Here is a 57671-nt window from a genome sequence, read left to right as displayed (position 1 = left end):
ATAGGCATTCGCCCTTCCTGTACCAAAGGTCATGTTGGCAAGGGTATTGCCATAGTCTGCATTCTTACCTTTTACATTCCAAAGCCCGGTCACATTCGAATACTGTATGCCCATGACATTCCGGTCAAAAAGATATCCCGGTGTCTGGAAAGTCTCACGCATAAAGTCCTCGATATATTTCGAGTCTACCCATGTTGCCCCAAGGCGTACTTCGATATCCGATGCTTCAAGATCTTTTGGCATTACCTGTTCAAGATGCGCCACATTCACCTGATACTCTGGGTGATTCTCCGCATAGTTCTTTGCTATGGACAGCTTCTCACGGACATTACCGGACAGATACTCATCTGCTGTCTCCCACTGGTCTGTCAAAGGATTCCGGAATATAACTCCTGCCAGCTCCTCGGTTATGGCTTCTTTTTCCTTTCCCGTAAGCTCTGCCATATAGGCAAGGTCTACCTTGGCTTTTTCAGCCAGGGAGACCGCCAATGCCTCGCTTGCGTTATCAACGCTTGTCACCACCTCTGCGTGTTTGATGGTACGCTTCGTGAACATATCCGCTTTTCCAAGAAACTTCCCCTCATCATCCAGCTTCTCCAAAGAACAGAGTAGGCAGTATGAAGAGTCCTGATTAAAGGCTCTCTTATTGGTTTGGGAACTGATAAGCCCGTATTTATCGGAAAACTTATCATATAATCCGTTCAGTTCTGCCTGTTTCTCCGTAATGGCTGCATCGGGATAATCCTCCATCTGCATCTGAATAAGTTCCTGCGTACAGTCACGGATAGCGATCATACCTTTGATGCGGTCTTCTTGTGTTTCTGACACATCGGCAGGCTTCATAACGGAATTCTCACGATAATACACATGATCATCCACCATACAGAAGCTGTAATTCTTTACATTCGGATCCGCCGGTATTACTTCAAGGTCAGATTTTCCAAGCTCATCCGCTGAAAGCTCCACCGCTTCATATTCCGCATGAATATTGCTGATTGCCTCACGAAGCTGCTCCTCAAATGGTCTGCTCTCATCCGGCACACAGGTACTCTCCAGACCAAAAGGTCCGGATACCATTTCCATCTTTCCTACGATCATCTCAGGATGGTCTGCAAAATACTGGTTCATGGCGATACCGTTTTCATCCATGCCAAGATGCACCCAGTCCGGCTCTATATCCATCAGCCTGTCCCTTTTCTGGAAAAAAAGAATGTCGGACGTTACTTCTGTACCGGCATTCTCCTTAAAAGCTGTATTGGGTAATCTCACCGCACCGAGCAGCTCTGCCCTTTGTGCAAGGTACTTTCTCACCTGTGGGCTTTGCTTATCCATGGTTCCCTTGCTTGTAACAAATGCTACGATACCGCCCGGTCTTACTTTATCCAAGGTCTTTGCAAAGAAATAATCGTGAATCTGAAAATTCAGTTTATCATACGGCTTGTCGCTGACCTTATAATTTCCGAATGGAACATTTCCAACCGCCACATCAAAGAAATCATTCTGAAAATCGGTCTTTTCATATCCGCTGATACGCACATCTGCCTGCGGATAGAGCTGCTTTGCGATGCGGCCTGTCAGATCATCAAGCTCCACTCCATATAGCTTACTGTCCTGCATCTCCTCTGGCAGCATACCAAAGAAGTTCCCTACACCCATGGCAGGCTCAAGGATATTTCCCTTTTCAAAGCCCATCTGTCCCAGAGCTTCATAGATATTTCTTATGATCACGGGGCTTGTGAAATGTGCATTAAGGGTACTCTCCCTTGCAGAATTGTACTCCTCCGGTGTCAGCACACTCTTTAATTCCCGATATTCCGCAGACCAGTTGCTCTTTGTTTCATCAAAGGCATCCGCAAGTCCGCCCCAGCCGACATACTGTGATAAAATCTGCTGTTCTTCGGGCGTGGCTGTCCTGTGTTCGTCCTCGATCTGCTTCAAAGTTGTAATCGCCCTGATATTGCCACGGAACTTTTCCTTTGCGCTGCCTTTTCCCAGGTCATCATCAGTAATACGGAAATTCTTTGCTTCAATCCTTGCCGTCTCAGATAGTTCTGCCTCTCTTGCGTTATAGGATTCCCAAAATCTTCCAGCAAGCCTCCTTGGAAAGCTCTCATCATCCATAAACTCATACTGGATGTTCTTAACTGCATCAAGGCTATCCGCTTTTTCAATCTTCTTTTCATACTGTCCGACCCTGACTTCATCTGATAGTTTCTCCTCCAGCTTACGAAGCTCCGGTTCAGAAAGCCTGTCATAAATATCGTTCTTATCTGTATGAATAGAAAAACTCTCTTCATCCCCATCATGCCTTGTAACCTCATAATGAATCTTCTGATGCTCTCCCCGGATATCTGCTTCAAGCTCATACTCAGCAGTATGCCCGAAATTGCTGTACTCCGCTCCGATATAGGAAATGTTCTGTATCTCCTCTGCGGTAAGCTCCATGTTATGGAACTTCGCCCAGTCCTCTTCTGATACATAGGTAAGCTCGTCAAAATCAAGGTACTTAAGCTCATTTTCTATAAGGTCGGTAAGGGTATCATATTCATTCTGAGAAATGATTTGCCCGTCAATCGCAAGACGGATGCTGTTATGCTCAAGGTCTACAGACGCCTGTATCGGGTACTCTTTTCCGTCTGCTTCATCTATAAGGTCGGTATAAGCTATCTCCACATTGGAAAGGTCAGAGAAATCCGCATCGTGGTCATACTCCCTGTAGCAGAACTCATTGATAAGCTCCTTTGCCTGCTCCTGCTCCGGAGTAAGGACTGCTTCTTTTTCCCGAAGAAACTCCGGCACCTCCGAAAATCCAAATGAATCCACGAAATATGCCTTGTCCTCACCATTCTGATGCAATACCACCACATCCGATACGGACATGGAGCGTCCCTTGTAATCTGCAGGGTGATCTATGTTGAACTTCTCATAAAGATCTTCGAGGGTAGTGCCTTCCTCCAATGCTCCGGTATAGACAGCCTCGTAGTTTGCCGCATCAACAGACAGTCCTCTGTTCTGCAGGTGCTCCAGATTTTCAAAGATGATATCCCGTCTGTCCTCTGCTTCGTCAGAGATCTGATAGATTGTATATGTCGGAGACTCCTGCTCTAAATCTCCTCGCATGGTCTCGTCTACATACTCCTGCGCCTCTTCAAGAGTCCTGAAGGTCTCCGTAGGAGTAGCAAAAGAATCAGCAACCGGATGAATCCCATATGAACCATCTTCCTCACGGTCTATCCATACATACTGACCGGAAGGGAGCTTTGTTGCCCACTCCTGGGGATTATCATTTTCATCATCCGCTTCATGGACTATCGACCAGCGGCTGTTTTCTCCCCGTCCGACAGGCGGACCGAATTCGGGATTATGATCTGCCTCTTTGCTTTCAGGCTCTTCCTGTGCATCCCCGGCTTCAATGGCATCAACAAGTTTTTCCTGCTCATCCGCAAGAGCTTCCTTTTCCTGCTCCTTTTTATACTCCGCATAAGCTTCCTTTGCCTTGGGAGACAGGTACTTATCTTCTGCGATCAGTTCACGGATACGCTTTTCTACCACGTTCCAGTTAAGAAGCACGGATGTATAAGGCTCCATGATACTTCCCTTGTCAAGCTGAATGCCCTTTGCATCATGGTCTTCCCAACTCTTGTCATTTCCGATCAGGGCATCCGACTGTCCACCTGTACCATATTCTTTTTTAAGGAACGCAACATTATCCTTGCTGTCATGCCCCTCCTTAAAATAATCGTATATACGGAAAAGACCCTGCGATACACCGCTTCCATGGGTGAGCCTGCTGTCAATCTCATCCTGGGTAATGAAGTTTTCAAGCCTTACATTTACCTCATCTGCAAGAGGAAACTCCCTTCTTTCCGCATCGAGGTCGGCAATCTCTGAAAGTAGGTACTCCGGCTCTTTTACATATCTCCATCGTATCTGTAACTCTCCGCTCTCTATCCTGTCCGCAGCCCTGCCAATCTCCTCTGCAAGCAGCTCCCTTCCCTCATGGGTAGTTAAAAGCTCTGCGATATGTGCCTGGCTGTCGGGATAATTACTTCCCTGGATGGAAAGAGAATCAGGCATATCATCAATGCCGTCACGGAAGAAGAAATATATCTGATCAGCCACCCTCGCCCGCTCGGTACTGTCCACAAGAAAGGCTTCATTTCTTGACATATATGAGCCGTTTTCCACCATCTGACGGGTGAACTCTTCCACAAGGCTCCAACTATAGGTAGTGGCAAAGTCCACCTGAGCAGAGTTCCCCGGTGCGATGCTCATTCCGTTTTCGTTATACCAGACAGATACCCTCTGCCCGTCAAATTCAAAACCCTTACCTGTCGTTCCGATCTCGTTCTTAATGAAATCCGTCATTTCCGCAGCATCTTTTCCTGCCTGGTACTTCGCATAGATGCGCTTACGGTTATTCTCTTTACCGCCACCGGACCTTATCACATCAAGAAGCTGATCGTCTTTTAACATAAAAACAGCGGGAGCCTTCGTTTTCACGCTTGCTTCCGCTGCTGCTATCGTTCCAACCTGCTCCGCAAATGAGGGGAACAGGTCAAACATATTCAGTTGCTTAAGTTCTGCATCCGGAGGGTTTAGCTGTAGATCAGCTCCGATAAAACTATCTCCTCCGCCGATGCCCGGATGTTGTTCATCAGCCCCACCCACTTCATCTGGTCTGATGCTTTCAGGGCTTCGTTCACTCCCTGTGACTTCGCCATCTGATCGGTCAGAATATCCATCCTCTCCTCTGCCTGTTTCTGAATCATCAGGCAGTGCTCCTTCAGATTCCCCTCCAACATCATCCCGCTGTAGGTTCCTCTCCTGTGTTCCTTTAAGAAATTCCTCCGCATCAGTCCGTACTTCGTTAAGGGTTCCTCCGGCTCGCTGTTCGCGATCAGGTTCGGGATCAGATAATCCCCGCTCTGCATGTAAGTCAGTTCCATGGTCATTTCCTCCTTGTTCTGAAATATTAGCGCTTTCGCCTTTTTCATAATCATCGGTGGAAATATCACCTTGCCGCTCGCTTTCACGCTTTAAAGCATTATATTCATTCTGAGCCTCATTTGCAAGCGTATTTTGGCTTTTTTCTACGGCTTGTGATATATTCTCCGTTTGTCTTTCTACTTCGCCATATCGGGCGATATGACGCTCCTGTGCCGTTACCGCTCTTCCGATTTCCATGAGCACCGGCTCTGTCATTTCCGATACAGCATTACCCAGTATCGAAAGTGTTTTCACATCGCTGAACTCATGAAGATAACGAAAGTCAAAATCATATAGCTCTGTATCTACACCGCACCTTTTAAGAAGCGTGTATGCGATGGAGTCTCTCATGGTATCCTGCAACCGAAGCTCAAGATTCATTTCATCATATCCTTGCAGAAAGCTTCCATCCACCCTGTCCTGAAGATCCGGCATTACATCCCCGTAATAATCATCCGCAATACGGTGTGCCAGCTCCACCAGTCTGTCACCGAAAGGTCTGCTTTCATCAGTTTTTCCATATATGTTTTCAAGTTTGTTAAGAACAGTCTGCTCATTCCGTTCTCTGATCTGCCATATGTACGGAAGTCTTCCCACATTCCATCCGGGATGCACATTTGATACATCAAAAACGTATCTGAGCCTTGGTCTGCCGCTGCTTTCATCCAAAAGAGCGATACCTTTGGAGCCACGGTTGACCCAGCAGTTCATCTTCTGATTCCATGTTTCAAGCTCTGCACATGCTGTGGCATCCGGTCTCTGGGCATAGATAAGCAGCTGATCCATGAAAGAATACCGGTATAGCCTTCCGGCAGTGGTAAGGAATCCCTTCCACTTTTCCGTATCTGCCGATAAATCCTGCGCCGTAGCCTGTGCAAGCCATTTGATCTCATCATATTTTCTTGCCATAGCCTGTTTCTCCTCTATTATTTTATAGTTGCATGTGTACCACAAATGTGATACACTTAAGCCATGAATAAAGATACATGTTTAATTTACGAAGGTGAGTTTTATAAAGTCGAGTGGTATTTCGATGACAAGGGTATCAGTCAGGCTTATGAGTACTTTTTGAAAGCGTCTGCTGTTCAGAAACGTAAGTTTCTTATCCTTGTAAAGAAACTTGCCGACTTTGGTATCATTTACGATAAAACAAAGTTCCGGAATGAGGGCGATGATATATACGCTTTTAAGCCTCAGCCGGATAGATATCTTTGCTTTTTCTTCACAGGAAAGAAGATTATCGTCACAAATGCATACCATAAGAAATCAGATAAACTGCCTCCAAACGAAAAGTCCACTGCGCTAAAGAACATGGCAGCGTATAAAAAGGCGGTTGATGAAAAGAATAAGAATGGAAAGGGGGAATAATGCAATGAAATCCACTTTTGATGAATTTATAACTGATGATCCCAAGCAGAAGGCTTTGTTCGACAAGGAATATGATGATTTCCTTCTCTCCGAGTTTATCATACAAAAAATGGAAGAAGAAAATCTCTCAGTCCGTACACTTGCACAAAAGGCTTCTGTCTCTCCTACCGTGATTCAAAAGCTTAGAAACAATGAAAGCGCCGAAAAAATCACCTACAGCACTTTTATGTCAGTAATCCGATCTCTTGGATACAAAATGCGTCTTGAAAAACTATAAAATATCTTCCCTCGAATAAGCGCTCTGACTATTCGGGGGATTTTTCGCTCACCTGTAATAAATCTTTACGCTTTATGCCAAAGCCTGTGAGCCTCTGTCCTTATTCATCTGACGAGGCTCTCTGGTTGCCTCATTCTTGGCAACAATGTCTTTCTTCTGAGCAAGTCTCTCCTTAAGGGAAGGACGTTCCTGCCTCTTTTCTTCTTTTGCAGAGGTCTTTTCTACAGCAGTTTCCTTTGAAGCCTCTGCTTCCTTTGCCGCAGCCCTTTCCTCTGCCTTGTCTGCACGGAAAAGCTCATGCTCCTTTGCGTCATAGGCATATACATGATTGGAGAGCCTTTCCTCCGGCGATACCTGTGTGGCATTCACATCCTGCACCATGCTCTCAAGAGTCTTAAGATCCATCTGATCATTCTTGGGCACGATCAGCACCTCATGCACACTCGAAGGTAAGATGAAGTAGTCCTGACCCAGCTTCTCGGTGATATCATCCATGACCTTATCGTTAAGGAGAACTGCCGCACCATTAAACTTATCCTCATTGGAAAGTACATACATCATCTCATCAGGTGTAGGCGGGATCATACCGGCGATGGCCTCCCTTGCCTCTTCCTCTGTCATGCCATTTCGCATCATATCAGGAAGCATCATATCCACCATGGTCTCTGTCATGCTCTTGAAGGTTGCCGGAGTAAGGGTGTCCATGTTATTAAGGGCGATTTGATGGAGCTGCTCTACATCCACACCGTATCCCTCCATGAGACTGTTGGTGATAGGTGCGCTCATTGTGCCGCTCTCTTCTTTGCCGATTGCGATATGGTATGTAACAGCCAGGTCATCCACCATGGTATGAGGCTTATCTGCAAGATATTCCGCATTATGCTCTGCATTGATAAGGCGGCAGGTGATACGATCCTTCACGCTGTCAAAATCCGTAAGCCTGCTAACATCGAAATCCTGTGACATCTCATGCTGAGTGTGGACATCTGCGATTGCAGCCAGGATATCATCCATAGGTCTGCCGTCCTCATGCTGCTCATAAAACTGATTGAGGTAAATGTTGGGAGCGATATTGCTGTCCTCAAGCTTTACCATAAGACCATCCAGCTTCTGATCATTGTTGTTCACAACAGTCTGTATGGATACATCCGCATCTGCGTACTTCTCAGGCAGAAACTCCTTAATACGATCTGCCACTTCCTGCTTAAACTCTTCGTAATTCATGCTTTTGCTCCTCCCTTCATTGCTGCTTCCTTCTGCATCTGTGCCTTACGCTCCAGCTTCTTCATGCCCTGCATATATGCTGTGAAGCGTGCCTTACCGCTTGTCTTTGGCTTTTCTGCAACCTCAGTTGCGATTACATAGTTTTTACTGTTCATCATTTGTTTCCTCCATAAAATCATAATAATCATCACAGGAATATTCTTTTTTGTCCCTGTGCTTTTTTATGCCAATGATTACTGCTGATACAGCTGCACCTGCCGCAATCATGACAAACATAACTTTTACAGCTTTTTTCATGCTCCTCACGCTCCCTTCTTATTTTCCGGGAACTCGAAGCTAAACTTAATTTGGAATCCCTCCTTTTCCTCCCCATCCTTATTGGTGTAATCATATGACTCCACACCTTCAGGTTTAAGAAAAGCGTCATAGGTCTTGCCCTTCTTGCTCTTAAGACCTTTCATTAAGATCTTTTCTCCTGCAAGAAGCTTCTTAATCTGCTCCTCTTCCAGCTTTCTTCCCATAGCATAGCCAAGGCTCATGCCGCATTTCTCGGTGCAGTAAGCTCCATACTTGCCAACAACGACATCCCCGCCACACTTCGGGCATTTCCCGATTGCATTTTCTGAATCAAACACTTTCTTTTCCTCCTCACTTACTCTGCTGTATGTTTTTATTAACTCCGTTACCATTTCCTTAATGCCCTTCATAAAGGCATCCGCACTCATCTCACCTTTTGAGACAAGGACAAGTGCATTCTCCCAGTCTGCTGTCATCTGCGGAGATTTCACCACATCCGGCAGGATGGTTATGAGCTTGATCCCGTCATCCGTAGGAATCAGCTTTTTCTTATCTCTTTTGACGAACCCATCCTTTACCAGCTTTTCGATGATATCCGCTCTTGTGGCAGGTGTACCAAGCCCCTTACGTTCCACATCATCATCCATTTCCGATGCACCGGCTGTTTCCATATACTTAAGGAGCGTATCCTCTGTGAATGACTTTGGCGGCTGCGTAAAGCCCTCGACCACTCTCGGATTAACATCTCGAAATGACTGTCCCTCATGTACCACAGGCAAAGACTGTTCCTCATCCTCTGCGTCGGCTTTTACCTTAAAGCAGTTCCCGAGCATCTTTTCATATTTCTTAAAGCCTTCGGATATGATGGTCTTTCCGCTTGCATGAAATTTGTACCCGTCGCAGTCAAGCTCCACCTTCATGCTCTTAAACACATGTCGTCCTGCTGTAGCACATAGAACACGATATGAAATGAGGGAAAGAATCTTCTTCTCTCCCTCTGCAAGTGCATCCATATCCTGTTTCGCTATTTCCATCGTAGGAATAACGGCATGGTGGTCTGTGACTTTTTTGCTGTTTAAGACTCGGTCGATATCCGGCGAATAATCCAGCGGCATCTTTAGTACACTCTTAAACACTGCTCCGATCACATCCTCTACAGTCTGCCCCATATCCTCAGATAGAAACTGGCTGTCAGTTCTCGGATATGTACAAAGGCGCTTTTCATAAAGGTTCTGAGTGTAATCCAAAGTCTGCCTTGCCGTAAATCCAAAAATACGGTTGGCGTCCCTCTGTAAGGTGGTAAGGTCGTAAAGTCTCGGCTGTGCGACACTTTTTTCTTCCTCCTCCACTTTTGTGATACGAACCTGATTAAATACAGCACAGCCCTCTACAGATGTTGCTTCATCTTTGGTCTTGAACTTATCAGATACCGCTTCCATGCCGTTTACATCTATATGGCAGGTATAAAACGGTTCTTTCTTAAAGGTACGGATTGCTTCATCCCTGTCCACAAGCATTGCAAGTGTAGGAGTCTGCACCCTTCCCACCTTTAAAAGCCTGTTGTAAAGTACTGTGAAAAGTCTCGTGCCATTGATACCTACAAGCCAGTCGGCCTGCTGTCTGCATAATGCACTCTGATAAAGATTTTCGTACATATATCCGGGTTTTAGATTGGCAAAACCTTCCCTTATGGCGCTCTCTTCCATGGAGGAAAGCCATAAACGCTTAATAGGCTTATCGCATCCTGCCTGCTCATATACAAGTCTGAAAATCAGCTCGCCTTCGCGCCCGGCATCGGTTGCACAAATAGTCTCGTCCACGCCTTTATCGTGCATGAGTTTCTTTAGCACCTTAAACTGAGCTTTCGTATCCTTTTTGATCTCATACTGCCACTTCCACGGCATGATCGGGAGCGACTTATACGACCATTTCTTAAGTGAAGGATCATAAGCATCTGCCTGTGCCAACTCTATCAGGTGTCCCACACACCATGAAATGATATAACCGTTTCCTTCGATGTAGCCATCCTGCGCATTCCTTACGCCAAGCGCATCCGCATAGGCTCTGGCCACACTGGGCTTCTCGGTAACCACTAACTTGTATCCCATGGCAGCCTCCTTATAAAGAAGCTTCTTTGGACTTAGTGGCAGTCTTCTGAGGCGCATCATGCTTCTGATGGGACACTTCCGCTTTCTTCTCTGAAAGCCTGTCTTTCAGGGATCCTCTCGGCTTTTCCTCCTGTTCCTTGCCTCTGGACTTATAAAACTCCACCATGCCTTTCAGCTCTCTGTTGGATACTTTTGTCCTGTCCGTTTCCCAGATTTTCTTACCGTCAGCACCTTCCCCGATGCAGTGATCCTTCCGTACTGTGGTATGACCGTCTGCGGGGAGCTTCATCCACATCCCCTTTCCGAATTTATCCTCATGTACCGCATTTGATCTCGCTACAAAAGTAGCCCAGGGACTGTGATCATTCGCATCCTTATTAGGAATAAGGATCTGCTTATACTCTTTTCCATCCTTCCCCATAAATGGCTCACCCACACAGCCCTTTCCGAACTTGATTGTGATCTCCTCCATCTTTCTTTCACCGCCCTGCTCTGTTGCGTTATTTTTTCTCATCGCCTCATTGCGCTTTGCAGTGATATCATCCAGGACATGATCTACCGTCTGTTTAATGTCTTCCATTATCTAAAAGCCTCCTTTCATAAACTGACGGAGAGGATAACCTCTCCGCCATAGATCAATAATTATTTTTGTAATACATCCTCAGAACTCTCGTCTTCTGGATCAGATACAGTTACATCTTCCATATCATCTGCTGTAGGCGCAGGATGTTCCTTCTGCTCCTCGCTAGGTTCCGGATAATCCTGATCTCCTTCGTCAAACCATGCATCATCCTCATCTTTTTCAGATTCATCAGCATCATCCGCATATACTTCCTCTTCCGGATCTTCGTCCTCATCCTCGATGAAATCGCCGTCCTGCCTTTTCTTTACGACCTTGAAATAATATGCCGCTCCGATAACTCCTGCTCCCAAAATTGCCATTATGATGTAGCCTAAAATCGGGTTGCTCTTAACAGGCTCTTCCGGTTCATCTTCTACCGTTTCCTCTGTTTCAGCTTCCGCCGTTTCTACAGTTGTCTCTGAAGGCGTTTCTACTTCATGCGTGTCATCAACATCCGTATTATTATTTGGCAAAGCGCTCTCTGTCACAGGAATCTGGGATTCAAGAGCCGCGGAGTTCTTCGGCAAAGTCTCCGAATTGTCTGTTGTGACATTAAGAAGATCATTCTCTGTGATCTCTGTCAGGAAGTAGACCATCTCCTCCTCTCCGTTACGGTCGATAATCAGATAAAATACCTTTCCGCTTGCAGCCTCAATGGTATAAAACTCTTTTCCAAGATTCTTATCCTCTTCGTTTTCATCATCCTTTTTGACGGTTTCCTCTGCATCCGCCTTTGCTAGCTCTGCTTTCTTGTGTGCTTCAGGCGAAGTATTAGCACTGGCAGTACCGGCAGCATTAACCGTACTTGTAGTATTTCCATTACTGTCAGTCTTTGTATGGTCTGTCACAGTTGCCGTAGCAGTCGAAGGCTTTGTAGCTTCAGCACTTTTAGGAAGCTGTTCTGCAGGATTACTGTCATCATCAGAATTCGGATCCTTGTAATAAGGGTTCTTTGTCTTATATACCTCCGAAACATTGCCGGCATTATCCATGGCCGTGATCGTAAAATACTCATATCCGGCATCAAACTGGGAAAGTCTTATATTTGCAGTGCCATTTGTGATATCCGTAAACTCATACCCGTTCACATAGATAACCTGGATACCGGAGTCATTGTCCGAAGCCTGAATGGTCAAAAGTCCGTCTGATACTGCCGCATTAAGGGTGGGCTTACTTGTATCAAAGCATTTTATAGAGCGGCTCCGCTCATAACTCTTATCATTGGCATCTGTCACAAGAACATATACGGTACAGTTTTCAGAAATCTCAAGGTACATATCCTCTGTAACATCGTTGTAACTGCCATTCTGTCCGATCTTTGCCTTTACGGATTTTATGGCAAAATTCCCGGTATCAAGGATATCCTCGACCTTAAACTTCACCTTCACGGAAGTCCCACTTGAATACCATTCGTCCGGTACTTTGATCGTGATTTTTACGCTTGGATCCTTATATGTGCAGTCCTTATAATTCTTACTGCACACAGGACATGCATGATTGTAATCGTACTGTGAACACTTGCTGTCACAGATACATTTTGGCTCCTGTTCAGGCGCAGGTTCAGTAGCCGGTGTGGGGTCGGATGGCCCTGTTCCATTATCAGAAGCGCTGTCACCCTTATTGGAATTATCAACGGTACCGACATCAGCGCCTTCAGATGGGTTCGGAGCATCCGTACCTGTTCCGTTTCCGTCAGAACTGTCACTCGTGTTACTTCCCGTTGCAGAATCATCAGCAGTTCCTGTCGAATTACCCGACACGCTCTCTTCGGCATATACCGATACTGTCGTGGAGCTATTCGCGAGAGCTGCTCCAAGCGGCAGTGCAAAAAGCATCACCGATAAAATCAGCGATGCAATAATCCTAACTGAAAGCTTTCTTTGCATTTTCGTTTATCTCCTTTTCATTTTCTGCATGATTAACCCCGCCTTCATCAGGCGGGGTACTTGACTTTTCCTTTGTAGACAGGATGTCTGCAACCTCTTTTTCCGAAAGGCTGTTAAACAGCGCCAGTTGCTCAGGTGTAATATGTTTTTTTCTGATGATTTTCATCGCTTCTGCATCATCCGCTTCCTGTTCTAGTCTTGCCCAGTATTTCTCACGCTCGGTGTAATACTCTTTCTTTTCAGCGGCATGAATGCGGTTTTTCTTGATTGTTTCTCTTTTCATCTTCTCTCCTTAATGTCCCGGTGGTCTGCCAAATCCATAGAAATGCGATTGCCAGTACGATGTATTGATGGAAGAGTATTTGATCGGATCACCCGCATGGATCATCTGTCCATTGCCGGCATAGATACCTACATGCGTAACAGGGTTACCGGCATTATATGTACCTGTAAAAAAGATAATGTCCCCGGCTCTTGCCTCTGATGCGCTGATATGCTGACACTGGTTATATATTCCCTGTGCCGTGGTTCTCGGCATATTACAGTAACCGCTGTGGGTAAGCACATAGCATACAAAACCGGAGCAGTCGAAGCTCGTTGACGGATTGCTGCCTCCCCATACATAAGGGTATCCAAGATAGTTCTCCGCTTCTGCTATAAGCGCTGCAACATCTCCACTACCTCCCACAGGATCAGTCAATCCGTATATAGAACCATTGCCGTTTTCAAAATAGAAAAGGGGATTATAATACTCCCCGTCCGATAAGCACTCCAGATGAAGATGGCTGCCCGTCACAGCTCCGGTACTGCCGGTCTTTCCTATAACGGCTCCATGCTTTACCGTCTGGCCTGCACTGACATTCATGCTTTCAAGATGTGCATACTTGGTGGTAAAGCCAAGAGAATCTGTGATTACGATATAATTGCCGTATTCATCGTCATAAGCCGCCGTGGTCACCGTTCCGTCATGACCTGCATACACCTCTGTTCCTTCCGGTACTGCTATATCAATTCCCCTGTGGAACTGGTTATCTCCGGTAATGGGATTTTTCCGATATCCATAGTAGCTCTTTATCAGGCTGTACCAGTCAGTATCAAGCGGGGTATAAAACTGCTGAAGCGCACCATTGGTCTGCTGATATGCCGCATATAAAACGCTCGCATCATAGTTCCCGGTGAGACACTCCTCCACGATGTCCTCCAGTGGTTTCCTTGTCAGTTCCACATCAAGGATCTGCACCGTGTACTCCTCTTCCTCTTCTTCACCGTCATCATTTGTGACCGTCCGCGTCCTCGTCTCTTCCCTTGGTGTAAGAGTCAGCTCATACATTTCCTCAAATAGCGACTCGATCTCGGTATCCACCTCCGAAGCTACCACATCCACCTTTATGGCAGACAGATAATTGATCAACGTAAAAGGGTTATGTCCGATTTCCGCAAGGTTATAATTATACTCATCATAATCAGGGTAGTCTGTTTCGATATTGTCGATGGTGTTCTGCAACGCCATTTCCCTTGAGGTCATTGCTTCGTCCGATGCATCAAGCTGTGCAGGCCTGCTCTGATAGCTTCCTGCCATGGTTGCCGAAAGACCACCATTTAATATCGCAGAGCAGCTCGATATACTCGCTGATATGAGCAAAAAGAAAAGCCCGAACAGTCCTATAGTTGCAATCGCTCCTATATGCTTCCGGGCAAACTCTTCTATTTTTCTTGCCATATTCGTGGTAGTCGTTGCTGCCTTTTGTGCGTAACCAGCCGCCTGTTTTGCCTGCGTTCCCTTCTTTATTGCCTTTGCATACTCGCGCTTGATCCTTTGTTTCTGAAGCCGTTTTTGAATGGTTTTCTTCTTTACTTCGGGGTGCTCCTCCAGATATTTCTGATAACGGAATTTAACCTCCGCCTTAAACTGTTTCTTTTCCAGAGCCGCCACCTTATTTATCTTTTGGGCCTGTTCAGCTCGCTTAAACTCTCCGGCTTTGGCTATCCCCGTTTCCACTGATTCTTCTGTCTTGTGAGCAGCTTCAACCCCGGAATTGTCCTTTTCATCCTCTGAGATCTTGTCATGCACGATCCCCTGCGCCTCCATCATTGCCCTGCGGTTTGCCGCTGTTATGGGATTATCTGGCTTCGGCTTTTTGATAACCTTATTGGTCTGAAGCTCATAGGTGGTTTTCCCGGTCTTTTCATCGAAGTGCCGAACCAGCTTATATTCCTTACGCTTTGGCATTTTCTTTCTTGCCTTCTGCGCTTTTGCCTCGGCTTTTTCCGCTTTTTTCTTAAGCATATCAAGCTTCCGACTTTTCGCTGTCTCAGCACCCGCCTCTTCCACAAAGCCTGTCTTACCATGAAAATCTCCATCAGACTGGATAAAACTGTCCTTTACCCTTGCACGGCTATCATGCTGTCTGTGCTTACGGAGTGCTCTTGTTTCCTCACGCTGAGAAACATACTCGGCATTCTTTTCATCTTCATTTTCATGTTTACTGAAAAATTCCTGATTTGCTTTTCTGCTTTTTTCATCCGCTTTGGTAGTTAGATTCTGTGAAGTATTATTAAAAATCTCCTGTGCTTCACTTACTGTCTTTTGTTTTGAAGCACTACCCTTAACCCTTGTACCGCCAGGTCTTTTCGGTCCAGCCCGTTCTTTCTTAAACTCTCCGGTATCGGATTTCCCATCAAATCCTTCGGACTTTATACCGGTTGCATCAGATATGGATTTCCTTGCCGTGCTATTCTTTTTCTTTGCCATCCGAATCATCTCCCTTATCAGCAGTATGCTCCTCTTCCTCCTGAGGACGGGTATTCATGATGGCATAAGTCTTGGTATCCGTCGGGTACCGGTCTGCAAATGGAATGACCACATCATTAAAAAGAATAAGTCCGCATCCGGATTCTGAGTTTGTAACATACTGGAGCTGCTTTTCTGAAAGTCCCAGCTTATCTGCCAGGATTACCTGATCCTTCGCGTTCTGGTTGAGGAGATATACAAACTCACTATTACCGAGGATACCCTCAATCTCCTCCGAACGAAGGAAATCACCTACGTTCTGTGTAAGTCCTGTGGGAATACCGCCCCACTTTCTGAAACGTTTCCAGATCTCAACCGAATACTGTGCTGTCTGCTTATCTCTTAAAAGCAAGTGAAACTCATCACAGTAGTAACGGGTAGCAACTCTTCGCTCACGGTTACGGGAAACCCTGTTCCATACCGCATCCTGCACGATCAGCATTCCCAGCTCTTTCAGCTGCTTTCCAAGGTCTCTGATATCAAAGCAGACAATACGGTTCTGAGAGTCCACATTTGTCCTGTGGTTGAAATAATTCTGAGAGCCATGCACATATAAAACAAGGCTGTTTGCGATACGAACCGCCTTCTGCTTTGCATCAATGGCAAGCTCCTCCGATACTGCCTTATCCGGCTCATACTTTACAAGGGCATCATATAGATCCTCCAATATTGGCATCTTCTCAGGCTTGGGATCCTTGAAATACTCATCATAAATTCCCTCGATACAGCGGTCGATTATACCTTTTTCATCATTGGCAAGACCAGTCTCTCCGCCTGCGATGGCATCACAGAGCGTGATGAGGAAATCGCTCTTAAGCTTAAGAGCCTCCCTGTCATTTTTATGGGAAAGCTGTATATCCATTGGGTTCAGATAATCCTTTGAATTGGTTGCCAGCTTAACCACCTCGCCGCCAAGCGCCTTTACAAGCGGGTAATACTCGCCCTCGGGATCACAGATCAAAATATCGTCCCTTGATACAAGAAAGCTCCCAAGGATCTCACGCTTTGCAGAAAATGATTTACCGGAACCGGGCGTACCTAAGATTACGCCGTTCGGTGTACGAAGCTTCTTACGGTCTGCCATAATCATATTGTTGCTGAGGGCATTAAGCCCGTAGTAAAGCGACTGTCCCTGTTGGAACAGTTCCTGAGTATTAAATGGTACAAGAATAGCAAGGTTCTTTGTTATCAGATGCCTGCCCTCTTTTGTATCATTGATACCGATGGGAGCTGCCGCATTCATAGCCGCTTCCTGTTTGTACTGAAGATCGATCAGACGGCAGTTTGCCTGCTGTATGATTCCTGACACCCTCTGCGATACACTCTCCAGTTCTTTCTTGTTTCTTCCGAAACTGGATATCAGAATTGTTGTCCATATGAGCTTCTGATTACTGGTATTCAGATCATCCAAAAGCTCCATGGTATTCTTTTCATACAGAACAATGTCTGTGGGAAGAATATCCATATCATATCCGGCACGAACCGCTTTCTTCTGCTCGTCAATCTTCGTTTTCTGAACATCCGAAAGCGCCCTTTTCAAGAGTTTAATTGCTTCTATCGGCTCTATTGTCCTCATGTGAATGGAGATGGCAATATTACTGTCAATATCCAAAAGCCTTTTCAAAAGCTCATCATTCAGCTTCGGGGATATGATATCCAGATATTTGGTTGCTCCAAACATATGCCCCATCTTGTATCTTCCGGGGAAACGGAACTCAAAGCCCTGCGGTGCGATATAATCCTTTACACTGTTGCCGGACTCTGCCATTTCCTTAAATGAAAAACGAAAAGGCTCCATCTTATCCTGATTGAAGAATTCATACAGGACTCTTAAGCGTTCCTTTCCGTCAAGACACTTCGCATTGGTACCAAGGTTCTTGAGATTCTTAATGATATCCGCCTCCAGGCTTATGAACCTCTGCCTTGCTTCCTTGATATTCTCCGCTTCAATGCCGAATACAATATATTTGCTTTTTATGACTCCGTTATTTCCCTTTGCAGATAGTTTCTTTAACATATCCGAAAACTCCTCACGGATATCATCGAACTTGTCTCCCTGGGGAGAGATCTCAAACTGTGCCGCCAGTGTCTCCTCATTCACATGCCTGTTGAAGAGGAAAATCTGAAAGCTGATGGTAGGATCAAAATAATTGATAAGCTGTGAATACAGCCCCAGTATATCCGCTCTCTCTTCTTCATCCAGAAGTACATAATTGAGATCGTAAAACTCAATCATCTTCGTGTAATAATTCTTTCTAACCTTGCAGATGCCATCCTGATACATCTTGTCAAAGGTTATGGTCTGCTGTGTGGAAATCTGATTGCCGGACTGACCATTATTTCCGGAAAGCGTCTTTTTGAGCTTCTTAAGCTTAAGAAACTCTGCAAGGGTAAGCCCCGTGAATCTCTCAAATATCGACTTACCACCTTTCCTGGCTGGTGCTGTCTTTGCTGGCTTATTCGTCTGCTTCCCGCTTACCTTCGGCTTTGCCGTAACGCTCTTCTTTCCACTTTTTTTGCTTGCGCTCAAGAGCTTCCACCTCCTTTTCCATAGATTCTCTTTCTCTTAACTGCTCGTAGAGGTTTTCCACCTTGTACCTTCGTATCCCGGGCCGGATAAATCTCATCTCTATGACCTGCTTCAAATACTGCTCCGCAGGCACTCCGTCCTTTTCATACATTGCTATAAAGAAGAACGGGAGCATGACTGCCACCATCATGAGGGCAGCCACGTCCGTCCCGATTACCTTTCTTGTCAGAAGATAAAATGGTACTCCCACCACAGCAGCCGCTCCAAAGCAAATGACCTGACGCTTTGTAAAATTCCCAATGAATTTCGACTTGATCGCCTTCGGGTCTTTTGCCACATCAACTGCGATTGCCATGTTCTCTGTCACCTCCGATTTTTATGAAGCATGAAGGATGCTTTTTGCAAGTGAACTTGTCTTAAACAGGGAGAAGCACAGGACAACGGTATACGCCATTACCTGCCAAAGTGCCGAGTGCAGATTTGAAGCTACTGCTACAGCATTTACAAGGACTGCGTAGATTGCCACGCATACCATAATGAAAAATCCCTGGAAAGCCAGTGCTATGCATCCTTTGATATAGTTGGATCCGATGCTTCCCCACTCCCTGTTCACAAGAGTTGCAAAAGGCATCGGCGCTACCGAAACATAAAGATAGATTTCAATCATGCGCCCGTATAATATGACGGTGATCAAAACGGACATGATCTTCATACAAAAGCTGCAGAACATCGTTTCTATGCCAAGACCTATCAGCTCCCCTATCTCCATGGTTGATAGCTGTGATGAAAACATGGACTGAATCGTAGCTCCCACATCAAGCGACGTGGAACCTGTGATGGCACCCGCAGCCTCATTTACCATGTGACCGCCTACATCAAAGATCGCCATAACGATATCTGAAGTCTTGCTAAGTAGCATTACAGCTATGCAGGCCTTGAAAAGATATCTGAAGAAAAGGCTCGTATCGAATTCATGCATGTTATTCTTGTCTATTACCATCGTTATCAGTTCATAGCACAACACATAGGTTATGATGATTCCGGCAATCGGTATGATGACCGTATCTGACAGGTTCTTGATCATATTGAAAATACCTGCGTTCCATGCGCTGGGAGTCTGGCTAACCTCTCCGGCAATGGTGCCTACCTTTTCGTTCACATCGGTAAACATCCCATCGAGGTTAGACATTACCCAACCTTGCAGCATTTCCTTTATGAGTTCGGTAATCTTTTCAACGATAGTGTTCATCTATCGTGATCTACTCCTTATGAGAAGAGGGAAGTAAGCTGAGGGATCACCGTCTGGGCGATTATTACGATACCTCCGCCCGCCATCAGCTGCTTGATTCCCTGTGATTTTGCACCTGGGTTATCGTTGCCGTATCCTTCCAAAAGGTTTATAATTCCCCATACAGCAACACCTGCTCCTATGGCGGTTACGACGGTTTTAAGGGCTGTTACGCTACTAGAAAAAAATGCCATAATATCATTTAGTCGAACATGTGTCCTGTTTTATCGTGCTAACCCGTTTATTTACTGGGTTTTTACTGGGTTTTCTATCTCAGTTCTAAACTAGAATTTTGTTCATTTTCTATAAAAACTGGACAAAACAACAAAACACATGTCCATCCTCCTTCCAAAAAATGTTATTGTTTATGTTTTTAATTACTCTTGGAAGGCATAAAAATACCCTGCACCATCTATCTGTGCTGTATCGCACATATCTGATAAAATGAACGCAGGGTCTGGTTATGCCATTCCTACTTGAGGCAGATGATGATGTTTGCTTGGTAGGCGCTCATCGTCTGCTTCCTTTATAGGTGGAATCCGCATCAGGTTTGTCCGCAAGGATCCGTTTAGCTTCATCCTATGAAGTTGTAAGTGCGGTCTTGGCTCAAGTCCCGGATTTCTCCGACCTTTCGCCTTTGACCTGTTCAATTTTTCCTGTTTCGGCATCATATTCAAATGCCGCATCCATCTTGTCATCCGGCTTTACCACCGCATGGCAGAGGTTTTTGACATATTTTTCAATATCAAATTCATTTTTCTTGTCATAATCGGACAGCTTCTTGTATTGCTTATGCTGTGTTATATCGAATTTGTCTGAGAAAAAAGGTCTCACGCCTCTCAGCTGCATGATACATTTCCCACCGTCCATGACTGCTATCTCATCCTGGCTCATGAGTTCTTTCCCGGTCTTCTGATAATTCAGACCGTAGGACTGACTCGTACCTCTTGTATCTGAGGTGTTATAAAGATCAATGGTTTCCTTACCGAGGATCTCTGCCATTTCTTTCAAGGTTGTCTTTTCCTTGCCTCCCAAAAACAGGGTCGTGTCGCAGTTGCCTTCGATAGTGTCCGCATTGTCCTTATAAATTGCCTTGAGCTGGGACTTTGACTGTAAAATAATAGAAGCCGATATTTCTCGCGATCTGATGGTCGCTATCAGCTTCTCAAACTTGGGGACCTGACCGATATTTGCAAACTCGTCCAAAAGACATCGCACATGGATCGGCAGTCTCCCGTTATAAACATTGTCAGCGATCTCGCAGAGCAGATTAAAAAGCTGGGTGTACATGATACTGACAATAAAGTTAAATGTATCATCCGTATCGGAAATGATTACGAACAATGCCGTTCTTTCTATCCCCAGCTTATCAAGCTCCAGTTCATCATAACTTGTAAGCTCACGAAGCTCCGCAATATCAAATGGTGCTAATCTCGCTCCACAGCTAATAAGTATAGACTTAGCTGTCTTACCGGCGGCCAATTTGTATTTTTTATATTGGCGCACCGCAAAGTGATTCGGATTCTTCGCTTCAAGCTCGTCAAAAAGTAGATCCACTGGGTTTTTGAAGCTTTCGTCGTCCTCACGTGCCTCACTGGCATCGATCATGTCTATGAGCATCGAAAAATTCTGCTCACTTTCCGGAGCCTCATAATAGATAAAGCCGATGTATGCCGTGTATAACAGCTTCTCGGCTTTGACCCAAAAATCTTCCCCGGACTGCTGGCCCTCTCCCTTCGTATTTACTATGATCGTGTTTACCAGCTTTAAGATATCCTTCTCACTACGAATGTAGGCGAAGGGGTTATAGTGCATGGAGCGTGCAAAGTTTATTGTGTTCAGAACCTTTATTTTGTATGGCTGAAAAATGGGATTTCCTTTATCATCTTTCTTGATTTTTCCGTCATCATCGACTACCGGAATGCCCTTCTGAAGCATCTTCCCGCATTCAATCAGGACTGTGCCTTTTGGATCCGTAACTACATAGGAACTATGCATCTGCATCAGGTTCGGCTTCACGAAAAAGCGGGTCTTTCCACTACCACTACCTCCTATGACCAGGATATTCTTATTCCTGGCATATTTCGGTGAGCTTGGTCTGCCCGACATCATGAGCCGCTCCGATGCTGTTAAGATGATATTGTTCTCGAATACCGGATCCATATATGGCTCGATATCCTTGACATTTCCCCATCTTGCGGAACCATACTCCACACCGTGTCTGAACTTCTTGGCATTTTTTGCCTTGAAGTATACCACCAGGCGAAAGCCTACTCCGCAAGCCACTCCAAAAAGCAGATCCATTGGATTAAAACTTGGCAGAGGATTGGCAAAAGCCTCTCCCAACCTTGAAGCCGTATCCATAAGCCTCGGGAAGAATTCTCCTTCGACATTCCTGAACATCCATGCTGACTTATCACAACAATATCCTACGATCACATAGGGGATGCTCATGCGGATCAGCTTGTTTTTACCCGTTCCTTTCATCTTTTTCCGTATGGAATCGGGTATGTTCCTTAAATCTTTTACAATTCCATCTACTACCTTACTCATAGGCTCGGTCCCCTGTTCTTGGTTTTTTCTCTGGCACGCTCCTTGTTCATCATTTGAGTCCAGAGTTCCTTATAACGGTTAAGCCTGTTCCTTACGGATTCACGATTCTGCTTCTTTTCATTTCCATGCACAAATTCTTTGAATGCCATCGCGATCACGTCGGCATCCCTGCCCTTGAAAAAAACTACATACTTTGGCGGATCCACGGTCTTATCTTTTTTCACGGCGAAATCAACATTGTACTTTTTTGCAACACGCTCAAAAGATTTAATGTTGTTCTCTGTTATCTCCATGGTATTCGCACCCTGATCCTTACCCATGAGCTTTTTTACGGAAATCTTCCCGTGCCAATTAGCCCTTTTATTCTTAAGATGATTAAGATAGGCTATCATGGCTTTTTTCAGCACATCGGCGGTCAGTTTGGAGGTTCTGATCACAAGGGCAATAGATTTTTGTGTTACTTCTTCCTGCATCATCATCATCCTCCTGTCTTTCGTTTATCCTCTGGTTATGTTCACCGCCAGGGAGGCACCAGCAGCCTCCTAAGGTATATTTTTCTCATATCGTTCCTTTCCATCCCAATGGACTATTAATTCAAAAGATAAATCGTATATAGATTGGCAAATACTGTCCCATACTCGACCCTCAGATCATCCAACAAGAGGCACTGGAACAGAACGGCTCTTATTACATCATCATTCAGCCTGACAAGTTCTCTGTATTTGTCACCTGCCGCCTGTTGTGTATCACCATCAGCCGCATGAGCATTTCTTTCATCCCGTGCGACCATTTGTCTGTACTCAAGGCAATCCGCATAAAGAGAGCGTATCTGATATTTTCCCAAATAAAAGGCGTAGGTATCCTTGCCCTCATAGGTTTTCTTACTTTTCTCAAGCTCTTCAGCTGAGATGGAAAATGTGCAGATATCCGTTTCTATCACAGTCTTTCCATTGTAATCGGGTTTTAGCTTTCCCCCGTACCAGTTGATATGCCTGTATATTTCCTCCCTGCCAGTAATAAGTGCTGCCCTGTGAAAGTCAGTCTTTCCAAGGAAAACATCCATATAAACATTATTGGCTGAAAGGGTATCGTTCCATATAAGCTTCTTATGCTCCTTCACACGGAGCAGATACTGAAGAATATTTACAAGCCGCGCTTTGCTGTCTATTTCCCGGAAAGCTTCTGCCGGGACAATAAGATTGTTGAATTTCAAGGGTGTAGAACCTTTCTCTATTTCTTTTGCAACAAGCGTTTTCAAATCCTTTGTCATAAGCGCCTCCTTAACACAAAAAAGGGAGCAGCTTCATTCCTCTTATGAGGTCTAAAACCGCTCCCTATCGCTGTATTTACCATATTTCATTTTTCCATATATTTTCCGAACAGAATTTCTCTGTCTGTTGTCACATCAGGCTCAATCTCTATACCCAGAATATGAAGCGCCAGCCTGATCGCCTCTGCAAGTGCTTCATCAGAATTATCAAGCCTTGTGATACATACACAGTCTTCAAATTCTTTATCTTTCTGTTTGAGGATCCGTATCATTTTTATTCTTGCATTTCTGCAGAGCTGCGTCTTTGCATACTCCCACCGATATCCGTCCTTTGTATTGTAAAACGGTTTTGAAAATTCAATAACCGCATTTATACTTTTTATATAATTTGAAAGCGGAACACCGATCAGTTCCTCTTCATCTATGATAATCGTATATCCTTCCTGCGAAAGATAATATCTAAGAAGCATATCCGGGAATTCTTTTTCAAATGCTTTCCTGCATATATGACACGGCTCATTATCAATAGCCCTGTCAGCGATCTTCGCTCTCCATCTGTGACCATGATGACATTTCCACCAGACAATCCGCATGGAATTACGATGAACCGATTCAGGAGAAATCATTTTATTCCTGTCATGATCCCATTCACGTACCAGCACCGGATCTGTTGTGGCAAGGTCATTTACACCTTTTTCTACAACTCTGTCAGAGCATACCGGACAGGAAGAACCTTTTACCCTGCTGTCAATCACTGCCCGCCACTCATAACCACACACATGGCACTTCCACCAGACATTTTCTCTTGACTTCGGGAACACTTCATCTGCCCTCTTGGGCGAATTCTTCTCAGACCATTCCCTGGCAAGCTCCGGAAAATTACTGGCAAGATCATTGAAGCCTTTATATACCTTATGCCCCTCACAATACGGACACTGGCTCCCGTAATATCTGTCAGCTACCTTTGCAACCCATTCATGACCGTGGATACATTTCCACCAGACAGATTTATTGCTACAGGATAAAACCATGTCAGGCAAAAGCGGCAGGTTTTGGTCTGACCATTCCGATATAAGCTCCGGCTTCATCGTAGCAAGGTCATTAAAGCCTTTCAAAAGCTGATTGCCTGAACAATACGGGCAGTCAGCGCCATTTACCCTGTTCTTAACTATCGCCTGCCATTCGTGACCGCAGGTACCTTTCCACCATACCCGCTTTTGTGATCCGATTGTCACATCAGAAGGTCTGAGCGGAAGATTCATATTGCTCCACTGTGTAGCAAGCTGCGGACATTTCTCCGCTAATGTTTCCTTCATTCCATCACAGCCTCCCCGTTATCACCTGCACAGTTGTCACTGCCGCTTTTACTATGGCTATAATTGCCATAAATCCGCCTATGATCCCTCCGACGATGCAATCCAGGGCAATAACTCCAAGAGAACCTGCTATTCCATAATTCCTTGGAATAAGCCACAGCCACATCCTTCTGATTCCAAACGGGAATCCCACTAGAATCCAAAACAGGAAGTAGTCAAACCCTTCCGGCTTATTGCAGACAGGATAGCAGAACAGCACCATAAAGCTGATTGCAAGTAACGGTAACATGACTTTGAAAATGATCGCCGATATCCTCTCACTCATTGGCTGCCCTCCTCTGCTCATTCATCTCGATCCATTTCTCACTATACATGTCGTGATGGACAAGCTGCGTATAAAAGTTGTCTATCGTGGTCGGTGCGTTAAAGAGAGTTGCTATCATGTATTTTTTCATGTTTCGGATTTCTCCAAGGTTCTCTGATATCTTCCACATCGCATAATCAATATGGCTGGCATTCAAGGACAGGAACCGCTTTTTGATAATGCTCTGGGGATACTCTGTTCCACCAATAACCAGACTCTCTCTTTTCCCGACAACCATCTCAACAATCACCTGATACATTTCCTCATAACGGTTGTTGTACTCAGCCTTGTATCTGGGCGCATAATCGCAATAATCAATATTTTCCTTGACCTGATCTATGAGATCTTCAATCGCATCCTCATCCCATCCTGAGTTGTTCATATGCTCAGCTGCCCCTTTAGTATTATAAGAAACCTGGATAGGATTAAGATTAGGCTCTATAATATTTTTTAAATTATTATTAGTATCTATAGGTGCGGTTTTTCCTGCTTCAAGAACACGAAAAATCCCATCTCTAGAGATCGGTTTTTCATCACTCAAGACATTGGTTTTTCCTGTTTCAGAAAAAAGTTTTCCACAGTCCTCCGATTTTTTAGAGGACGATATTTCCGACTTCTTGGTTACAAAATTCTTCACATAGATGATATCCGGTTTGCCCTGTCCTCTGCGTTTTTTCTCGATAAGTCCGAAGTCTATCAGATTCTTTAGCGTGGATCTTGCTTTATCTGCACTGCATCCGTGAAGCAGCTTCTGTATGGATTCCAATGATCTTATGACATAGGTTTTTCCTGTTTCATCAACCCATCCATTCTGCCTGGAAAACGCCACCTGCTCATGGAGGAACCCATATAATACACATTCAGCCAGACCTAATTCTTCGTAGTCAGGATCCTCGAAAAATATCTTCGGTATCTTTAAGAACCGGAACTGTTCACTCTCTGCACCGGAATAGTATTCGTAATCGTACTTTGGCATCTTACATACCTCCATGCGTCTTACGGTAATCAGCAAGCAGTCTTACAATAAGACTCTCTATTTCTGCATCACTCGCTTCAGCCGGAAAATACTGCATGATAACTTCATGCTTGATGACCACATTTCTTTCCTTAATACTGGCTACTGCCAACAAGGCATGAAGTGCTTCCTTTGTGCAACTATTTTCCTGTGAGAGTCTTTTTATCTGCTGTGCCTGCGAAAGAGACGGAACAACATCATCTTCCTTCATTACTTCTAAAAGAAGAAACTGTTCATTCGGTGAGAGATATGATAATTCAACGGCCGGATTGAATTTAATCTTCTTGCTATCCACCATTTCCAATAGGTCAGGGAGCAATTCCGTTAAACGGATATATCTTTGGATAGTTCTTGCACTATCACTGTTGCCCTCACTGAGCTGATTCACACTCCATAAATTCTCGCCAACTTGGCGAGAATTATTTGCATCAGGACGTCCCGCCTTATTCTGTCGCTTTATCGCGTCAAGCTTCATTTTATATGCAAACGCCTTTTCACTCGGCAGAATCTCTTCTCTTTGAAGGTTAGCGTCCACCATCGCTATCACGGCTTCATCGTCCGTCAGATCCCTTATGATCACCGGAACCGTCTGTAATCCTACGATTTCCGCCGCATGTTTACGCCTGTGACCGGATATGACCTCGTAGCCACCCTCCGGTCGATTGCGAACCATGATTGGAACAAGAATTCCATTCTCACGGACGCTTTCAACAGTCTGCGCCATCTTTTCATCGTCTAATACCTTAAAAGGATGATTATGAAATGGGAAAAGCTCTCTAATAGGAACATCAAGCACTTGTCCTGTCTGCTCCTGATCTATGCCAAATAACGAATCCAATCCTTTAAGCTGTACTCTGTCCGGAAGAGTTTTCTTAGCAGCCATGTCCCAGCACCTCCTTCGTCAGTTCTTCAAAAGCTTTTGCAACTTTGCCCCTTGGATCATGCTTATATATACTGACTCCAAAAGCGGTACATTCCTTTGCCCTCACAGACTCCGGTATCATCACATCAAAAACTGTTATCTGGCTTCCGTATGCATCGCGGAGCTTTTCTATGATATCCTTCTCATGGTTTGTACGGGTATTTACCTTATTGATAACGATACCTTCGATCTCAAGCTTTCTGTTTAATTTCCTCTTGGTCGAACCTATAGATGTCAGAAGCTGCTGAAGCCCTGCCATTGAAAGATAAGATGCTTCTACTGGTATGATTACAGAATCCGCCGCAGTCAGTACATTGATTGTTACCAGATTGAGGCTGGGTGAACAATCAATCAAAATATAATCGTATTCATCCCTGACGCTTGATACGAAAGCATCCAAAAGATGCTCCCTGCTCAAAGCGTTCATGATCATATAATCCATCCCGGCAAGCTTTATATTGCACGGCATGATATCCACGCCCTCACCGTTATGGAGAATATACTCCTCAGAATCTATTGGAGTCTCATTTATCTCTCGCTCGATGAAAGACGCCAATGTATTTTCCAATTCATCCGCATTATCAACTCCAAGACTTGATGTAAGATTACCCTGGGGATCAGTGTCGATTACAAGTACCCTTTTGTCCTTCATAGCAAGGCCAACGCCAAGATTACTTGCCAGCGCTGTTTTCCCGACTCCCCCTTTTTGATTAGCTACTGCGATTACTTTTGCCATAACCGTTCCTCCTAGTTCCTTTTTTATCTGTTGCCCTGCCTGTTGCGGGCTTCTATTCTTGTTCTTTTGTCAACATCCGAGAAAACCCGGAAAATCTTGTTTGTTCCCTTATTTTTCAAGGGCTTCGATTGACTTGTGACCTGGTACACCTTGTCCTTTTCCATGTGCTCCAGATAAGCTTTAAGCTCGTAGGTCGATCCCGAAACTCTTACTTTTAACATACTCTTTCATTCCTCCTCTGATTGGGTATAAAATCTGTCTCATTTCGGGAACGGTTATTCTCATAATCGCTCTACCTGCACCTATCGCTGTACTTGTTGCCATGGCACATCCTCCTTTGTGAAATAATTTTGACCATAACGAAAAAGGACACCTTCTAAGATTTCTCTTGGAAAATGTCCTTGTCGTGCTAAATTATTAAACTTGTGAGAATGTATTTGGGATGATTTTACGCACTATAACGCATTATCAATCCCTATTTTGTTGCAAAATTGTTGCAAATTGCTTTCTTGAATCCTTGAAAGCCTTGAAAATACTGGCTTTCTTTAGTTCACGCTTTTGAGTGTCGGGAATAATAACACATCTCTTATAGCAGCACTGTCAGTGAGAAGCATTACCAAACGATCGATTCCATAACCAATACCTCCGGTAGGCGGCATACCAATTTCCATAGCGTGAAGGAAGTCTTCATCTGTATGGTTTGCTTCCTCATCGCCGGCTTCTGCAAGTGCATCCTGAGCCTTGAAACGCTCTCTCTGATCGATAGGATCATTAAGCTCGGAGTAAGCATTACACATCTCACGTCCGTAGATATAAAGCTCGAAACGTTCAACCTTTGAAGGGTCTGATGGCTTCTTCTTTGTAAGAGGTGAGATCTCAACCGGGTGATCCATGATGAAAGTAGGCTGGATCATCTTCTCTTCACAGAATGTCTCGAAGAAGAGGTTCTCGATGTCACCGATCTTGTGGTGATCCTCAAATTCAATGTGGTTCTTCTTTGCAAGTTCGCGGGCCTCTTCAAGTGTCTTTACTGTATCGAAATCGATACCACTCTCTTCCTTGATGGCCTCTGTCATGGTGAGACGACGGAATGGCTTTCCAAGGTCAATTTCTGTTCCCTGGTATGTGATGGTGGTTGAGCCGCAAACCTTCTCTGCAAGGTAACGGAACATTGACTCTGTAAGCTCCATCATGCCTTCATAGTCTGTGTATGCCTGGTAAAGCTCCATAAGAGTGAACTCAGGGTTGTGACGGGTATCTACACCCTCATTACGGAATACACGGCCGATCTCGAATACTCTCTCCAGGCCACCGATGATAAGTCTCTTAAGGTAAAGCTCAAGAGATATACGGAGCTTAACATCTTCATCCAGAGCATTGTAATGTGTCTCGAATGGACGTGCAGCTGCACCGCCGGCATTGGAAACCAGCATGGGAGTCTCAACCTCCATAAAGTCACGTCCTGCAAGGAAATTACGGATCTCGCTGATAATCTGGGAACGCTTGATAAATACCTTCTTTGACTCCTCACTCATGATGAGGTCTACATATCGCTGTCTGTATCTTGTGTCAGTATCCTGAATACCATGGAACTTCTCAGGAAGGGGATAAAGCGACTTTGAAAGGAGTGTCAGCTTCTCAGCGTGAACAGATGTTTCACCTGTCTTTGTTTTAAATACATATCCCTCGATGCCGATGATATCACCGATATCAAGCTTCTTGAATGCCTTATACTCATCCTCACCGATGCCATCACGTGATACATAAGCCTGAATCCTGCCCTGCTTGTCCTGAAGGTGTACAAATGAAGCCTTACCCATAACACGCTTCAGCATGATACGACCTGCGATAGCTACATGCTGGTTCTCAAGAGCCTCAAAATTATCTTTGATCTCCTCTGAATGATGTGTCTGATCGAACTTGGTTATCTGAAAAGGATCCTGTCCTGCTGACTGAAGCTCTGCAAGCTTGTCAAGACGTGCCTGTACGATGTGATTGGTGTCCAGAGCCTCCTGATTCTCCTGATTGTTCTGCTGATTCTCTGCCATTCTTTTCTCCTTGAACTTTGATCTATTATGCTAATGAAGACGGCCGGGTCATATTCACCCTGCCGTCTGTGATATTAAACTTCCGATTCCTCTGTGTGACAGAAGGAATAAAAAGACTTTAAGTAGATTTCTTATTCTGCTTCGTGACGGGAAACCTCAAGTACTTTAAACTTGAGAACACCGGCTTCTGTCTCAACCTCAACCTCATCACCTGCTACGTGATGAAGGAGTGCATGTCCTACAGGAGACTCATTTGAAATCTTTCCTTCAAGGCTGTTGGCCTCTGATGAACCTACTATGAAATATGTTACCTCTTCATCAAACTCTTCATCCAGGAGTACTACGCGGCAGCCAACATTGATCTCGCCTTCAACGGAATCATCAACAACCTCTACATTTTTAAGAAGAGCCTCAAGCTCAACGATTCTTGCCTCGATATCACGCTGCTCATCCTTAGCTGCATCATACTCGGCATTCTCTGAAAGATCACCCTGCTCTCTTGCTTCCTTGATCTTGGCAGCGATTTCCTGTCTGCGGTTTACCTTGAGATCATGAAGCTCAGCCTCATATTTGTTGAGACCTGCACGTGTGAGTAAATTCTTTTTAACTACCTGCTCTTCTGCCATGTTTTACATAGCTCCTTTCACATATATTGCTGTCGGAAAGACCCGGCAAACTGTTATCATAAAAATTTGTACATATGTCAAATTTGAATGCTTCTTTTACAACTGGTGATTTTATACATTAATGGCTAGTTTGTCAACAATCTCAAAGAGTTTTTCGATACTGCCGGCTGTGTTGATTTCTGCTCTCAGCTTTGATGATTTAGGCTGCCCTTCCGTATACCATGAGATATGCTTACGCATCTCCCTGATGGTGGTGTACTCGCCCTTGATTTCCTTCATAAGTTCAGTGTGCCGGTGGATCATTTCGATGATCTCTGATATGGTTGGCTTCGGAAGTAGTTCACCGGTCTCAAGGTAATGCACAGTCCTTTTTATGAGCCATGGGTTACCCTGTGCACCTCTTGCCAGAGCTACTCCGTCGCAGCCGGTTTCTTCTATCATCCTTTTCGCGTCCTCAGGCTCGAATAAGTCTCCGTTTCCGAATACAGGTATCTTTACGGCCTCCTTGACACGTCTTATAACGTCCCAGTCAGCTTTTCCCGCGTACATCTGGGACCTGGTCCTTCCATGTACCGTGACAGCTGAAACACCTGCACTTTCGGCCATTTTTGCGAATTCCACTGCCGTATCATCTTCTTTTGCAAAACCTTTTCTGAATTTGACGGTTATGGGGGTGTGGCATTTCTTTACCATCCGGCTTAATATCTCATAAGCCAGATCAGGGTGGTTCATGAGATCGCTGCCTTCATGGTTACTGACGATCTTACCCACAGGACACCCCATGTTCACGTCAATGATTTCGAACCGGTCTTCTATCTGATGGGCAATATCAGACATTATCTCCGGGTCTGATCCGAAAAGCTGTACCGCAACGGGATTTCCGTCTCCGCCCCGGGTCATGAGCTCCTCGGTGTTTTTGTTCTTATATAATATGGCCTTGGCGCTTACCATTTCTGTCACTGTAAGACCGGCTCCCATTTCATGGCAAAGGGTTCTGAAGGGTAGGTCTGTGACGCCGGCCATTGGCGCCATGTAAACATTATTCTTTAATTCTATATTTCCTATATGCATTAGTAGTCTTTCTATCAATTTACAGTTACAAGGGGAAAATGCCATCAGATTGCGCTAATTGGGAACGTCAGCCCATTCAAACTCGCATCGCGAGGGCTGACGCTGCATGACAGATTCTTTCGGAATCTGCCACAAATCGCGCAGGCATTTTCGTTTATTTCGGCAGAGCCGAAACCAGCCTCGCCGGCTGGGCGGCATCAGCTTTCTCCGAAAGCTGATCAATCACCAAATAGCGTATGATAGGCGTTCTGTTCTGCGTCAGGGTCGTCGGGGTGTACCGGCATATCCCAGGAACCTGTCTTTTTGATGGTGCCCTGCTCTTCCTCGCTGACAATGGTCTGATCCATATCGGTATCATCGCCGTAGAAGCTCTGCATCTCTTCCGCAGTGGCCTGTCTGACCTCTGCGATACCTTCGGGATTGTTTAAACCTGACTCTCCCTTAAGGTCCTCATCGGTTATCTCAACATCTTCTCCGCCTCTTTTGGCGTTTCCACGAAGTGTTTGCAGGGCTGTGTAGTAGGCTTCCAGCTTCGAAAACAGGGGTTCATATATTTCGGCAAGCTCGTCTATTTTCTTTCTTGAGTTATCTTCATCAAAAAGGCTGTCACCGTCTTCATGCATGGATTTAAGCACCAGCTTGTCATTCCTGTTAAACTCCATCAGGAAGATGCCGCCTATCTCTTCTGTATAACCTACTGAAATGATCTTCAGTTCCTTCTTCACATCCTCCGGAAGATTGTTGTAATCCGGATTCAAAAAGAACTTCTGATTATAGGTATTAGCCGCACAAAGGACGATATTGCTGCCTTCAAGGTTTTCTTTATTATTATAATCTGCCATAAAATATCCTTCCGTGTGCCACCGGGGACGGTTCTCGCCGGCGAGAACCGTCCCCGGTGGATAACTTATATAAGATGTGTAGCACGCATGATAACACAAGTTTAGAATGCTTTCAAGAAGGTGGATTGGCGGTTAACAAAAAAGATGTGGCTTCATAAGTGAAACCACATCTTTGAAATGATTATCTTACGAGAAGATTTGCAATCCTGTACTGATCCTCAGGGATGTCCTTCTTCATCTGGAGTGCTTCCTGGATATCGAAATCCACGAACTCACCGTGCTTATAGGCGACGACTCTGTTTGACTTACCGTCGCGAAGGAGCTCTGCTGCTCTTGCACCCATCATGGATGCATAGTAACGATCCTTACAGGTCGGTGAACCACCACGCTGGATATGTCCGAGGATGGTTGCTCTGGTCTCGATTCCTGTAGCAGCCTCGATACGCTTAGCCATGGATGTGCTGTGTCCGATACCCTCGGCATTGATGATGATGTAGTGCTTCTTTCCTCTCTTACGAGCCTCAATGATACGATTGATGATCGCCTGCTCATCTCCATCGTAACGCTCCGGAATCAGGATCTCCTCTGCACCGTTTGCCACACCGCACCACATAGCGATATATCCGGCTCTTCTGCCCATAACCTCTATGATAGAACAACGCTCATGGGAAGTAGAAGTATCTCTGAGCTTATCGATAGCTTCCATTGCTGTATTGATGGCTGTATCAAAACCGATGGTATAATCTGTACATGCTATATCAAGGTCGATAGTTCCTGGACAGCCTATGGTGTTAATGCCGAGAGCTGAAAGCTTTCCGGCACCTCTGAAGGATCCGTCTCCGCCGATTACTACGATTCCGTCGATTCCGTGTTTTCTGCAGACCTCTGCACCACGCTGCTGACCTTCAGGTGTTGTGAACTCCTGGCATCTCGCTGTATAAAGAATAGTTCCGCCACGGCTGATGGTATCGGAAACGGATGTGGTATCCATATCCACGATTTCTTCCTGAAGAAGTCCCGCATAACCTCTCATGATTCCTTTTACCTTGAGACCTTCATGGATTGCGGTTCTTACAACAGATCTTACACAGGCATTCATGCCCGGTGCATCGCCTCCTGATGTCAAAACTCCGATTGTTTTCACAGCTTTAGCAGCCATAGTAGTTCCTCCGTATTTGAGAAGATTCTTCTGAATCAGTCCGAAAGATGCTTCAGACTTAAAACAGAACTTATCATAATTATTTTTTATTAAATTAAATACTCTAAACTGAGACTATATATTAGTTTAATTTTGTATTTTTTTCAATACTTTATATGTAACTTTGACATTTTTTTCACTAAGTAAGCTGTAAAGTGTTGTTAATAGTGCATCATTCACATTAACAGACTGCTTCCGGTTTAGTTTCTTTACAGCCTTTTCTTTTTTCAGATATACAGAAACCTGGTCAAGGCCCTTATATTCCGAAAGTATTCGGTCTACCTGAGGCGCAAGTTTCAGGTAACTGTCTTTATCCTCAAACTGAAGCCAGAGCTCTTTCGGCGCCTCCTCAAAGGTGTAAATGTTGTTGGCGATAAGCTTGGCATTGGCATCATCTGAGATATCAACGGAACCAAAGATAAAGACCTTGTTGTCAGGCCGGATAAGCTCACGCTTTTTCTGATAGGTGTTTGGAAATACCACCACATCAATAGTACCGACCATATCTTCTATTTCTATAAATGCCATCTGCTGCTGTTTGCTGGTAATCTTGTTTTTTATACCGGTGATTATGCCGCCTACTGTCACCTGCTGTTTATCCCTGAGAGGCTCCCGGTCTGTCTGTGCCTCCCGGTTAAATGAAAGACTGGTGGCAGTGATATTGGCATTCATTACCTCTCGGAATTCATCCAGTGGGTGTCCGCTGAGATAAAAACCGAGGGCCTCCTTCTCGAACTGGAGTATCTCTGAAAGATCGAATTCAGGAAGCTTCGGCATGGTTATCCTGAATTCTTCCGCATCCTTACTGTCCTCCCCCAGTAGGTCTGCCAATGTCATCTGCCCTGCCATGGAGCTGTTCTTTTCCTTGGCTTTATTCTCGAGGATCATAGGAAGCACGATCATCTTCTGCCTTCTGTTTCCCGGGAATTCATCAGTCCCGCCGGCCTGTATAAAGTACTCTATGGCTCTTTTGTTAATGCCTTTGGCCGAGGCTCTCGTGACAAAATCTTCAAAATCTTTAAATGGACCGTGCTGATTTCTCTCGGTGATGATCTGAATGGCGGCAGAACGTCCCACACCCTTTACAGCACTGAGACCGTATCTTATGGCTCCATCCTTGACGGAGAAACCAACCTCCGCATGGTTCACATCCGGGGGCAGTATCCTGATGCCGAAGGACTTTACAACATCTATGTACTCTGCGGTTTTTGACATATTGTCCATAAAGGAGGTCATGAGAGCCGCATAAAACTCTGCCGGATAGTAGCAGCGGAGGAACGCAGTTTGATAAGCCACAACCGCGTAGCAGGCTGCATGGGACTTGTTGAAGGCATACTTCGCGAAGTCGATCATTTCATCATAGATTCGGTTTGCGATTTCTTCACTGATGCCGTTTGCTATGCAGCCGGGGATATTTTCCTCTTTATTTCCGTAAACAAAATTCTTCCGTTCCTTTTCCATGACGGAAGTCTTCTTTTTACTCATGGCACGACGAACCAGATCGGATCTTCCCATGGAATAACCGGCCAGATCCCGGACGATCTGCATTACCTGCTCTTGGTATACGATGCATCCATAGGTGTTCTCAAGTATGGGCTTAACCTCCGGGCAGTCATAGCTTATATTGTCAGGGTCTGTTTTTCCTTTGATGTACTTGGGAATGAAATCCATGGGGCCCGGTCTGTAAAGAGCCACACCCGCTATGATGTCCTCTATGTTTTGAGGTTTAAGCTCCTTCATAAAATTCTTCATTCCCGTGGATTCCAACTGGAACACGCCCTCGCATTTGCCCTGGGAGATCATCTTGTAAACCTTGGGATCGGTATAATCGATCTTATCTATGTCGAGATTCACCCCGTAGGATTCATTAACATACCTGACCGCATCCTTTATAACCGTAAGGGTTCTGAGTCCCAGGAAATCCATCTTGAGAAGTCCCAGCTCCTCAATGGTGGTCATGGTGAACTGAGTGGTGATGGAGCCGTCGGAGCCTCTTGACAGAGGTACGTAATTCACAACCGGCTTTCCCGAGATAACCACTCCCGCCGCATGCATGGAGCTGTGCCTGGGAAGTCCCTCCAGACGCTTACTCATGGAAATGATACGATGTGTCTCTTCATCGGATTCATACATTGACTTTAACTCCGGGTTCATTTCCAGAGCTTTATCAAGGGTAATGTTCAGCTCGTTAGGTACCAGCTTCGCGATAAGGTCGCACTTTGCGTAAGGCACATCCAGAACACGTCCCACGTCGCGGATAACTCCCCTTGCCGCAAGGGTACCGAAGGTTACGATCTGGGAAACGCAGTCCTTTCCATACTTCTCTGTCACATAATCTATGACATCCTGTCTTCGCTCATATTCGAAGTCCACATCCACATCGGGCATAGTCACACGTTCCGGATTCAGGAAACGCTCAAATATGAGATTGTATCTCATGGGGTCGATGTCGGTAATGCCTATGGCGTAGGCAACGATGGAGCCGGCAGCCGAGCCTCTTCCGGGACCTACGGAAATGTCATGGGTTTTGGCATAATGGATGTAATCCCAAACGATAAGGAAGTAGTCAACAAAGCCCATGGATCTTATGGTGTCAAGCTCGTATCTGAGTCTGTCCTCATACTTTGAAGCCTCCGCTCCGTAACGTTCCACCATGCCCTTCTCGCAAAGTTCTGTAAGGAAGCTCACGGGGGTATAGCCCTCCGGAACCTCATACTTAGGAAGATGATAATGTCCGAACTCGATCTCAACATTACACCTTTCGGCAATTTTGTGAGTATTCTCCAGGGCTTCCTTTGCATAAGGAAAAAGCGTCTGCATCTCCTCTTCCGACTTTATATAGAACTGTCCTCCGGGATATCTCATTCTGTCCTCATCGGACACTTTTTTTCCGGTCTGAAGGCACAGAAGGATATCATGAGCTTCGGCATCGGACTTATAGGTATAATGTATATCATTGGTGGCAACCAGAGGTATGCCGGTTTCTTCATGAAGACGGAGGATTCCTGCATTAACCTTTTTCTGCTCAGGATATCCGTGATCCTGAAGCTCCAGGAAAAAGTTGTCACGCCCGAAAATCTCTACATAATGAAGAGCCGCAGCCTTTGCTTCATCATAAAGATCCCTGGTGAGATTTTTCGAAACCTCTCCCGCAAGGCAGGCCGAAAGTGCGATGATCCCTTCGTGGAATTCTTCAAGGGTCTCAAAATCAACTCTCGGCTTATAGTAGTAACCGTCTGTGAAGCCACGGGACACGATCTTCATGAGATTTGAGTAACCAAGGTTATTTTCCGCAAGAAGCACCAGGTGATAATATCTATCGTCTCCCTTCCCGACTTCTCTGTCAAATCTTGAACCGGAAGTCAGATAAATCTCACAGCCAAGTATAGGCTTGATGCCCTGTTTTTTTGCTTCTTTATAAAAATCTATGACTCCGTACATAACGCCATGGTCAGTGATGGCCATGGAATCCATCCCCAGCTCCTTACATCGGGCTATCATTTCAGGGATTCTTCCCGCTCCGTCCAAAAGACTGTAGGATGTATGTACATGTAAATGTGTAAAAGCCATTTTAATCTCCTATTGCTGAATGCTTCTTTTGAAAAACAAATACATCATACCACACATGGCGCAAATTTAGAATATTTGTTCTGAATAAAAACATCCAACGGGAGCTGTCCACAGTGGATCGAACCGTCCTCCCGGCGGGAACCATTCCTCTCGGTGAGAGCCGTCCCCGGTGGAACGAACCGTCCCTCCCGGTGAGAACCGTCCCCGGTGGATCGAACCATTCCTCTCGGTGAGAGCCGTCCCCGGTGGAACGAACCGTCCCTCCCGGTGAGAACCGTCCCCGGTGGATCGAACCATTCCTCTCGGTGAGAGCCGTCCCCGGTGGAACGAACCGTCCCTCCCGGTGAGAACCGTCCCCGGTGGATCGAACCGTCCCTCCCGGTGAGAACCGTCCCCGGTGGATCGAACCGTCCCTCTCGGTGAGAACCGTCCCTCCCGGATAGCCTGAGAAAATAAAAGGGAGCTACCCTTCAGATGATGATCATCTAAAACGATAGCCCCCTTGAGCATTTTACTATTTATGTTTATTAAACTGCTTCGCCCTTGAGATAATGTGCGAGAGCTTCTACAGCTGCATCCTCATCTGAACCTTCAGCGGAAATAACGATCTCCTGACCATTGTTTACTCCGAGTGCCATCATGCCCATGATTGACTTGGCATTAACCTTTCTTGGACCGTCGGCCATATATATACGTGACTCATATCTGCTGGCGATCTGTACAAGCATAGCCACAGGGTGGTCATCAGATTTCTTTGGTAAATTAACTACTACGTTTGTGTCCTTCATCATTGTCCTCCATGAAGATCAGCTAATGTGAGCAATGAATACCGGGATTCCCCCTTGCATTGCAATTAACAAAAAACTCAACTTCTTTTCATACTCTCGGCGGTCTTTCTACGTAAGGAATCAGCGATTTTTGCAATCTTTCTCATACGGTGATTGGCTCCGCTCTTTCCAATGGGTTCACTGAGTCTTTCTGCCAGTTCCGAAAGAGAAGCATTGGGGTCTTCCAACCTCTTTTCAGCTATCTCTCTGAGTCCCGGATCTATATTCTTAAGTCCCAGCTCCCTTTCGATAAGTTCGATGTCAGAAACCTGTCTGATGCCTGCAGAAACTGTTCTCTGCAGATTGGCTGTCTCACAGTTGACGCGTCTGTTGACCTTTTCACTGACTTCCTTGAGTATACGTACATTTTCAAATTCCATAAGACCGTCAACAGCACCCATGAGATTGAGAACATCGGATATCTGTTCGGCATCCTTCAGGTAAACCACCAGATGACCGTTTCTTTCCATAATCCTTGGTTCAAGTTGAAATGCACATAATCCGTCCGAAATCCGGTCAGCGTCTTCTGCACCATCACAGACAAACTCCAAATGATAATCTTTTTTTGGATCTGTAACCGAACCGGAATTTAAAAAACATTCTCTTATGTAAGAGCGGGTTTTCAAATCCCTTGAATCGACGCTACCAATATTAATTACTTTTTCATAAGCTGTAAAGTCTTTTTTCCGTAACTCATCCTTTACCCGGCTTGAAAAAGATATTTTGTTTTTAGATTGTTCCATTCTGAATCTCCCGGGTTTGAAAAAAGTATCAAAAACGGTAATCAAAAACCAGTCATATTGTTAAAACTCGACAAAGACATTGGATACAAAATTCTTTATGGGTATATCCATAAAAATATTACATAGGAAAATGTCTAAAATTCATACATATTGTCTGAATGTCTATTTGCTTATATCCCTGTGATCGATACGTATGCCATAATCCGCTGATTTACTCAGGCTTTGGTATAAAAGCTCCGCTATGGTAACGGAACGGTGTTTTCCGCCGGTGCAGCCGATACTGATAACCAGCTGGTTTTTTCCTTCTTCTATATAATGAGGAATAAGGAAGTTTACCATATCATTCAATTTTTTCAGAAATTCATCTGCTACCCCATCCTTTTGAACAAAATCCTTTATACACTGCTCAAGTCCCGTATGAGTCTTAAGCTCCTGAACATAATAGGGATTGGGCAGGAATCTCACATCAAAAAGCAGGTCGGAATCCTCCGGGATACCGTACTTGAAACCAAAGCTTAATATGGTCACCTGAAGATTCTCATAAGCCCTGTTCTTTTCAAATATATCGGCAAGCTGAGCTCTGAGCTCCTTTGTAAGTAAGCGGGTAGTGTCAATGATGAAACCGGCATTTTCCTTCAGCCAGTCCATCTCCTGACGTTCAGCCTCGATTCCGGTCTCTACTCTTCCATCCTTACTGAGAGGGTGGGCACGTCTTGTTTCTTTAAAACGCTTTAAAAGTGTTTCGTCCGATGCATCAAGAAAAACTACCTCATAATCCACATTTCCTTTGATGTCCCATTCATCAAAGATTTCCTTAAGCAAAGGAAGATCCTTTCCGGAACGTACATCTATGCCGAGAGCAGCCTTGGTGATCTGCTCATTACCGTCAGTGATCAGCTCTGCAAATTTATCCACAAGAGGGATGGGCAGATTGTCAACGCAGTAGTACCCCATGTCCTCAAGAGATTTAAGGGCAATGGTTTTTCCTGCACCACTCATGCCTGTAACTATCAGAAGTTTCCCCATATTTTAACCTCCGGAGTGAGTTCTACACCCTGTTCCAAAAGTACTCTTTTACGTATCTCGCAGATAAGCCAGTAAATATCGGCTGCTCTTGCGGTTCCGTCATTGATCACAAATCCGCAATGCTTTGCGCTTACCATGGCACCGCCGTGTTTATAGCCTCTTAAACCGCAGTCTTCGATCAGCTTTCCGGCAAAGTGTCCTTCAGGTCTCTTGAAGGTGGAGCCGGCTGAGGCCTTATCTATAGGCTGCTTGTCCTTACGCCTCTGCTGGTAGTCCGCCATCAAGGCATTAATCTCCTTCTTATCTCCCTTTTTAAGTGCAAATGTTGCCGACACCACAACATATTCCTTCTCGGGAACGATGCTGTAACGGTAGCCGAGCTTAAGCTCCCCTGGAGTAAGTGTCAGAAGCTTTCCTTCCTTTGTGATAACGTCAACTGACTTGAGAATATCTATCATTTCGGTGCCGTAGGCTCCGGCGTTCATGGTCACCGCACCTCCTACAGTTCCGGGAATTCCTCTCAGGGCTTCCATTCCGGTGAGACTGTTATCGGCAGCAAACTGAGCAGCTTTACCGATGAGAGTGCCGGCCATAACCTTAAGGAGGTAAACATTGGCATCCTTTTCTTCGGTGGATTTGTCTGATTTTTTTCGGTCTGGATCTGTGGCTCCGGATTTGGTTTTCTTACCGGATTTTTCGATGGTTGCATAGATGCCTGAGTTTATTCCGGAAGATGCAGTCACTGTGCACTGTTTATCAGCACAGGATGTCTCCGGATCCTGACCCTCAACAGTGAGCGTCAATCCCTCCAGTGTCTTTCCGATCTCCACAACAATGGTATCCACGCCTTCGTCGCTTACAAGAAGATTTGTTCCGTTACCGATGATCTTGTAAGGAAGCTTTTCCTCATAGAGAAACTCTATAAGCTTCCGGAGCTCATAATCGTCCTCCGGAATAACATATACCTTTGCAGGACCTCCTACACGAAAACTTGTGTGCTTCTTCAGAGGCTCATTTTTCAAAACTTTCATTCAATATTTTCCTTATTCATTGTTTTTCATATTTGCGGTTACACGCTCGTAAAGCACCTGTGCCGCATTGTAACCCATCTTCTTTGCACGATTGTTAACGGCTGCACATTCTACTATGATGGCAACATTACGTCCGGGACGAACCGGGATATCATAGCATATAACCTTGTTGCCAAGGAACTCTGTGTAATTGTCCTTAAGTCCCAGTCTGTCGTAGTCCTTGTCCTTTGACCACTCTGCAAGCTTTATGACCATGTCAATGTTCTGGGTATCCATAACAGACTGAACACCAAACATTTGCATAACGTCTATGATGCCAATGCCTCGAAGCTCGATGAAATGTCTTGTGATATCGGGAGCAGAACCTACCAGTGTTTCGTCGCTTACTTTTCTTAACTCTACAACGTCATCAGATACAAGTCTGTGTCCTCTTTTGATGAGCTCAAGGGCTGCTTCGGACTTACCGATTCCTGAGTCACCCATAATGAGAACACCTTCGCCGTAAACATCAACCAGAACTCCGTGAACAGAAATCATCGGAGCCATCTTTACCTTGAGAAAACTGATGATCTCAGCTTCAAGCTCAGTCGTAGGCTTTGAAGACTGCAAAAGAGGTATCCTTGCGGTGCGGCAGGCATCTACCATGCAGCTGTCAGGAACGATATCTCTTGCGTAAATGATACAAGGTATCGGGAATTTTGTAATGGCGTCATACTTCGCTCTTCTCTGAGGTGCCTCGAAAGTCATGAGGTAAGCATTCTCAACATTACCGATAAGCTGAACGCGCTCTGAATCGAACTGATCAAAAAATCCCGCAAGCTGTAAAGCCGGGCGGTTAACATTGGGTATGGTAATGTATATATTATCTGTGTTAATCTCGGGAGTGAGATTCACAAGCTTCACTCTGTTTATTAGATCGGTTACACTGACTTTGTCTTCACTTGTCATAGGAGACCTCCAAATTTTAGAAATATGATATGATTGTAATTAATTGTAATATCCGATAACGGACTGCTTTGAATTCACTCTCCACAGTCCCACTCATTTAAGTATATTTTGACGACAGGGAAAAATCAACTTGAAGCGACAGGTAAATAGTCCTATGATTTGATATACTGATTGTAAAGTGAATGCCGTGGGCATCCATTAATGAATGGGGAGCCTCGGCTTAAGAATCCGATAATGAATACACAGTTATCCACCGGGGACGGTTCTCGCCGGCGAGAACCGTCCCCGGTGGATAACTGCCGGAGCTGTGATTTAAAATATAGAATTATTTTTGGGAGTTACATATGATTTCAAGACGATCTCCAATCGGAGTTTTTGACTCCGGCGTTGGCGGCATTTCGGTGCTTCGGATATTGAAACACGACATGCCAAATGAAGATTTTATATTTTACGGGGACAGCATCAATGCACCCTACGGCGATAAAAGTGAAGAACGGATAAGAGAAATGTGCGACGACAGCATTCGCTTCCTGTTTGATCACGGAGCAAAAGCCATAGTCATCGCCTGCAACACAGCCACATCTGCGGCAGCAACCTATCTCAGAGAAAAATATAAAGATGCTATAATAGTCGCCATGGAGCCTGCGGTAAAACCTGCAGTGGATAAAGCTGTTAATGCTTATCCCCACGTTCTGGTGCTGGCAACCAACTCCACAATCCACGGAGAGCGACTCCACCATCTTATAGGAAGATTCAGCGAGAATGCCGACATCTACCCCGTTGCGGCTCCCGGAATAGTCCCTCTGGTGGAAGCAGGCAAAGAAAACTCCCCCGAGATCGATGCTTACCTGAAGGACCTGTTACAGCCCTTCCGCAAAAAAGAAGACGGAGGCGGAGGCCAAATAGTAGACAGCGTCGTCCTCGGCTGCACCCACTTCCCCTTCGTAACCGACAGAATCCGTGAAGCCCTTGGCTACGACGTAGTCTTTCATGACGGAGCCTACGGCACCTCCCGTGAAACCCGCCGCCGCCTTCGCGAAGCCAACCTCCTCACCGACAGCACCACCCCCGGCAAAGTCACACTCTACTCCACCGCACAAACGCCCGACCCTACAGCTTTGCCGCAACGCCTCCTCGAACTACCGTTCGAATATCGGCCATAAGCAATATTGTTACCAGCCGAAACATATGTCCCGACATTTGTTTCGCTTTTTGAAACAAATTATACTTAAAGGTAACAGTTCAGCCGGCAATGGTTCGCGAAGACCGTGGTCGACTTTTTTCCCCACCATCTGGAGTTATTGGAACCACTGATTGACCTTAAAACTCAGAATTCAGAATATAAGTCAATGTAATCTGCCATTTTTTTTTTCTTAAATCCTGATTACCTGAAATTGAGTCAATATAACCTGCCATTCAGGATGACCCAAATCCTGATTACCTGAAATTGAGTCAATATAACCTGCCATTCAGGATGACCCAAATCCTGATTACCTGAAATTAGGTCATTATAACCTGCCATTCAGGATGACTCAAATGCTGGTAACCGGAATATGGGTCAATGTAATGCCTTGTTCACTGCGAAAATAAGGCATCCTGGCTGAACTGTTACACACTTAAAGATAAATATTACTACCGCCTTTCAATACCACTTGAAATGAAAATAAAAACATGTTATAGTACTACGGTATTTTGAAAACTAATTGCGAATAAGGTGGTGAAGATTTATGAAAATCGCACTTGTAATCATATTTTGTATCATTGGCGTAGCACTTTCAGCTATCATTCTTATGCAGGAAGGCAAGAGTGCAGGACTTGGAGCTATTTCAGGAATGGCTGAGTCATACTGGTCAAAGAATAAAGGACGTTCCATCGAAGGCGGACTCGAGAAGTTCACAAAGATCGCTGCAGCTTTATTTTTCCTCATCGCTCTGGTACTTGATATCATCTGGTGATCGTTTTTATAAGATCTCAAAAAGATTGAACTATAAGTTTAGTGACAGTTATCTCACACCTGCATACAATTAGGTATGCAGGTTTTTTTCTGCATAAGTTCGGTATCAATACAGCAATGTGTTGATCTGCTACAGGCTTTCGAATTCAACTCTGCATGTAGCGTCAGCCCTCGCGTTAAAGGACTGTCGTTTCAAGGACTTATGCTTCTATTTCGACGGATCACAGAATCCGGACAAGGAGTTTATATGCAGGATTATCAAAAGGAAAAGCTTGCAAAGCTGATAGTGGATTTAGTCAAAGATAAAATCTATCAGCCCATGAAAGCTAAAGAAATGGCCATGCTTCTGGGGATACCGAAACCTGAAAGAAGGGATTTCCAGGAAGTTCTGGACAGACTGGTATCTACCGGAAAGATCGGTATATCACAAAAAGGAAGATACGGACGTACGGAGAATTTCACTCATGTAGGTACGTTTATAGCAAACCAGAGAGGTTTTGGCTTTGTAAGTCTCGAAGGACATGAGGATGAGGATGACATTTTCATTCCCGCTGATTTCACCGGGGATGCCCTGGATGGAGACAGAGTCAGGATCATCATCACAAGAAATCCGGACAGCAGTCATCGTTCCGAGGGACATGTAACTCAGATTCTTGAGCATGCAAATAAAGAAATCATAGGCATTTACCGTAAACAGAAAAGCTTCGGCTTCGTTGAACCTGACAACCAGCGGATACTTAAGGACATTTTCATCCCTCAGGGCAAGGATATGCGTGCCGTAAACGGCCACAAGGTAGTCGTCAAGGTCGTAAACTACGGAGATGCAAAGCATAAGCCTGAGGGTGTAATCACCGAAATTCTCGGTCATGTTAATGATCCCGGCGTGGACATCCTCTCTATAGTCAGGGCTTACGGACTGCCTGAAGAATTCCCTAAGGAAATCATGAAGGCAGCAGAAAACGTCCCCGATACTGTTCCAGAGGAGGCTCTGGCACAGAGAAGTGCCCACGATTTCAGAGACCTTATCACTGTTACGATCGATGGTGAGGATGCCAAGGATCTGGATGATGCCATCTCTCTCACTTACGATGAAGCTTCAAAGATATATACGCTTTATGTTCACATTGCGGATGTTTCCCATTATGTGACAGAGCACAGTCTCATCGATCAGGAGGCCCTGAACCGCGGAACTTCCGTATATCTTACAGACCGTGTCATCCCCATGCTTCCGAGAGTGCTCTGTAACGGCATCTGCTCTCTCAACGAGGATGAAGACAGACTAACTCTCAGCTGCATCATGAAGATAGATGAAAACGGTAAGATCATCGACCATGAGATATGTGAATCAGTGATCCACAGCAATAAGAGAATGACCTACAACGGGGTTCATTCCGTTCTTACCGGGGCGGAGCTTACAAACGGCGAAGACCTCGAAACATATCTCCCTTATAGAGATATGCTTTTCAGAATGTATGAGCTTTCAAAGCTTCTGAGAAACCGCCGTCACGAGCGCGGGGGTATCGACTTTGATTTCCCCGAGACCAGGATCATTCTTGATGATAAGGGTAAGGTTACGGAGATTCTTCCTTATATCAGAAACGAAGCACACATGCTCATTGAGGATTTCATGCTGGCTGCCAATGAAACTGTGGCCGAGGACTTTTTCTGGCAGCAGATGCCTTTCGTATATCGTGTTCATGAAAGACCTGATCCGGAAAAGTTTGAGGCTCTGGGACGTGCCATTGAGAATTTCGGACATTTTATAAGAATACGTGACGAAGAAAGCATTAGACCCAAGGAAGTACAGAAGCTTCTTGAGTCCATAGAGGGAAAACCCGAGGAACCGATTGTCAAGACCATGACCCTAAGGTCAATGAAACAGGCGCGCTACTCCACCGAGTGCAGCGGACATTTCGGTCTGGCGGCAAAGTACTATTGCCACTTCACTTCTCCCATCAGAAGATATCCCGATCTTCAGATTCATCGTATAATCAAGGAAGATCTGAGGGGCGAGCTTAAGGGTAAGAGGCTTTCACATTATCATAGTCTCCTTCCGGGAGTTGCCGAGAGATCTTCAACTCTGGAAAGAAGGGCTGATGAGGCGGAAAGAGAAACAGATAAGCTGAAGGAATGTGAATGGATGCAGCATCATCTTGATGAGGAGTTTGACGGTATCGTTTCCGGTCTCACGAATTACGGCATATATGTACAGCTTTCAAACACCGTCGAGGGAATGGTATCCCTGAGACTTATGGACTATGATTATTTCGTGTTCTATGAGGATAAGTATGAGCTTGTGGGCGAAAGAACCGGCAGGGTTTACAGACTCGGGGACAAGGTACGTGTCAGGGCAATAAGGGCCGACAAGCTCACAAGAACTATAGATTTTCAGTTGATAAGGGATGAGGAGGACTGCTATGGCGACATATGGTAAAGAAGAAGGCACAAAGCTCATAGCCAACAATAAAAAAGCATATCACGATTATTTTGTAGACGAGACTTACGAGTGCGGCATCGAGCTTGCGGGCACCGAGGTTAAGTCACTGAGACTGGGCCAATGCTCCATCAAAGAGGCTTACTGCGGCATAAGAAACGGCGAGGTCTTCATCCAGGGCATGCATATCAATCCTTATGAGAAGGGTAATATCTTCAACAAGGACGCTCTCAGAGACCGAAAGCTTCTCATGCATAAGTACGAGATAAACAAGATTCTCGGAAAGCTAAAGGAACAGGGCTACGCTCTCATTCCTCTCAGGGTTTACTTCCGTAAATCTCTTGTGAAGGTGGAGGTTGGCCTCTGCCGTGGTAAAAAGCTTTATGACAAGCGCGCAGATCTTGCCAAGAAGCAGCAAAAGCGTGAGCTTGAGAGAGATTTCAAGGGCGCTAATCTGAGAGTCTGAACAATATTAAAGATGCGACACACCGGGTCGTCAGCTTTATTGAATTGCTCGAACATAAGGCTGAAGAATACGATCTGGATGCCTGTGAAAAGCTGGTGGATTTCCTTATGGCACAATCGGTCTCTCCCTATATGAAGAATACGCTTGTAAAGATCAAGGCTGCTCTTAATGATATAGACTGGGATCTGGTACAGGAGCTTATCAGAAATTTCAATATTAATTACAGTATATTTTAGAAGGGTTAACTATGGCAGCTGAAGAACAAAAATTAATTCTGCTGGTTGATGATGATATCATGTATCTCAAGATGCTCCACGGTGCATTGATGAAGTATTACCGCATCGCTGTTGCGAAGAACGGTGATCAGGCACTTGCATATCTTAAAAAGAATAAGCCTGATCTGATACTCCTCGACTATTTCATGCCTGTGAAATCCGGAAGGGAAGTATTTCAGATCATGCAAAATGATCCGGAAACCATGGATATACCGGTTATCTTTCTGACCGGTGCCAATGATTCCGAAAGTGTTATGGAGGTGCTTAAGCTTAAGCCTGCGGGCTACGTTCTTAAGTCGACTTCTCTAAAAGACATCTTTGATACGATCTACAATTTCTTTAAAAAGCAGGACGAAGATGAAGATGACTGGTTTAGCCAGTAAGATAAATCACAACCACCGGGGGTGTTCCTCGGTGGTTTTCTTCTGCAGTTTTTAAGACATTCACATTGTGACAGATGGATGCCTCATATATTTAAAAGTGGCCTTCGCCTGGATGATGATCATCTAAAGCGAAGGCCACTTCCGTTATTTAGTTTTCTTGTGAAATACCAAGTCTTTCGAGACCGTTGAGGATCTTTACTGGAGAGTTTAGCTTCTGAGTGAAACTCCGAGTCTCTCGAGACCGTTGAGGATCTTCTTTACTACAGAATTGATCTCATCGTCTGTAAGTGTGTGATCCTGGGCACGTAAGGTTACCTTATAGGCCATGGACTTGTAGCCTGCAAGAACCTGTGCTCCTACATAGATATCGAAAAGTTCAACTGACTCGCAAAGCTTTCCTGATCGCTGGGTAAGCACGTCTTCTATCTCTCCTGCTGTAACCTTAAGAGGTACCAGCATCGAGAAGTCACGGCTTACTGAAGGGAACTTGGCAAGCGGTGTGAACTTGGTATCATCATTAACAAGAGGATAAACCTCAGGCATATCAAGAACTGCGATGTATGCTCTGTCACCGATTGAATAGTTCTCAAGCACTGTAGGATGAACCTCTCCCAGGTATCCGATAACCTTGCCATCGTAAATGATGTTTGCGCGGCGTCCCGGGTGAAGGAATGGCTTCTCACATCCCTGTGCGTCATAGTGGAAACGTCCTCTGATACCAAGCTGGTTAAGGATGTTCTCAACATCGCCCTTCATGTCGAAGAAGTCGCCCTCTCCGATGGAGCCAAGTGTAAGAGTCATGCGCTCGTCAGGAAGCTCTGTGAGGGGTAATGCCTTCGGGATGTAAACATTGGCCATCTCATAAAGCTTTGCAACCTTGTTTCTTCTGTTGAAGTTGGTTGAAAGTGAGGTGAGCATTCCGTTCATGCTGGAGGTTCTCATAACAGAGAAGTCCTCACCGAGAGGATTGGAGATCTTGATCTGCTGTCTCTCAGCTGCATCCTCTGCGAAAAGAAGTTTGTCGTAAACCTTTGGAGACTCGAAGCTGTACATGAAAGCCTGTGAGTATCCAAGTGCCTGAGCGTAATGTCTGACTCTCTCATTGATTGCAAGATCCGGAGCGAGACGGCCGGTTACCTCGGAGCCACCGGGAAGTGAGGTGGGAACATTGGCATAGCCGTAGAATCTTGTGATTTCCTCTGCTACATCGCACATAAGGTGGATGTCCTGACGGAAGGTAGGCGCTGTAACTGTGAGGCTGTCTCCGTCAGCACCGATTTCGGTCTTGAGTTCAATGCGCTCAAGGTACTCCTTCATCTCCTGTGCTGTAAGGTTGAAGCCGATGAGATGATTGATCTCGGAAGCTTTGCACTTAACCACTGAAGCCTCGCGCTTTACAGGATAAACATCGATCATTCCGCCGATAACCTCACCTGCATGAAGCTCCTCGATAAGAGCGCAGGCACGGTTGATGGCTGACTCTGCAAGGTTTGGATCGAGACCCTTCTCAAAGTAAGCGGAAGCGTCTGTTCTGTCGCCAACCTTACGGGCACTGAGTCTGATGTTTGTGCCGTCGAAGGTAGCTGCTTCAAATACCATTGTCTTTACGTTATCAGTGATCTTTGAGTTCTGGCCGCCCATGATTCCGGCGATACCGATAGCACCCTCTGCGTCACAGATTGTAAGTACAGTGTGGTCAAGCTTTCTCTCCTGCTGATCCAGAGTCTCAAATACCTCTCCGTCCTGAGCACGTTTAACTATGATCTTGTGACCTCTGATCATATCGTAATCGTAGCTGTGCATCGGCTGTCCGTACTCAAGCATTACATAGTTTGTGATATCTACGATATTGTTGATAGGTCTGATGCCGGCGCTGGCAAGACGGATCTGCATCCACTTTGGAGATGGCTCGAGCTTGATGTTCTTAACCATTCTGGCTGTGTATCTCGGGCAGAGATCTGTGTCAATGACTTCGACGCTTAAGTAGTCATTGATATCCTCGCTGTTGCCGGATTTCTCTTCCTTAGGCATTACGAAGGTCTTTTTGAAGGTTGCTGCGCCTTCTCTTGCGATACCGATGACACTGTAGCAGTCAACACGGTTTGAAGTTATCTCATACTCGTGGATAGCGTCATTGAGACCCAGTAATGTAGGAGCGTCCTGTCCTACAGGAGTTCCCTCAGGGAAGATGTAAAGGCCTGACTCAGGAGCTTCAGGATAGAACTCTCTGGTTGAACCCAGCTCTTCGATGGAGCACATCATACCATAGGACTCGATTCCTCTAAGCTTTCCGGCCTTGATTACTACGCCGTCCTCCGGCATCTCTCCGCCGTCATGTCCTCCGGCAACCTTTCCGCCGTCAAGAACAACGGGAACCACATCTCCAACCTTCTGGTTCTGTGCGCCTGTAACGATCTGAACCGGCGCCTCCTGTCCTACGTCAACCTGGCAAACCCAGAGGTGGTCTGAATCCGGGTGCTTCTCCATGGTCTTTATCTGACCGGTTACGATCTTATCGAGATTCTTATTTAAAATGGTACAGGTCTCAACTTTTGTACCTGTAAGTGTTACTGCATCTGTCCACTCCTTGGGAGTACAGTCAAGATCAGGAACATACTCCTTGATCCAATTCATTGATGTATTCATGGTGATTCTCCTCTTCTATTGTGTTAAAGCATTATGTTTCATCAGAACTGGCTGAGAAAACGTGTATCATTCTCATAGAGAAGTCTCATATCATCTATCTCATACTTAAGAAGGGCGATTCTCTCAAGACCTACACCGAAGGCAAAGCCTTGATACTCCTTAGGATCAATGCCGCACATCTCAAGAACGTGAGGATGAACCATACCGCAGCCGAGAATCTCGATCCAGCCCTCCCCCTTACAGAAACGGCAGCCCTTTCCGCCGCACTTGAAGCAGGAAACATCAACCTCTGCTGATGGCTCCGTGAATGGGAAGTGATGCGGACGGAGCTTTGTCTTGGTTTCCGGTCCGAAAAGTTCCTTTGCAAATTTATCAAGTGTTCCCTTAAGATCAGCGAAGGTTACGTGCTTGTCGATAACAAGTCCCTCGATCTGATGGAAGGAAGGTGAATGGGTAGCATCCACAGCATCTGAACGGAAAACACGTCCCGGGCAGATCATACGGATAGGAAGCTTGCCCTGCTCCATAACTCTTGCCTGTACTGATGAAGTCTGGGTACGAAGGAGGATATTGTTATTGATGTAGAAGGTATCCTGCTCGTCTCTTGCGGGATGTCCTGCAGGGATATTGAGCTTTTCGAAGTTGTTCTCGTCATACTCAACTTCAGGTCCTTCAACTACTTCATAACCCATTCCAACGAAGATTTTCTCTACTTCTTCAAGAGCTCTGGTGTTTGGATGAGCATGTCCGTAAGCCATCTTCTTTGCAGGAAGTGTAACGTCGATGGTTTCTGCTGCCATACGTATTTCCTTGGCTTTTTCCTGAAGCTCAGTCATCTGCTGATTGAGTTCTGTTTCGATCTGTTCGCGGATGGCATTGACCATCTGACCGAACTTAGGTCTCTCTTCAGGGCTCAGATCCTTCATAGCCTTGAGCATAGTTGTGATCTCACCTTTTTTTCCGAGATACTTTACACGGATGTCGTTGAGTGCATTGGTATCTTTTGCGTTCCGGATATGCTCCTGCGCAAGCTTTTTAAGCTCTTCCAACTTTGTGTTTTCCATTTGGTCTCTCCTTTGTTATTTGATTCGAGGACAGTAAGGTACGAATCCCGGCGGATTCCTTTGAACCGCTCTAAGCCGCGAGGCTCCCTCGATTGAAAATCTAGGGCATATATAAAAAGTCCCTGCGTCTTATTTCTAAGACACAGGGACGAAATAATTCGCGGTACCACCCAGGTTCCTGATGATTTATCATCAGACACTCGATATGCTTAACGCGCATAACACGTTCCGGACTACTTTGAAGGTTTTCATCCGGACGACTCCGGTGGGAAAATTCATATCAGAATCTCTCAGACCGCTCTCAGCGCCTCACGGTCATTCTCTTGGAGAGGTGGCTCTGTACTACTGTGCACCATCAACGTCTTTTGGTTTATAAAACTTGTTACATCATATTTCCAAAATGGACAGTTGTCAAGTGGATCAGAGCCGGATGACCGCTGTTAACATGTGAGTTTGACCGCAAACCCAGAATTGTTTCATATGAGTCAACAATAGCAAGGTAGCTGTATGACTGCATATCAAGATATATACAAAATGAGTCATCTGATGCTAGCTAAAGGATTGACCGCAAACCCAGAATTGTTCAAAATGAGTCAACAATAGCAAGGTATCTGTATGACTGCATATCAAGATATATACAAAATGAGTCATCTGATGCTAACTAAAGGATTGACCGCAAACCCAGATTTATTCAATATGAGTCAGTCAGCGATATGAGGTTTGCAGAAAATCTATTGCTTCAGGATGATTAACTATTAAATCTATCTCAGAAGTTTTTTTGCCTTCAGGTAATATGCTGTAAGTACTGAGGTACCGGTGATGATCCAGGAGGCAATGTAGACCATCATGAGGGAGGTGAAGGTTCCGAACAGAGGGAAAATCAGGAGTACCCACATAACACGGAAGCCGACACAGCCGAAGACGGTGAGGAGGGTCGGGAGCATTGAGATGCCCATGCCCCTGAGGGAGGAGCCGGATACTTCGTAGGAGGCTGCCATCCACTGGAATATCATTACGTGGGACATGCGTATAAGGGCAAATTTTGCCACTTCCTGGTCTTTGGTGAAGATGGCGATGATGCTGTCATGGAATACCAGCGAAAGGACATTCATAAGTCCGCAGGTAACGAGTCCGCCTACAAGACAAATAATAAATATCTTCCTGCATCTGTCAGGCTTCTTTGCGCTGTAGTTCTGGCTGATGAAGGTGGTTGCTGCCTGATTAAATGCATTGATCCAGAAAAAGCTCATGCTTTCCATGTTCTGGCTGGCGGTGGAGCCTGCAACTGCGGCTGAACCGAAGCTGTTGATGGAGCTTTGAATGACTGTGTTTGCAATGGCAAATATTACGCCCTGAAGTCCTGCGGGAACTCCGATTTTGAGCACTATGGATAATACATCCTTCTGTGGCTTAAGTTTGCTGAGCTTTAATCTGAAGTCTTCTTCTCCGTTAACGAGGGTTTGCACCACCAGACCCGAAGATATGATATTGGAGATCACGGTGGCATAGCCTACTCCGGCAACCCCCTGCTTAAAAGCGATAACAAAGAGAAGGTTGAGGACGACATTGACCACACCGGCAACTATCAGGGAGTAAAGAGGTGTTTTGCTGTCGCCTTTACTTCTGAGGATTGCTGAACCGAAGTTATAAAGCATGATAAAGGGCATGCCTGCCGAATATATGCGGAGATACTTTATGGCGAGAGGAAGTACGTCCGAGGGTGTGCTGATGGCGGTTAGTATGGAACTTGATAACAGTATGCCCACAAATAAAAGCACTACTCCGCTTCCTCCTGCAAGAAGCATGATGCAGCCTATGGCATCGTTGATCTTTTTTGTTTTGTTTAAGCCGATGAGTCTCGAGATGGCAACATTGGCACCCACGGAAAGACCGATGAAGAGGGAAACGATGAGGCTGATGACGGAGGCATTGGCACCTACTGCCGCCATATCCTGAGAGCTTGCAAAACGGCCAACCACTGCGGTGTCGGCAGTATTAAAGAGCTGCTGTATCATGCTGCTGAGAGCAAGTGGGATGGCGAAAAGCAGGATTTTGTCGAGAAGGGAGCCTTCAAGCATGTTGACAGAAGATCTGGAGGTTTTGTTCGGATTTTCATTTTTGGAACTATTTACACTGTGACCAAGATTTACTGCATTAGTACTATTCATGACAATGACCCAAATATTTCTAATTAAAAAGGAGGATTCATGGGTCCTCCATTGATGAATCAACACTTTATTTTCAGGGAATAAAATCAAATGATGTTTGCAAAAATAGTTGAGTGACTACTTTTACGTTATCACTTTAATAACAGTGATGATAAGTGTCTATTACTTTTATTAGTACCCTATATTAAAGCTTTTCTGAATTTCATCAATGGATGAGTCTCACAAATTATATGAAAGGTTTCAGGTTTATCACAGCATTTTGTTGAAAGCGATTACACTCCGGTTAAAGACTATATCCGAAGCTGTTTCCAGTACAGAGGACCGCCTGTATTGTCCCTGGTGTTTTTTGCGGGTATTACGTATTCGAAATCGGATATTCTGCATAGCATGTTTATACGGTCGAAGCCTGCTTCTTTTATAAGGTCAATGCCTTCCTCGAAGGTTCCGTCAAGGAGTTCTTTTTGGTGGGCGTCTGATGACAGAAGAACTTCTCCACCTGCTTCTTTTATATATTTAAGAAGCTCAAGAGACGGGTAAGGCTGGTGTTTTCTCTTTCGGTTTACTGCTCCCAGGTTCACTTCAAAGGGTATACCGTAGGTCACAAGTTTATCTATAGCTTTTCTTGCAGGTGCGAGATATCTCTCATCGCTTTCGTCCAGGAAATGGCCTCCGTCTTCTTTTGAAAGGTCATTGAATCTGGTGATGAGGTCGAGATGTCCTATGAAGGTAGGCTTCAGTCTGTCACATACCATTGACTCAAAGGCGAAATATCTTTCGGACATTTCATAGTAATCACCGTGGAAATATTTTTTACAATTGTCATGGACAGCCTCGGGTGAGCCATCGACACCGCAGACCTCGGAATCCGGAGCGCCTTCTTTGTGAGTGCCATAGGGTGCGGTTTTCTGCCACAGTTCGCTTCCCGGAATCGGGATAAAATGTGTGGAACCGATGATGTATTCGACTCCGGTGACTGCTTCAGGGGCGTAGACATTATCAAGCTCGGCACCTCGGAAGATCCGAATTTTGCCTTTGTAGAGATTCTGCAGGCGGTTGATTTCTTCTAAATATTTTTCGAAATCCATGGAAACGCCCGGATCCATGTGGCCGCTGAAGCCAAGGTGAGTGAAACCTTTTTTTAGGGCTTCCTGTACAACCTCCTCCGGAGAATCGCTGCCGTCACAGAAGGTGGTGTGGGTGTGGTAGTTTGCTTTTATAGTCATAAGACCTCCTTGGCTCAGATTTGAACCATATTTGATATCATATTTCTATCGATATACATCAGTAACCATCATTTATCTACCATAGAAAAATGTCCAGGTTGATATCGTCGGAGAAAACCGTCCAAGTTGACATAGCCGGAGAAAACCGTCCAAGTCGATATCACAGGAGAAAACCGTCCCCGGTGGATGACTGCCTGTGTTTACATATCAAGAGGTGCGTCAGATGCAAAAAAGATGCAGTTCTGGGGTACATAAGGGTTTATCTCATCGTCACACTGGAGCAAAAAGGTGTAGTTAAAAACTTCTGAGAAAATCTCCATATCCTTTTTAGGCTGTACGGCGCCGTTTCCTTTGAGAGGAATCACAAGGTTTGCAGCATAGATGCCGTCTTCCCTGAGGCAGGACTTGATGAGGGCGGCGGATTTCTTCAAAATATCACTGGATTTGTGACCTACGTAAGCGTCATTCAGGATCAGGTCGTATTTCAAATCATTTACCGGTTGAGCTGAGGAGTTCAATGATGAGCCCGGCTGGTTAGCTGTATCGGTTGAAACAGGGTTGTCACCTGAGTCATCAGAAGCCGGAAATCCCTGTTGAAGAGAGTCACTTTCGGCTTCGTAAGCCGGGGATTCCTGTGAATGATAATCACTTGCGGTTTCGGAAGCCGGTGGTTCCGATGAAGTATTCGAGGCCGAAGCCTTGATCCTGAGGGCAAGGTCGATGAGGTATTTATTGCCGTCTTCCACTATAACCTTCAGGTGCTCACCGTACTTCTCTTCCAGCTCTGTGAGACCGAAATACTTTCGGGAAATATCGACTATGGTCGGACTGATTTCGATGGTGTCAATATAGCGGTCGGGATACATATCAAGATAATATCGAGGATATGTAAATCCACCGCCACCGACCAGCAGTGTCTTCTTTATGTGCTTGTTGATTCTGTAGACCCAGTTAAAGCTTTCCATATAGTCAAAGGGCAGAGCGGTTTCGAGACCCTCATCCGTAAAGTAAGCCGACTGCATGGCATCATCAACTAAAAGAAAGCGCATATGATCCCCAAGGTAATAACCTTCGCAGACTTCGATAGGTCCGAAATCCGGGTCATCCGTGGAGTAAATTGTTATGCGGTCATCGATGTAATCATCTATATTGAAGTTTTCCATATAGGCTTTCCTGTGTGAGTGTAGCTGCATTTCAGCAGATATCCACCGGGGACGGTTCTCGCCGGAGAGAACCGTCCCCGGTGGATATCTGCCTGCTATGTACGATAAAAAATGTTTCACTAAAAATAGATTTCTGAAGTATATTCAGAAATCTACTGATAAAATTATAAAATATTCATTTCTCTTTTCCAAGTGCCTGAAGCAGTCTTCTGTAATGCAGGAAAGACGACTGTTCGTTTAACTCTGTGATTTCATCTAATGTAGCAAACTTGTGGTCTATGGCTTCGGATTGCTCTATGGTTACATCCTTCTCATCAAAAGGAAATACGAAGTGATATATGTCCACAAAGTAGTTGTCACCCCTCTCGAGGTCTTCATTAACATAGGAAAATACCGGAGTTTTCTGTTCATCCGGACATGCTGAGATATCAAGGCCTGTTTCTTCCATTACCTCACGTTTTACTGCGTCTAATGAAAACTCCCCGGCTTTGGAACCTCCACCAGGGATTTCCCAGACTCCGGCAGCCCATTTTTTATCCAGAGATCTTTGGGTGATAAGGAGTTTGCCGTCTTCTTCCCTTTCCAGGATTGCAAGGACATACATCATGAACTCACCTTTTTTGAGAGGAGTCTTTCGATCCACTACTCTTCCGGTCTTTTCTTTTTTCTCGTTATATATGTCCATGTATTCGGTTTCTTTACTCATATATTTTCCTCATCTATAAATGCATGTTTTCCGCCTTTATTACTGACACACAGATGTTAATCTAACCGACTATATTAAAGTTGCATTTGGAAGCTTTAGTATCTGACACACAGATGCAGATCTGATTGGCACATTAGAATGGCTTGTTCTGAGGCCAATACTGACACAGTGAGTCATCAAAGCAGCTGTCATTTCCGCGGTGGCATGCAGGACCGTCCTTTATGACCTGAACCAGTATGGCGTCTCTGTCGCAGTCAGCCTCCATGGTCACGATATGCTGAAAGTTACCACTGGTGGCGCCCTTCAGCCAGAGCTCCTGACGTGAGCGGGACCAGAAACAGGTGCATCCTTTTTTAAGACTGATGTCTAAGGACTCACGGTTCATGTATGCAAGTGTCAGTACCCTCTTTGTCTTGTAATCCTGAACAATGCAAGGCACCAGACCCTTTTCATCAAATTTTACTTTATCGATATCGAAATCTTCAATCGCCATAATTCTTCACCTTTAAGGGGCAGTCCCCTTTGCTTTAATACACACATTTGTCTAAGCTGTCGTAACGGAATCAAACCCACCCATAAGGATTTATCACAATCTTACCGGGATACCTTCGTCATGTAAGGTCTTTTTCAGGTCGTCGATCTTTACTTCTCCAAAGTGGAAAATGGAAGCCGCCAGACCTGCGGACATATCAGGGATTTCCTTAAAGAGTGTCACAAAATCCTGTATGGAGCCGGCTCCTCCCGAAGCAATGACCGGGACTTTGACGATAGCATTGACAGCTTTCAGCATCTCAAGGTCGAAGCCCTGCTTGACGCCGTCAGTATCGATGGAGTTGAGAACAACCTCACCTGCTCCGCGCTTTACACCGTCTTCTATCCATTTAAGTGCATCCATTCCGGTATCCACACGACCGCCGTTCAGAAATACATGGAAGCTTCCGTCAACACGTTTTGCATCAACAGAAAGCACCACACATTGATTTCCGTATTTCTGAGCTGCCTCGTTGATGAGGTCAGGATTCTTGATGGCTCCGGAATTGACGGAAACCTTGTCGGCACCGCACTTCAGAACTCTGTCGAAGTCGTCCACTGTATTGATTCCTCCGCCAACTGTGAGGGGGATAAATATCTCGCTCGCAACCTTTGTGAGAATATCTGTAAACAACTTTCTGCCTTCGAAGCTTGCAGTGATATCGTAAAATACCAGCTCATCAGCTCCGCAGTTACTATAATATTTTCCAAGCTCAACAGGGTTGTTTACGTCCCTGAGTCCTTCGAAATTCACACCTTTAACAACGCGCCCGTCTCTGACATCGAGGCACGGAATGATTCGTTTGGTAATCATTACTTCTGCCACTCAAAATGTGTGTAAATATACTCACATCGAGAAATTGAAGTCCTCACGGATACTTCTTACTGCTTCAACGTGTATGTTTTGGCGATTGCAAGCAATACGCTACTTACAAGTTCTTGTACACTCCACAGTCGTAAATTCCTGCGATAGCCCGCAGTACATACTTACGTTTGCTTGATTATGCAACTTCGTAAGCTATAGCATCTCTAAGATTAAGACTTGCATTGAAATCCCTATCCTCAATATAGCCACATGAACAACGATATATTCTGTCAGAAAGTTTTAAATCTTTCTTGATAGCACCGCAGCAGTGGCATATCTTAGATGACGGATACCATCTGTCTACAAT

General features: G+C 45.2%; 50 protein-coding genes and 1 other annotated feature (1 of these 51 running past the window's edge). Of the genes, 8 read left to right on the top strand and 42 right to left on the bottom strand.

The features are described from left to right. A protein-coding gene (locus G625_RS0100250) for a YodL domain-containing protein (RefSeq protein WP_029199507.1) crosses the window boundary here: on the bottom strand, nt 1-5898 show its 5' portion. The gene continues 2991 nt to the left of window position 1, outside the view; only the first 5898 of its 8889 coding nucleotides appear in the window; its start codon is at nt 5896-5898; the stop codon falls past the left edge of the window. Between the two features lie 63 nt (nt 5899-5961). Between G625_RS0100250 and G625_RS0100245 the strand changes: the two genes are divergently transcribed. Continuing rightward, on the top strand, nt 5962-6357 hold the full coding sequence (locus G625_RS0100245) for a type II toxin-antitoxin system RelE/ParE family toxin (protein WP_029199506.1): 396 nt from the start codon (nt 5962-5964) through the stop codon (nt 6355-6357). A gap of 4 nt (nt 6358-6361) precedes the next feature. Next, nucleotides 6362-6634, top strand: coding sequence for a hypothetical protein (locus tag G625_RS0100240; RefSeq protein ID WP_026513646.1), 273 nt, complete (start codon nt 6362-6364; stop codon nt 6632-6634). Nucleotides 6635-6706: 72 nt separating this feature from the next. On the opposite strand, the gene G625_RS17645 is transcribed toward G625_RS0100240, so the two are convergent. The 32 genes from G625_RS17645 to hprK form a co-directional block, all read right to left on the bottom strand. Continuing rightward, on the bottom strand, nt 6707-7858 hold the full coding sequence (locus G625_RS17645; protein ID WP_044931021.1) for a DUF5688 family protein: 1152 nt from the start codon (nt 7856-7858) through the stop codon (nt 6707-6709). Continuing rightward, complete coding sequence (locus G625_RS22195) at nt 7855-8016, bottom strand: hypothetical protein (protein WP_156884969.1); 162 nt, start codon at nt 8014-8016, stop codon at nt 7855-7857. Before G625_RS22195 ends, G625_RS17645 begins: the two co-directional genes overlap by 4 nt. Next, a complete protein-coding gene (locus G625_RS22190; protein ID WP_156884968.1) occupies nt 8003-8155 on the bottom strand; it encodes a hypothetical protein in 153 nt (50 codons plus the stop codon). The genes G625_RS22195 and G625_RS22190 overlap by 14 nt, the downstream gene beginning before the upstream one ends. Nucleotides 8156-8160: 5 nt before the next feature. After that, a complete protein-coding gene (locus tag G625_RS0100220) occupies nt 8161-10263 on the bottom strand; it encodes a type IA DNA topoisomerase (RefSeq protein ID WP_029199505.1) in 2103 nt (700 codons plus the stop codon). 10 nt (nt 10264-10273) lie between these two features. Beyond that, nucleotides 10274-10843 (bottom strand): hypothetical protein, encoded by a 570-nt coding sequence (locus tag G625_RS0100215; protein WP_029199504.1) that lies wholly within the window; start codon nt 10841-10843, stop codon nt 10274-10276. A gap of 62 nt (nt 10844-10905) precedes the next feature. Further along, a complete protein-coding gene (locus G625_RS17640; protein ID WP_084152690.1) occupies nt 10906-12771 on the bottom strand; it encodes a CD1107 family mobile element protein in 1866 nt (621 codons plus the stop codon). Next, nucleotides 12749-13054: a hypothetical protein gene (locus G625_RS17635; RefSeq protein WP_044931020.1), complete on the bottom strand. Its 306-nt coding sequence runs from the start codon at nt 13052-13054 to the stop codon at nt 12749-12751. Before G625_RS17635 ends, G625_RS17640 begins: the two co-directional genes overlap by 23 nt. A 9-nt stretch (nt 13055-13063) precedes the next feature. Further along, nucleotides 13064-15523, bottom strand: a complete 2460-nt coding sequence (locus G625_RS17630; RefSeq protein ID WP_049895513.1) for a CD1108 family mobile element protein — start codon at nt 15521-15523, stop codon at nt 13064-13066. Then, entirely contained in the window at nt 15504-18092 is a 2589-nt protein-coding gene (locus G625_RS17625) for a VirB4-like conjugal transfer ATPase, CD1110 family (protein ID WP_330364919.1), read from the bottom strand. The genes G625_RS17630 and G625_RS17625 overlap by 20 nt, the downstream gene beginning before the upstream one ends. Continuing rightward, nucleotides 18019-18447, bottom strand: coding sequence for a PrgI family protein (locus tag G625_RS0100190; RefSeq protein WP_029199503.1), 429 nt, complete (start codon nt 18445-18447; stop codon nt 18019-18021). Before G625_RS0100190 ends, G625_RS17625 begins: the two co-directional genes overlap by 74 nt. Before the next feature lie 21 nt (nt 18448-18468). Continuing rightward, nucleotides 18469-19341 carry a VirB6/TrbL-like conjugal transfer protein, CD1112 family gene (locus tag G625_RS0100185; RefSeq protein WP_029199502.1) on the bottom strand — a complete coding sequence of 291 codons (873 nt, stop codon included), beginning with the start codon at nt 19339-19341 and terminating at the stop codon, nt 18469-18471. A 17-nt stretch (nt 19342-19358) separates the two neighbouring features. Beyond that, entirely contained in the window at nt 19359-19574 is a 216-nt protein-coding gene (locus G625_RS0100180) for a Maff2 family mobile element protein (RefSeq protein WP_029199501.1), read from the bottom strand. Between the two features lie 412 nt (nt 19575-19986). After that, nucleotides 19987-21867: a VirD4-like conjugal transfer protein, CD1115 family gene (locus G625_RS17620; RefSeq protein ID WP_044931063.1), complete on the bottom strand. Its 1881-nt coding sequence runs from the start codon at nt 21865-21867 to the stop codon at nt 19987-19989. 62 nt (nt 21868-21929) lie between these two features. After that, nucleotides 21930-22406, bottom strand: coding sequence for a PcfB family protein (locus tag G625_RS0100170; protein ID WP_029199500.1), 477 nt, complete (start codon nt 22404-22406; stop codon nt 21930-21932). A 116-nt stretch (nt 22407-22522) separates the two neighbouring features. Beyond that, nucleotides 22523-23203 (bottom strand): hypothetical protein, encoded by a 681-nt coding sequence (locus tag G625_RS0100165; protein ID WP_029199499.1) that lies wholly within the window; start codon nt 23201-23203, stop codon nt 22523-22525. Between the two features lie 86 nt (nt 23204-23289). Continuing rightward, nucleotides 23290-24519, bottom strand: coding sequence for a zinc-ribbon domain-containing protein (locus tag G625_RS17615; RefSeq protein WP_044931019.1), 1230 nt, complete (start codon nt 24517-24519; stop codon nt 23290-23292). A gap of 4 nt (nt 24520-24523) precedes the next feature. Next, nucleotides 24524-24844, bottom strand: coding sequence for a DUF6050 family protein (locus G625_RS0100155; protein ID WP_029199498.1), 321 nt, complete (start codon nt 24842-24844; stop codon nt 24524-24526). Beyond that, entirely contained in the window at nt 24837-25859 is a 1023-nt protein-coding gene (locus G625_RS0100150) for a DUF6017 domain-containing protein (RefSeq protein WP_029199497.1), read from the bottom strand. The genes G625_RS0100155 and G625_RS0100150 overlap by 8 nt, the downstream gene beginning before the upstream one ends. A gap of 1 nt (nt 25860) precedes the next feature. Beyond that, nucleotides 25861-26781 carry a ParB/RepB/Spo0J family partition protein gene (locus G625_RS0100145; RefSeq protein ID WP_029199496.1) on the bottom strand — a complete coding sequence of 307 codons (921 nt, stop codon included), beginning with the start codon at nt 26779-26781 and terminating at the stop codon, nt 25861-25863. Beyond that, nucleotides 26771-27556, bottom strand: coding sequence for a ParA family protein (locus tag G625_RS0100140; RefSeq protein ID WP_029199495.1), 786 nt, complete (start codon nt 27554-27556; stop codon nt 26771-26773). Before G625_RS0100140 ends, G625_RS0100145 begins: the two co-directional genes overlap by 11 nt. 23 nt (nt 27557-27579) lie before the next feature. After that, nucleotides 27580-27777, bottom strand: coding sequence for a DUF3970 family protein (locus G625_RS0100135; RefSeq protein ID WP_029199494.1), 198 nt, complete (start codon nt 27775-27777; stop codon nt 27580-27582). Nucleotides 27778-28101: 324 nt separating this feature from the next. After that, nucleotides 28102-29604 carry a lysine--tRNA ligase gene (gene lysS, locus G625_RS0100130; RefSeq protein WP_029199493.1) on the bottom strand — a complete coding sequence of 501 codons (1503 nt, stop codon included), beginning with the start codon at nt 29602-29604 and terminating at the stop codon, nt 28102-28104. Nucleotides 29605-29735: 131 nt separating this feature from the next. Continuing rightward, a complete protein-coding gene (gene greA / locus G625_RS0100125; RefSeq protein WP_029199492.1) occupies nt 29736-30230 on the bottom strand; it encodes a transcription elongation factor GreA in 495 nt (164 codons plus the stop codon). Nucleotides 30231-30341: 111 nt separating this feature from the next. Continuing rightward, nucleotides 30342-31301, bottom strand: coding sequence for a tRNA dihydrouridine synthase DusB (gene dusB, locus G625_RS0100120; RefSeq protein WP_242826559.1), 960 nt, complete (start codon nt 31299-31301; stop codon nt 30342-30344). A 218-nt stretch (nt 31302-31519) separates the two neighbouring features. Continuing rightward, a complete protein-coding gene (locus G625_RS20800) occupies nt 31520-32143 on the bottom strand; it encodes a DUF6145 family protein (protein ID WP_049895510.1) in 624 nt (207 codons plus the stop codon). A gap of 181 nt (nt 32144-32324) precedes the next feature. After that, nucleotides 32325-33302 (bottom strand): 6-phosphofructokinase, encoded by a 978-nt coding sequence (gene pfkA / locus G625_RS0100110; protein WP_029199490.1) that lies wholly within the window; start codon nt 33300-33302, stop codon nt 32325-32327. A gap of 126 nt (nt 33303-33428) precedes the next feature. Then, nucleotides 33429-36911 carry a DNA polymerase III subunit alpha gene (locus G625_RS0100105; protein WP_029199489.1) on the bottom strand — a complete coding sequence of 1161 codons (3483 nt, stop codon included), beginning with the start codon at nt 36909-36911 and terminating at the stop codon, nt 33429-33431. 527 nt (nt 36912-37438) lie between these two features. Next, entirely contained in the window at nt 37439-37699 is a 261-nt protein-coding gene (locus G625_RS0100100) for an HPr family phosphocarrier protein (protein WP_029199488.1), read from the bottom strand. 77 nt (nt 37700-37776) lie between these two features. Further along, nucleotides 37777-38481 (bottom strand): DNA-binding protein WhiA, encoded by a 705-nt coding sequence (whiA, locus tag G625_RS17605; protein ID WP_044931015.1) that lies wholly within the window; start codon nt 38479-38481, stop codon nt 37777-37779. 162 nt (nt 38482-38643) lie between these two features. Further along, nucleotides 38644-39507, bottom strand: a complete 864-nt coding sequence (rapZ, locus tag G625_RS0100090; RefSeq protein WP_029199487.1) for an RNase adapter RapZ — start codon at nt 39505-39507, stop codon at nt 38644-38646. After that, entirely contained in the window at nt 39492-40538 is a 1047-nt protein-coding gene (murB, locus tag G625_RS0100085; RefSeq protein ID WP_029199486.1) for a UDP-N-acetylmuramate dehydrogenase, read from the bottom strand. The genes rapZ and murB overlap by 16 nt, the downstream gene beginning before the upstream one ends. A 12-nt stretch (nt 40539-40550) precedes the next feature. Beyond that, nucleotides 40551-41486, bottom strand: a complete 936-nt coding sequence (gene hprK / locus G625_RS0100080) for an HPr(Ser) kinase/phosphatase (RefSeq protein ID WP_029199485.1) — start codon at nt 41484-41486, stop codon at nt 40551-40553. A gap of 344 nt (nt 41487-41830) precedes the next feature. Here hprK and murI point away from each other — a divergent pair, with 344 nt between their 5' ends. From murI to G625_RS17600, 6 genes are all read left to right on the top strand, one after another. Further along, on the top strand, nt 41831-42649 hold the full coding sequence (murI, locus tag G625_RS0100075; protein ID WP_029199484.1) for a glutamate racemase: 819 nt from the start codon (nt 41831-41833) through the stop codon (nt 42647-42649). A gap of 564 nt (nt 42650-43213) precedes the next feature. Then, a complete protein-coding gene (gene secG, locus G625_RS0100070; protein ID WP_029199483.1) occupies nt 43214-43441 on the top strand; it encodes a preprotein translocase subunit SecG in 228 nt (75 codons plus the stop codon). 246 nt (nt 43442-43687) lie between these two features. Then, the gene (rnr, locus tag G625_RS0100065) at nt 43688-45874 is read left to right on the top strand and encodes a ribonuclease R (RefSeq protein ID WP_330364916.1); all 2187 of its coding nucleotides are present in this window, start codon (nt 43688-43690) and stop codon (nt 45872-45874) included. Then, nucleotides 45858-46340: an SsrA-binding protein SmpB gene (gene smpB, locus G625_RS0100060; RefSeq protein WP_029199481.1), complete on the top strand. Its 483-nt coding sequence runs from the start codon at nt 45858-45860 to the stop codon at nt 46338-46340. Before rnr ends, smpB begins: the two co-directional genes overlap by 17 nt. A gap of 44 nt (nt 46341-46384) precedes the next feature. Next, nucleotides 46385-46576 carry a hypothetical protein gene (locus tag G625_RS0100055; RefSeq protein ID WP_029199480.1) on the top strand — a complete coding sequence of 64 codons (192 nt, stop codon included), beginning with the start codon at nt 46385-46387 and terminating at the stop codon, nt 46574-46576. An 11-nt stretch (nt 46577-46587) separates the two neighbouring features. Beyond that, the gene (locus G625_RS17600) at nt 46588-46998 is read left to right on the top strand and encodes a response regulator (protein WP_049895509.1); all 411 of its coding nucleotides are present in this window, start codon (nt 46588-46590) and stop codon (nt 46996-46998) included. A gap of 207 nt (nt 46999-47205) precedes the next feature. Here the strand turns inward: G625_RS17600 and pheT are convergent, their stop codons facing one another. The 9 genes from pheT to G625_RS23370 all read right to left on the bottom strand — a co-directional run. Further along, complete coding sequence (gene pheT / locus G625_RS0100045; RefSeq protein ID WP_029199479.1) at nt 47206-49644, bottom strand: phenylalanine--tRNA ligase subunit beta; 2439 nt, start codon at nt 49642-49644, stop codon at nt 47206-47208. Nucleotides 49645-49685: 41 nt separating this feature from the next. Next, entirely contained in the window at nt 49686-50708 is a 1023-nt protein-coding gene (gene pheS / locus G625_RS0100040; RefSeq protein WP_029199478.1) for a phenylalanine--tRNA ligase subunit alpha, read from the bottom strand. Nucleotides 50709-50849: 141 nt separating this feature from the next. Beyond that, nucleotides 50850-51076, bottom strand: a binding site (T-box leader). A gap of 393 nt (nt 51077-51469) precedes the next feature. Further along, nucleotides 51470-52876, bottom strand: coding sequence for an MATE family efflux transporter (locus G625_RS0100035; protein ID WP_084152685.1), 1407 nt, complete (start codon nt 52874-52876; stop codon nt 51470-51472). 290 nt (nt 52877-53166) lie between these two features. Further along, nucleotides 53167-54099, bottom strand: coding sequence for a histidinol-phosphatase (locus G625_RS17595; RefSeq protein WP_049895507.1), 933 nt, complete (start codon nt 54097-54099; stop codon nt 53167-53169). Between the two features lie 200 nt (nt 54100-54299). Continuing rightward, nucleotides 54300-55262, bottom strand: coding sequence for a spermidine synthase (locus G625_RS0100025; RefSeq protein WP_029199476.1), 963 nt, complete (start codon nt 55260-55262; stop codon nt 54300-54302). Between the two features lie 175 nt (nt 55263-55437). Then, the gene (locus G625_RS0100020) at nt 55438-55968 is read right to left on the bottom strand and encodes an NUDIX hydrolase (RefSeq protein WP_029199475.1); all 531 of its coding nucleotides are present in this window, start codon (nt 55966-55968) and stop codon (nt 55438-55440) included. A gap of 133 nt (nt 55969-56101) precedes the next feature. Beyond that, nucleotides 56102-56461, bottom strand: a complete 360-nt coding sequence (gene hisI / locus G625_RS0100015; protein ID WP_029199474.1) for a phosphoribosyl-AMP cyclohydrolase — start codon at nt 56459-56461, stop codon at nt 56102-56104. A gap of 93 nt (nt 56462-56554) precedes the next feature. Further along, nucleotides 56555-57313 (bottom strand): imidazole glycerol phosphate synthase subunit HisF, encoded by a 759-nt coding sequence (gene hisF, locus G625_RS0100010; protein ID WP_029199473.1) that lies wholly within the window; start codon nt 57311-57313, stop codon nt 56555-56557. 187 nt (nt 57314-57500) lie between these two features. After that, the coding region (locus tag G625_RS23370) for a zinc ribbon domain-containing protein (RefSeq protein ID WP_156884965.1) at nt 57501-57671 on the bottom strand (171 nt) is incomplete at its 5' end.

Origin of the sequence: Oribacterium sp. NK2B42, assembly GCF_000424445.1 — a bacterium.
Classification (GTDB): Bacteria; Bacillota; Clostridia; order Lachnospirales; family Lachnospiraceae; genus Oribacterium.
This window is presented reverse-complemented; position numbering and strand designations above follow the sequence as displayed.

Coding starts and splice junctions, on each gene's coding strand:
- G625_RS17620 (WP_044931063.1), bottom strand. CDS start 21,867: ATGAAAGGAACGGGTAAAAACAAGCTGATCCGCATGAGCATCCCCTAT.
- G625_RS0100220 (WP_029199505.1), bottom strand. CDS start 10,263: ATGGGATACAAGTTAGTGGTTACCGAGAAGCCCAGTGTGGCCAGAGCC.
- G625_RS17630 (WP_049895513.1), bottom strand. CDS start 15,523: ATGGCAAAGAAAAAGAATAGCACGGCAAGGAAATCCATATCTGATGCA.
- secG (WP_029199483.1), top strand. CDS start 43,214: ATGAAAATCGCACTTGTAATCATATTTTGTATCATTGGCGTAGCACTT.
- pheS (WP_029199478.1), bottom strand. CDS start 50,708: ATGGAAAACACAAAGTTGGAAGAGCTTAAAAAGCTTGCGCAGGAGCAT.
- rapZ (WP_029199487.1), bottom strand. CDS start 39,507: ATGGGGAAACTTCTGATAGTTACAGGCATGAGTGGTGCAGGAAAAACC.
- murI (WP_029199484.1), top strand. CDS start 41,831: ATGATTTCAAGACGATCTCCAATCGGAGTTTTTGACTCCGGCGTTGGC.
- hisI (WP_029199474.1), bottom strand. CDS start 56,461: ATGGCGATTGAAGATTTCGATATCGATAAAGTAAAATTTGATGAAAAG.
- G625_RS0100135 (WP_029199494.1), bottom strand. CDS start 27,777: ATGTTAAAAGTAAGAGTTTCGGGATCGACCTACGAGCTTAAAGCTTAT.
- murB (WP_029199486.1), bottom strand. CDS start 40,538: ATGAAAGTTTTGAAAAATGAGCCTCTGAAGAAGCACACAAGTTTTCGT.
- G625_RS22190 (WP_156884968.1), bottom strand. CDS start 8,155: ATGAAAAAAGCTGTAAAAGTTATGTTTGTCATGATTGCGGCAGGTGCA.
- G625_RS0100170 (WP_029199500.1), bottom strand. CDS start 22,406: ATGCAGGAAGAAGTAACACAAAAATCTATTGCCCTTGTGATCAGAACC.
- G625_RS0100020 (WP_029199475.1), bottom strand. CDS start 55,968: ATGAGTAAAGAAACCGAATACATGGACATATATAACGAGAAAAAAGAA.
- rnr (WP_330364916.1), top strand. CDS start 43,688: ATGCAGGATTATCAAAAGGAAAAGCTTGCAAAGCTGATAGTGGATTTA.
- hisF (WP_029199473.1), bottom strand. CDS start 57,313: ATGATTACCAAACGAATCATTCCGTGCCTCGATGTCAGAGACGGGCGC.
- G625_RS22195 (WP_156884969.1), bottom strand. CDS start 8,016: ATGATGAACAGTAAAAACTATGTAATCGCAACTGAGGTTGCAGAAAAG.
- G625_RS0100145 (WP_029199496.1), bottom strand. CDS start 26,781: ATGGCTGCTAAGAAAACTCTTCCGGACAGAGTACAGCTTAAAGGATTG.
- G625_RS0100155 (WP_029199498.1), bottom strand. CDS start 24,844: ATGAGTGAGAGGATATCGGCGATCATTTTCAAAGTCATGTTACCGTTA.
- pfkA (WP_029199490.1), bottom strand. CDS start 33,302: ATGGCTGCTAAAGCTGTGAAAACAATCGGAGTTTTGACATCAGGAGGC.
- G625_RS17635 (WP_044931020.1), bottom strand. CDS start 13,054: ATGAAAAGAGAAACAATCAAGAAAAACCGCATTCATGCCGCTGAAAAG.
- G625_RS0100215 (WP_029199504.1), bottom strand. CDS start 10,843: ATGGAAGACATTAAACAGACGGTAGATCATGTCCTGGATGATATCACT.
- G625_RS0100105 (WP_029199489.1), bottom strand. CDS start 36,911: ATGGCTTTTACACATTTACATGTACATACATCCTACAGTCTTTTGGAC.
- G625_RS0100100 (WP_029199488.1), bottom strand. CDS start 37,699: ATGAAGGACACAAACGTAGTAGTTAATTTACCAAAGAAATCTGATGAC.
- G625_RS0100165 (WP_029199499.1), bottom strand. CDS start 23,203: ATGACAAAGGATTTGAAAACGCTTGTTGCAAAAGAAATAGAGAAAGGT.
- G625_RS0100025 (WP_029199476.1), bottom strand. CDS start 55,262: ATGGAAAACTTCAATATAGATGATTACATCGATGACCGCATAACAATT.
- G625_RS17615 (WP_044931019.1), bottom strand. CDS start 24,519: ATGAAGGAAACATTAGCGGAGAAATGTCCGCAGCTTGCTACACAGTGG.
- hprK (WP_029199485.1), bottom strand. CDS start 41,486: ATGACAAGTGAAGACAAAGTCAGTGTAACCGATCTAATAAACAGAGTG.
- G625_RS17600 (WP_049895509.1), top strand. CDS start 46,588: ATGGCAGCTGAAGAACAAAAATTAATTCTGCTGGTTGATGATGATATC.
- G625_RS0100240 (WP_026513646.1), top strand. CDS start 6,362: ATGAAATCCACTTTTGATGAATTTATAACTGATGATCCCAAGCAGAAG.
- G625_RS0100190 (WP_029199503.1), bottom strand. CDS start 18,447: ATGGCAATCGCAGTTGATGTGGCAAAAGACCCGAAGGCGATCAAGTCG.
- whiA (WP_044931015.1), bottom strand. CDS start 38,481: ATGGAACAATCTAAAAACAAAATATCTTTTTCAAGCCGGGTAAAGGAT.
- G625_RS0100150 (WP_029199497.1), bottom strand. CDS start 25,859: ATGCCAAAGTACGATTACGAATACTATTCCGGTGCAGAGAGTGAACAG.
- pheT (WP_029199479.1), bottom strand. CDS start 49,644: ATGAATACATCAATGAATTGGATCAAGGAGTATGTTCCTGATCTTGAC.
- G625_RS17595 (WP_049895507.1), bottom strand. CDS start 54,099: ATGACTATAAAAGCAAACTACCACACCCACACCACCTTCTGTGACGGC.
- G625_RS0100180 (WP_029199501.1), bottom strand. CDS start 19,574: ATGGCATTTTTTTCTAGTAGCGTAACAGCCCTTAAAACCGTCGTAACC.
- G625_RS17645 (WP_044931021.1), bottom strand. CDS start 7,858: ATGAATTACGAAGAGTTTAAGCAGGAAGTGGCAGATCGTATTAAGGAG.
- dusB (WP_242826559.1), bottom strand. CDS start 31,301: ATGCATATAGGAAATATAGAATTAAAGAATAATGTTTACATGGCGCCA.
- G625_RS0100245 (WP_029199506.1), top strand. CDS start 5,962: ATGAATAAAGATACATGTTTAATTTACGAAGGTGAGTTTTATAAAGTC.
- G625_RS0100035 (WP_084152685.1), bottom strand. CDS start 52,876: ATGAATAGTACTAATGCAGTAAATCTTGGTCACAGTGTAAATAGTTCC.
- G625_RS0100140 (WP_029199495.1), bottom strand. CDS start 27,556: ATGGCAAAAGTAATCGCAGTAGCTAATCAAAAAGGGGGAGTCGGGAAA.
- G625_RS0100185 (WP_029199502.1), bottom strand. CDS start 19,341: ATGAACACTATCGTTGAAAAGATTACCGAACTCATAAAGGAAATGCTG.
- G625_RS17640 (WP_084152690.1), bottom strand. CDS start 12,771: ATGCAAAGAAAGCTTTCAGTTAGGATTATTGCATCGCTGATTTTATCG.
- greA (WP_029199492.1), bottom strand. CDS start 30,230: ATGGCAGAAGAGCAGGTAGTTAAAAAGAATTTACTCACACGTGCAGGT.
- smpB (WP_029199481.1), top strand. CDS start 45,858: ATGGCGACATATGGTAAAGAAGAAGGCACAAAGCTCATAGCCAACAAT.
- G625_RS20800 (WP_049895510.1), bottom strand. CDS start 32,143: ATGGCAGATTATAATAATAAAGAAAACCTTGAAGGCAGCAATATCGTC.
- lysS (WP_029199493.1), bottom strand. CDS start 29,604: ATGGCAGAGAATCAGCAGAACAATCAGGAGAATCAGGAGGCTCTGGAC.